Source organism: Pseudomonas sp. B6(2017) (assembly GCF_002112765.1).
GTDB classification, from domain to species: domain Bacteria; phylum Pseudomonadota; class Gammaproteobacteria; order Pseudomonadales; family Pseudomonadaceae; genus Aquipseudomonas; species Aquipseudomonas piscis.
Window position 1 is genome coordinate 56,634 of record NZ_NEIQ01000004.1, and the last position, 57,671, is coordinate 114,304.

At 61.0% G+C, this 57,671-nt stretch carries 53 protein-coding genes (2 of these 53 cut by a window edge); all 53 read right to left on the minus strand.

Annotated elements, in window-relative coordinates; genetic code table 11:
* Positions 1–262, minus strand: the start of a protein-coding gene (gene flhA / locus CAG11_RS07890; RefSeq protein ID WP_085595852.1) for a flagellar biosynthesis protein FlhA. The gene continues 1,868 nt to the left of window position 1, outside the view; only the first 262 of its 2,130 coding nucleotides appear in the window; its start codon is at positions 260–262; its stop codon lies off the left edge, out of view.
* 143 nt (positions 263–405) lie between these two features.
* On the minus strand, positions 406–3,924 hold the full coding sequence (locus tag CAG11_RS07895) for a glycosyltransferase (protein ID WP_085595854.1): 3,519 nt from the start codon (positions 3,922–3,924) through the stop codon (positions 406–408).
* 85 nt (positions 3,925–4,009) lie between these two features.
* Positions 4,010–5,245, minus strand: a complete 1,236-nt coding sequence (locus CAG11_RS07900) for an FkbM family methyltransferase (protein WP_085595856.1) — start codon at positions 5,243–5,245, stop codon at positions 4,010–4,012.
* A gap of 58 nt (positions 5,246–5,303) precedes the next feature.
* On the minus strand, positions 5,304–5,924 hold the full coding sequence (locus CAG11_RS07905) for an acetyltransferase (protein ID WP_085595858.1): 621 nt from the start codon (positions 5,922–5,924) through the stop codon (positions 5,304–5,306).
* Positions 5,921–7,054, minus strand: a complete 1,134-nt coding sequence (locus CAG11_RS07910; protein WP_177409084.1) for an aromatic ring-hydroxylating dioxygenase subunit alpha — start codon at positions 7,052–7,054, stop codon at positions 5,921–5,923. The genes CAG11_RS07905 and CAG11_RS07910 overlap by 4 nt, the downstream gene beginning before the upstream one ends.
* A gap of 48 nt (positions 7,055–7,102) precedes the next feature.
* Positions 7,103–7,741, minus strand: a complete 639-nt coding sequence (locus CAG11_RS07915; protein ID WP_085595862.1) for an acetyltransferase — start codon at positions 7,739–7,741, stop codon at positions 7,103–7,105.
* A 16-nt stretch (positions 7,742–7,757) separates the two neighbouring features.
* Complete coding sequence (locus tag CAG11_RS07920) at positions 7,758–8,522, minus strand: SDR family NAD(P)-dependent oxidoreductase (RefSeq protein WP_085595865.1); 765 nt, start codon at positions 8,520–8,522, stop codon at positions 7,758–7,760.
* A gap of 55 nt (positions 8,523–8,577) precedes the next feature.
* Positions 8,578–9,618 (minus strand): ketoacyl-ACP synthase III, encoded by a 1,041-nt coding sequence (locus CAG11_RS07925; RefSeq protein ID WP_085595867.1) that lies wholly within the window; start codon positions 9,616–9,618, stop codon positions 8,578–8,580.
* A gap of 5 nt (positions 9,619–9,623) precedes the next feature.
* Entirely contained in the window at positions 9,624–9,845 is a 222-nt protein-coding gene (locus CAG11_RS07930; protein ID WP_022643042.1) for an acyl carrier protein, read from the minus strand.
* Positions 9,846–9,932: 87 nt separating this feature from the next.
* Positions 9,933–11,042, minus strand: a complete 1,110-nt coding sequence (locus tag CAG11_RS07935; protein WP_085595869.1) for a DegT/DnrJ/EryC1/StrS aminotransferase family protein — start codon at positions 11,040–11,042, stop codon at positions 9,933–9,935.
* Positions 11,043–11,197: 155 nt separating this feature from the next.
* Positions 11,198–12,334 carry a flagellar biosynthesis protein FlhB gene (flhB, locus tag CAG11_RS07940; protein WP_085595871.1) on the minus strand — a complete coding sequence of 379 codons (1,137 nt, stop codon included), beginning with the start codon at positions 12,332–12,334 and terminating at the stop codon, positions 11,198–11,200.
* 3 nt (positions 12,335–12,337) lie between these two features.
* Positions 12,338–13,114, minus strand: a complete 777-nt coding sequence (gene fliR, locus CAG11_RS07945; protein WP_022643039.1) for a flagellar biosynthetic protein FliR — start codon at positions 13,112–13,114, stop codon at positions 12,338–12,340.
* A 10-nt stretch (positions 13,115–13,124) separates the two neighbouring features.
* Positions 13,125–13,394, minus strand: a complete 270-nt coding sequence (fliQ, locus tag CAG11_RS07950; protein ID WP_022643038.1) for a flagellar biosynthesis protein FliQ — start codon at positions 13,392–13,394, stop codon at positions 13,125–13,127.
* A gap of 24 nt (positions 13,395–13,418) precedes the next feature.
* Positions 13,419–14,168 (minus strand): flagellar type III secretion system pore protein FliP, encoded by a 750-nt coding sequence (fliP, locus tag CAG11_RS07955; protein ID WP_022643037.1) that lies wholly within the window; start codon positions 14,166–14,168, stop codon positions 13,419–13,421.
* On the minus strand, positions 14,168–14,617 hold the full coding sequence (gene fliO / locus CAG11_RS07960) for a flagellar biosynthetic protein FliO (protein WP_085595873.1): 450 nt from the start codon (positions 14,615–14,617) through the stop codon (positions 14,168–14,170). Before fliO ends, fliP begins: the two co-directional genes overlap by 1 nt.
* A complete protein-coding gene (gene fliN / locus CAG11_RS07965; RefSeq protein WP_022643035.1) occupies positions 14,618–15,079 on the minus strand; it encodes a flagellar motor switch protein FliN in 462 nt (153 codons plus the stop codon).
* Positions 15,080–15,132: 53 nt separating this feature from the next.
* On the minus strand, positions 15,133–16,101 hold the full coding sequence (gene fliM / locus CAG11_RS07970; protein ID WP_022643034.1) for a flagellar motor switch protein FliM: 969 nt from the start codon (positions 16,099–16,101) through the stop codon (positions 15,133–15,135).
* Between the two features lie 9 nt (positions 16,102–16,110).
* Positions 16,111–16,611 (minus strand): flagellar basal body-associated protein FliL, encoded by a 501-nt coding sequence (gene fliL / locus CAG11_RS07975; RefSeq protein WP_085595875.1) that lies wholly within the window; start codon positions 16,609–16,611, stop codon positions 16,111–16,113.
* Between the two features lie 196 nt (positions 16,612–16,807).
* Positions 16,808–18,223, minus strand: a complete 1,416-nt coding sequence (locus CAG11_RS07980) for a flagellar hook-length control protein FliK (RefSeq protein ID WP_085595877.1) — start codon at positions 18,221–18,223, stop codon at positions 16,808–16,810.
* Between the two features lie 96 nt (positions 18,224–18,319).
* A complete protein-coding gene (locus tag CAG11_RS07985) occupies positions 18,320–18,661 on the minus strand; it encodes an Hpt domain-containing protein (protein ID WP_022643031.1) in 342 nt (113 codons plus the stop codon).
* A gap of 30 nt (positions 18,662–18,691) precedes the next feature.
* The gene (locus tag CAG11_RS07990) at positions 18,692–20,398 is read right to left on the minus strand and encodes a fused response regulator/phosphatase (RefSeq protein WP_085595880.1); all 1,707 of its coding nucleotides are present in this window, start codon (positions 20,396–20,398) and stop codon (positions 18,692–18,694) included.
* Positions 20,399–20,403: 5 nt separating this feature from the next.
* Positions 20,404–20,709 carry an STAS domain-containing protein gene (locus CAG11_RS07995; RefSeq protein ID WP_022643029.1) on the minus strand — a complete coding sequence of 102 codons (306 nt, stop codon included), beginning with the start codon at positions 20,707–20,709 and terminating at the stop codon, positions 20,404–20,406.
* 87 nt (positions 20,710–20,796) lie between these two features.
* Positions 20,797–21,246, minus strand: a complete 450-nt coding sequence (fliJ, locus tag CAG11_RS08000) for a flagellar export protein FliJ (protein ID WP_085595881.1) — start codon at positions 21,244–21,246, stop codon at positions 20,797–20,799.
* A gap of 6 nt (positions 21,247–21,252) precedes the next feature.
* A complete protein-coding gene (gene fliI / locus CAG11_RS08005) occupies positions 21,253–22,611 on the minus strand; it encodes a flagellar protein export ATPase FliI (RefSeq protein ID WP_031321159.1) in 1,359 nt (452 codons plus the stop codon).
* On the minus strand, positions 22,601–23,446 hold the full coding sequence (gene fliH, locus CAG11_RS08010) for a flagellar assembly protein FliH (protein ID WP_085595883.1): 846 nt from the start codon (positions 23,444–23,446) through the stop codon (positions 22,601–22,603). The genes fliI and fliH overlap by 11 nt, the downstream gene beginning before the upstream one ends.
* Before the next feature lie 9 nt (positions 23,447–23,455).
* Entirely contained in the window at positions 23,456–24,475 is a 1,020-nt protein-coding gene (gene fliG / locus CAG11_RS08015) for a flagellar motor switch protein FliG (RefSeq protein ID WP_011059975.1), read from the minus strand.
* Positions 24,468–26,258, minus strand: a complete 1,791-nt coding sequence (gene fliF, locus CAG11_RS08020) for a flagellar basal-body MS-ring/collar protein FliF (RefSeq protein ID WP_022643025.1) — start codon at positions 26,256–26,258, stop codon at positions 24,468–24,470. The genes fliG and fliF overlap by 8 nt, the downstream gene beginning before the upstream one ends.
* Positions 26,259–26,273: 15 nt before the next feature.
* Positions 26,274–26,600 carry a flagellar hook-basal body complex protein FliE gene (fliE, locus tag CAG11_RS08025; RefSeq protein ID WP_031321153.1) on the minus strand — a complete coding sequence of 109 codons (327 nt, stop codon included), beginning with the start codon at positions 26,598–26,600 and terminating at the stop codon, positions 26,274–26,276.
* Positions 26,601–26,727: 127 nt separating this feature from the next.
* Positions 26,728–28,134: a sigma-54-dependent response regulator transcription factor FleR gene (gene fleR, locus CAG11_RS08030; protein ID WP_085595885.1), complete on the minus strand. Its 1,407-nt coding sequence runs from the start codon at positions 28,132–28,134 to the stop codon at positions 26,728–26,730.
* A gap of 5 nt (positions 28,135–28,139) precedes the next feature.
* Entirely contained in the window at positions 28,140–29,351 is a 1,212-nt protein-coding gene (locus tag CAG11_RS08035) for an ATP-binding protein (protein WP_085595887.1), read from the minus strand.
* A gap of 110 nt (positions 29,352–29,461) precedes the next feature.
* A complete protein-coding gene (locus tag CAG11_RS08040; protein ID WP_031321151.1) occupies positions 29,462–30,937 on the minus strand; it encodes a sigma-54 dependent transcriptional regulator in 1,476 nt (491 codons plus the stop codon).
* Positions 30,938–31,113: 176 nt separating this feature from the next.
* Positions 31,114–31,410: a flagellar protein FliT gene (locus CAG11_RS08045; RefSeq protein ID WP_085595889.1), complete on the minus strand. Its 297-nt coding sequence runs from the start codon at positions 31,408–31,410 to the stop codon at positions 31,114–31,116.
* A gap of 12 nt (positions 31,411–31,422) precedes the next feature.
* Entirely contained in the window at positions 31,423–31,818 is a 396-nt protein-coding gene (gene fliS, locus CAG11_RS08050; RefSeq protein WP_022643019.1) for a flagellar export chaperone FliS, read from the minus strand.
* Between the two features lie 128 nt (positions 31,819–31,946).
* Positions 31,947–33,407, minus strand: coding sequence for a flagellar filament capping protein FliD (fliD, locus tag CAG11_RS08055; RefSeq protein WP_085595891.1), 1,461 nt, complete (start codon positions 33,405–33,407; stop codon positions 31,947–31,949).
* Between the two features lie 81 nt (positions 33,408–33,488).
* Positions 33,489–33,875, minus strand: a complete 387-nt coding sequence (locus CAG11_RS08060) for a flagellar protein FlaG (RefSeq protein WP_085595893.1) — start codon at positions 33,873–33,875, stop codon at positions 33,489–33,491.
* A gap of 73 nt (positions 33,876–33,948) precedes the next feature.
* The gene (locus CAG11_RS08065; RefSeq protein ID WP_085595895.1) at positions 33,949–34,800 is read right to left on the minus strand and encodes a flagellin domain-containing protein; all 852 of its coding nucleotides are present in this window, start codon (positions 34,798–34,800) and stop codon (positions 33,949–33,951) included.
* Between the two features lie 236 nt (positions 34,801–35,036).
* Positions 35,037–35,306, minus strand: a complete 270-nt coding sequence (locus tag CAG11_RS08070) for a hypothetical protein (RefSeq protein ID WP_085595897.1) — start codon at positions 35,304–35,306, stop codon at positions 35,037–35,039.
* Positions 35,303–36,592, minus strand: coding sequence for a motility associated factor glycosyltransferase family protein (locus CAG11_RS08075; protein ID WP_085595899.1), 1,290 nt, complete (start codon positions 36,590–36,592; stop codon positions 35,303–35,305). The genes CAG11_RS08070 and CAG11_RS08075 overlap by 4 nt, the downstream gene beginning before the upstream one ends.
* An 82-nt stretch (positions 36,593–36,674) precedes the next feature.
* Positions 36,675–37,601 carry a ketoacyl-ACP synthase III gene (locus tag CAG11_RS08080; protein ID WP_085595901.1) on the minus strand — a complete coding sequence of 309 codons (927 nt, stop codon included), beginning with the start codon at positions 37,599–37,601 and terminating at the stop codon, positions 36,675–36,677.
* 228 nt (positions 37,602–37,829) lie between these two features.
* Entirely contained in the window at positions 37,830–38,882 is a 1,053-nt protein-coding gene (pseI, locus tag CAG11_RS08085) for a pseudaminic acid synthase (protein WP_085595903.1), read from the minus strand.
* Complete coding sequence (gene pseG / locus CAG11_RS08090; RefSeq protein WP_085595906.1) at positions 38,875–40,380, minus strand: UDP-2,4-diacetamido-2,4,6-trideoxy-beta-L-altropyranose hydrolase; 1,506 nt, start codon at positions 40,378–40,380, stop codon at positions 38,875–38,877. Before pseG ends, pseI begins: the two co-directional genes overlap by 8 nt.
* The gene (pseF, locus tag CAG11_RS08095; protein WP_085595908.1) at positions 40,377–41,084 is read right to left on the minus strand and encodes a pseudaminic acid cytidylyltransferase; all 708 of its coding nucleotides are present in this window, start codon (positions 41,082–41,084) and stop codon (positions 40,377–40,379) included. The genes pseG and pseF overlap by 4 nt, the downstream gene beginning before the upstream one ends.
* Before the next feature lie 84 nt (positions 41,085–41,168).
* Positions 41,169–42,338 (minus strand): UDP-4-amino-4,6-dideoxy-N-acetyl-beta-L-altrosamine transaminase, encoded by a 1,170-nt coding sequence (gene pseC, locus CAG11_RS08100; protein ID WP_085595910.1) that lies wholly within the window; start codon positions 42,336–42,338, stop codon positions 41,169–41,171.
* Between the two features lie 94 nt (positions 42,339–42,432).
* Positions 42,433–45,360, minus strand: a complete 2,928-nt coding sequence (locus CAG11_RS08105) for a TIGR00180 family glycosyltransferase (protein ID WP_085595912.1) — start codon at positions 45,358–45,360, stop codon at positions 42,433–42,435.
* A gap of 148 nt (positions 45,361–45,508) precedes the next feature.
* On the minus strand, positions 45,509–45,784 hold the full coding sequence (locus CAG11_RS33115; protein WP_143494524.1) for a hypothetical protein: 276 nt from the start codon (positions 45,782–45,784) through the stop codon (positions 45,509–45,511).
* On the minus strand, positions 45,769–49,326 hold the full coding sequence (locus CAG11_RS08110) for a glycosyltransferase (RefSeq protein ID WP_085595914.1): 3,558 nt from the start codon (positions 49,324–49,326) through the stop codon (positions 45,769–45,771). The genes CAG11_RS33115 and CAG11_RS08110 overlap by 16 nt, the downstream gene beginning before the upstream one ends.
* Before the next feature lie 120 nt (positions 49,327–49,446).
* Entirely contained in the window at positions 49,447–51,009 is a 1,563-nt protein-coding gene (locus tag CAG11_RS08115) for a flagellar hook-associated protein 3 (RefSeq protein ID WP_022641284.1), read from the minus strand.
* Positions 51,010–51,022: 13 nt separating this feature from the next.
* Positions 51,023–53,068, minus strand: a complete 2,046-nt coding sequence (flgK, locus tag CAG11_RS08120) for a flagellar hook-associated protein FlgK (protein WP_085595915.1) — start codon at positions 53,066–53,068, stop codon at positions 51,023–51,025.
* Positions 53,069–53,078: 10 nt separating this feature from the next.
* Positions 53,079–54,338: a flagellar assembly peptidoglycan hydrolase FlgJ gene (flgJ, locus tag CAG11_RS08125; RefSeq protein ID WP_085595917.1), complete on the minus strand. Its 1,260-nt coding sequence runs from the start codon at positions 54,336–54,338 to the stop codon at positions 53,079–53,081.
* A 9-nt stretch (positions 54,339–54,347) separates the two neighbouring features.
* Complete coding sequence (locus tag CAG11_RS08130) at positions 54,348–55,457, minus strand: flagellar basal body P-ring protein FlgI (protein WP_022643013.1); 1,110 nt, start codon at positions 55,455–55,457, stop codon at positions 54,348–54,350.
* 7 nt (positions 55,458–55,464) lie between these two features.
* Positions 55,465–56,160 (minus strand): flagellar basal body L-ring protein FlgH, encoded by a 696-nt coding sequence (gene flgH, locus CAG11_RS08135; RefSeq protein ID WP_031321146.1) that lies wholly within the window; start codon positions 56,158–56,160, stop codon positions 55,465–55,467.
* Positions 56,161–56,218: 58 nt separating this feature from the next.
* Positions 56,219–57,004, minus strand: coding sequence for a flagellar basal-body rod protein FlgG (gene flgG / locus CAG11_RS08140; RefSeq protein WP_022643011.1), 786 nt, complete (start codon positions 57,002–57,004; stop codon positions 56,219–56,221).
* Between the two features lie 45 nt (positions 57,005–57,049).
* On the minus strand, positions 57,050–57,671 hold the 3' portion of the coding sequence (locus CAG11_RS08145; protein ID WP_085595919.1) for a flagellar basal body rod protein FlgF. It continues 119 nt past the right edge of the window; the window shows 622 of its 741 coding nt (coding positions 120–741); the start codon falls outside the window, past its right edge; it ends in the stop codon at positions 57,050–57,052.

Here is a 57,671-nt window from a genome sequence, read left to right on the forward strand (position 1 = left end):
GTGCCAGGCGCAACAAGGTGGCCACCAGCAGGATGGTGGGGAATACCGCGAAATCCAGCGGTCGCAGGGCGTAGACGCAGACCAGCAGGACCACGATCGACAGGGCGATGTTGAACGTGAAGAACACATCCAGCAGGAACGCCGGCACCGGCAGCATCATCATGGCCAGCATGACCAACAACAGCACCGGCACACCCAGATTGCCCCGACCAAGGTCGGCCAGGTTACTGCGAGCCGTGTTGATTAACTGAGTGCGATCCACCGATTTACCCCGTTCCGTAAAGCAAACTTTTGACGCCTGAAGCGGCACAGGGCGGCTACTGCAAAAAGCTCTCCAACTTTTAGTGAATCAACATGCACTACTGGTTTTCAGGCAAGAAATACAAAATAGCTGGGCCGCCGAAGTCAATCCGGCAGCCAGATATTGCGCCAGGCCACCAACCCATCCCGATCGAGCAGCCAATCGCGCCGCACCGCCTCGCGCAACACATCCCCTGCCCGGGCATTGGCTTGCGGGTCGGCCAGATGCGTACGGATGGCTTCGATCCAACTATCGAAACGATTAGGCACCCGAGTCACCGGCAACTCATTACGAAAGCCCGGCAGGTCACTGCAAACCACCGGGAATCCACAAGCCCCGTACTCCAGCAAACGCAAACTGCTCTTGCACTCGTTGAGCAGAGTCTGCTGCAGCGGCGCCACTGCCAGGTCGAGGTTCAACCGGGCTAGAGCAGCCGGATAGAGACTGATCTCGACACCGCGATGCACCTCCTTGACGTAGGGCCGCAGCGTCTGCGGACAAGCCCCCATGAATACCCAATCGACCTCCGCCGCCAGGGCCTGCACCACCTCGCCGATCACCTCCAGGTTGGCCGACTGCCATTCGCCTCCCGCCCAACCGACACGGGGCTTCTCGCCACTACGACGACGGCTGGCCGGCAACACGTCCCCCCAGGCCAGCGGGTCCAGGCGACTCTGGATGACCCGGATGTCCGGGTGCATCCCATGCATGGTTTCTGCCAGCCGGTCAGTGGACACCACCAAGCGATCGACACATCCCAGGGCCTGGCGCAGATAGCGGGCAACGTCCTCGGGCGTCATTCCACGCCCAGCCTCTCCAAGCACCAGGCTGGGCAGGTGATCGTTCAGCTCGAAGACCTTGAAGCTCCGGGAAAAATCTCGCGCCCGGCGCATTGCATTCAGCGACTCTTCACCAACATGGCGCTGGAAGATGATCGAGTCAGGCGTGATCCGCTCCAACTCCGGTGCAGACAGCAACGCCATGGAAACGACCCCATCAATCAGCCCCGCGGCATTCTGCCCCTCCATTGGCTGAATGGCCCGATAGTGCCCACTGGCATAACGATCGGACGGATGGACCAGTACCACAGGCAGCGGACGCCAGACCAATGGCCGCCAACATAACGACGGTTCGGCCAACTGAAAGCCCTTTGGCTGCTCCAGCGAGAAGTTCAGGTTGTAGGCCGGGTCCCGCGCCAACACCGAGAGCCAGCGCTGAGCCAGGGCATCTTCGTCACGAGCCGTCAGGACCTGGGCAGCGCCCTCGCGCATGACCATCGCTCGCGGAGTCCATACCGTCAGATAACCGTGCCCGGCCAAGCGCAGGCATAGATCGATATCCGCACCGGCGCTGGGAAACTGCCCCGAATCAAGACCACCGACGCCGTCGAACAAGGCTTTGCGTACCATCATGCAAGCACCGGAAACAGCACTGCAGTCACGATCCACCACCAGGCTGCCCATGTAGCCAGGCGCATCGGCACCCTGCTGGGCAAATGCCGATACCCCCGCCCCGGGCAGCCCGAGGATCAAACCTGCGTGGGTAACCTCTCCTTCGCCGGATAACATCTTGGCCCCAACCACCGCTACCTCCTGGCGCAGCGCGTGGTTGAGCAAGGCATCGATCCAGCCGCCCTCGAAAATGGCCGCCTGCGCATCCAGGAATAACAGGTACTCCCCGCAAGCCTGCTGCGCCACAAGATTGTTGGCCGTGGAACGATCCACTCGATAAGGCAGATGGAATACGCGGACTCGCTCGGCCGCCATCTCTCCGATTGCCTGCAACCACTGCCGAGCCTCCGGCGACTGACAGGCGTTATCCACGATAAGCAGTTCATATGAGGGATATCGCGAGTGTTCGAGGATGCTGAAAATGCAGCGCTGCAGCGCAGCCAGATCATCGTCGGCCAGCACCAGGATCGATACCAGCGGGCGCGACTGATGCCCATAGTCGATCAGGTAATGGCCCGGCAGGGATGCTTCGATATGCGCTCCGGCATATCCGCGCTGCGCCAGATGCTCGACCAAGGCACGGCGCTCATCGGCATTGTCATGCAGTCGCACGGGGGCACAGCTCAGCAGCAGTTCGGGAATATGACCGAAACCGTCGGCGCCTTCCTGATTGATCATCCGCAGGATCAGTTCGAACTCCAGGGCTTGCCCATAGCGCCCATCAAAACCCCCGGCCCGGATCAGCGCCTGGCGCCTGAAGATCCAATGACGAGCCATGATCCCAGGGCAACTCAGCAAATAGTCCAGATTGAAGTCGGGGCGCAACATCACCCCTGCCTCACCCTTGCCATCGCTCTGTACACCGTCACAAAAAACCGCTCGGCAATCGGGATTGGGCAAGAGCTCCAGGCTGGCGATCATCAGGCCGCCCGTAGTGAACTCATCACCCGCCTCAACCAGCAGGCACCACTCGCAATTCACCTCTTCCAGCAACCGGTTGATCTGGCCGGCGTAGTCACTCTCAAGCACAGAAAACTGCAGCGCCATGTCATGCGCAGCGGGATCGAGCAGTGGCGGTGCGACCACCAGCACCTGCAGCCGAACAGCCTGATATTGCACGGACAAGCTGCGCAGAGTGCGCCCCAGGGCCTCAGGATCACCCAGACGATCCAGGACGACGATACCGATCGACGGGCTGCCTGCACCGCAGCGCAGGTATTGGTCAATCAAGTGCAACTGCGCGGAACTGGGCACACGCTGGCCAATCCAGTTGGCTATCTGCCGATCAGAGATCCCCTTGGCATGGCTCTGGCGCAACGCCGCGAGGATATCCAGCTTTTCGAACCCCGCAGCGCCATGCAAGGCACGAACACCAACCAGCTGATTGTCAGGCCGCCCCAGGTGCCACCCCAGCTCGCGCAAGGTGCGCTTGAAATCCGCATGTCCCTGATTGCCGATGCCCGGTTTGTCACGCCCCTGCTGGCTACCCTGGTCCAGGGAGACGCGGAAATCGGCCAGCGGCGCCTTGAGCATGGCCAGGTCGCCTTTCTGCAGGAGCTTCACATACATGGCCAGGTCGCCAACCCAATAGATGAGGCAGCCATTGAGCGACATCAAGTCGTCACCGAGGGCCAGCAGGTCTTCACGGCGACACAGCACGCAGCTGGGCTCGCCAATGAAATTGAGGCTGTGATCCGCCAGCAGGCTGGTCAGCTCCCGACCATCGATGACCACATCGGTGGCAAAGGGCAGCGACGTGGCCAGGGCATCCGGCAGCACCTGGCCTGCGGAGTCGATCAGGCGCCGGCGCGAAGAAGCGATGGAAATAGAGGGATCGGCTTCCATGGCTGCAACCAGTTCCGCGACACACTCAGGGTGCAGCACATCATCGTCATGCAGGAACTTGATGTATTTGCCACGGGCAATCTTTATACATTCGATGGCATTGAATAGTTCACCACGCTGCTGGTCGTTGAACTCATAACGAATGACCACGGAAGACAATTGCTGATAACGAGCCGTGCATTCACGAATGATATCGGTGCGCGAATCATCACAGATCACCACCTCCAGGCATTCGTAACTTTGCGCACAAGCACTAGCCAGTGCTACTTCGAAGTATTCCGCCTTGTAAGCCGGGATGACCACACTGACCAGTGGTTTTTCGCTCATGTGAATCTCTTTTCCTGTTTATCTCGACAACTTTTCTCGCCACCTCGCTCACACCCACCTTGACCCGGTTCGTGCGAGTTCAGACTCAATAGAAATAGAGGCAAGTATCCCAACGCTCCTCGGTGTGATGCCGAAGCCCGATCTTGTAATCTGCGCGCAGGCTTTGCACATAACGAGTGATTTCAAGCAAGTCGCAAGCACGGTGATAAGCGGAAATAGCCAATTTGGGACGCGCATGACTGATATGCCCACACGCCCCTTGGAGCGCCTGCAACTCTGCCCCCTCGATATCCATCTTGATCAGCGTCGGGCTGTCATCCAGCAATGCATCCAACCGACGGACCTGCACATCCCGGCAGATTGCCTGGTCGGTCGCCGAGGCCAGGAGATGGCCACCATGCCCCCCTTCATGCAAGAACGGCATCTGCCCATCTTCATTACTCACGGCACAACCCAACAGCTCGATCACACCTGACCCGGGCAGCGCGAGAGTATCGTTATAACCCTGGATAAATGACCGGATGGTGGCTTGATTGACCTCATCCGGTTCAATCATCCAGATCTTCTGGAAGCGTCCGTCAGTCGCATCGAGAAAGGCCTTGGCCGACTCGGCAATCGAAGCTCCGCAGTCGGCGAATCGCTCGTTTTGACCCGGCTGCCATAAACCAGAACGGAAATACAGGGTCAGGTAGGGTTTGGCCGCATTGAGTATCCACTCGGGATCGCAAGTCAGATGCGCAAGCAAGACGCTGAACAGGGTGAAACGTGAATAGTCATCATCAAGACGCTTGCCGAGAGCGAAGAACTCTTGAGCATGAGCAACGATATAAGCACCCCAATCATCAATACGGTGATCGCTTGCAGGCCCCTTGAAGAACAACCGCAGAGCCTGCTCGAAATTGAGCATTGGAATAGCGTTGCGCAGAGCCAGGCTCTTGAAATAGCGCCGGGAATAATCGTATCGACAACCGTTGATGCTGATCAGCGCGGTGTCGCGAGCCAACTTGAGAAAGGCATCCGAGCTGATCACCGGTACACCATGGAAACTCTCCATCTTGCCGGCCTTGAAATCATCGACCACTGCAACGATCCGCACCTTGCCGGCAGCCTCGTTGATGAAAAGCTGGGAAAACTGAGTCGTACCCAGTAGCACGACTTTTGTATCAGCCCCACTTGCATCGTAGACATGACAGGCCTCTGGCGCGATGCAGAAGCGTGGATCCTGTTGGTATGCAACGACCGCCTGTTGAAAAATGGCGATCAGATTTTCATGGTTACCAGCAACTTCCAGTCTTTTAATACCAGCATAATTACTTGGCATATAAACTCCAAAACTGCCTGTCCCATGGCTGGGATCAGGTCAGCTAAATAGTAAAAACTCAGTTCTTCAGAATTCTGGCGCCATCGGGCATCAGAGCATCATAAAAGGACTTGTCAGGAAGAACTTCCGGTAACTTTCCACCCAACAACCATTCACAGTGGCGACCGATCTTGGTGCCCGCCAGCGCTAAGCTTCCAACCCCCAACGTGGTCCCTTTGCCAACTTCCGCCCCGCGCCCCAGGGTTACTCCCGCCAATAAAGTCACGCAGGCCCCCAACTTCACGGAGCAATCGAGGATCACTTGACGATCGAGCCAGCAGCCAAGCCCAAGCACAGAACCAGCAGCCAAGTTGCAGCCTGCCCCGATATAGACGCTGCCCTGCAGTACCGCGCTGTCATCGATGATGGCCTGAGGGGAAACAAGATTGAACAGGCGATAACCTGCCAGGCGAACCTGGGCAATAAGCTTGTGCCGAGAATAATTGACCGCTCGTTCATCGAGCGCCACGAACACTTCGAAATCCTCGGCCGGATACTGGCCGATGAAGTCATCCAGTTGAAAGTTGTAGCGATCAGCCGAGGTCAGGCAGTGCTGCACATGGGGCAACTCCAACTCGGTCGCTATCTGGCAAGCATGTTCGAAGGCCCAGCCCTCCCCCATCACTATATGGCGAGTCATGGCTGCTCTCCCAGGACATGCGTGCGATACCACAGATGCTGTTGCACGATATGAGCTTCATACTCGCCATGCATGAAGCGCCCAGAGTGCTCGCCCATCCCTTCCTGTAAGCGCTCAAGTACAAGGGTATCTTCAGCAATCACTTTGCGCTCACCTCTAATCAAGGTTGAAAGCAGCGCAGTGAAATCAGTGCGTTCATCCTTGCGTGCGGCAGTCATCATCCATAAATGGTAATCAGTGACCCCTGGCGATACAGGATCATACTGCTGAAGAAGAAAGTGATCGCCCTTGAGGCTGCAGAAATTAACATTTGGATAAATAAACCAATTGTAATAAGCATGCTCATCTCCATACTTATTACACAATTTTGAAAACCAGTTCTCATAAGGCTTGACCATTACCTTGGTGCTGTAGCTCAACGAATCGAGCTCAGGAGATTCAGCAGCGGAAATCAGCCTGATGACTTCCGAATCTCCCTCTGCATCAACTACCGGAAGTTCCTTTACCATCTGACTCATGACAGGCATGAAGGTTTGCGGATGAATGAAAGGAACGTGGTTGTAATCCTTCACATTCTCCATGTTCAACTTCCAGTTATACCGAACCTGATGACAGCTGTAGATGACCTGCGAATCAAGATGAGAGGAGACGTCTTGCAACTCCTGGATAAACTCTTCAGTAAATTGCTCATTCAGCGCAATAGGTGTCTCTGCAAGGTTCACAAACAATAACTGGCCAACTTCCTCGAGATGAAGCTTTCTCAGGCAGATTTTTTCTCGCTCGGCAGCACTGAACTGGTAAAGGCTATGATTAGGCATGCCACGCAGCTCACCCTCGGCACCAAACGACCAGGCATGGTAGGGGCAGACCATCGGGCGCTTACCAGTATTTTCGGTCTGGATAGGCGACAGCCGATGCGGGCACTCATTGATAAAGGCCCGGACACCAGCTTCAGTTCTCTGAACAAGGATTGGCACGCCCGCCACCTTGCGAGTGAAGAACTGATTACGCTCACGCACCATCGAGGTGAACCCGACAAAAGTCCAAAGCGCACCAAACAAATTGGCACGTTCAAGAGAAAGGGTTTGCGAAGAGGTGTAATGACTTACATCCAAAGCATGACGCGACATAGAACGTATCCGCAAAAATGACCGGGCAGCGGGATGAAAACCCTGCCTTCAACCTGACTTGGTGAAAATGACTCGAGCAGGATTACCTACCACCGTCGCACCGGGAGGAACATCCTTGAAAACAACAGCTCCCATACCAATCACGGCCCCATCTCCGATGCTGACTCCGCGGGAAACCATGGCTCCCGAGTTGATGACGACACCGTTGCCGACCTTGACGTAGCCGGCCAGCAAGCAACGAGGAGCGATATGTACATAATCGCCAATCACCACATCGTGACCGATCATGCTGTCTTGATCGATAAAGCAGTAGTTACCGATCTGACTATCGACGCCGCAACTTACGTCATATCCGAAAAACGTTGGCCCCCAGACTGATCTCACTCCCAAGAGGCAACGCGTACGGACATCTGTAAATTTCGCACCTTTTTCAACAAGCGGCTTCACCTGCTTTTGCCTGCTGGTTGGATCGCCGATTGCCACTACAAACAGATGATGGGGCTCAGGCTGAAAACTCTCGGGATGGCCTAGCCAAGGACAATTAAGAATCTCAGAAACAACTTCGGGTCCACGCTCGTCCAGAAAGCCGCCGATGGACCAATGAATACCATAGGCAGGATCAACCTCTACCTGCGCCAGCACCTGACGCCCAAGCCCGCCGGCTCCCAATATGATGACTTGCTTCATGGTTACTCCCTGCAACCTAGTTAAGGGTCAAGCCACCATCCATCACCAGTGTTGAACCGGTGATCCAACGACTGGCACCGGAAATCATGAAAATCGCCGCATTTGCCACATCTTCTGGCCTACCAAAGCCCAGCGGGTGCGCATCCATCTGCTCTTGGATAGGGATCATTTTTGCAGCCGAATCCAAGAGGGGCGTCTCTACCATTGAAGGCGACAGGCAATTGACTCGAATACGGCGGTTGATCACCTCCATGGCAAGACAGCGGGACATGGCAATCAAAGCCGCTTTGGTACCGGAGTATCCACCTACACCTGCTACACCAATATGAGCAGCAATAGACGCTAGAAACAGAATCGAACCGTCGACCGCAATAAGGCTGCGCTTCAAGATGGCTTGAGTCAGCAACAGCGGAGCCTCTACGTTGGTACCGTGCAGAAGCCGAAGATGAGTTTCAGTCATCATACGTGTCGGGCACAGACGAGAAATGCCAGCACTGTGCACCAAGCCATGAATTTCCGAACCAAGGGCTGCAACAACAGCGTTGCGCTCCTCTGCAATCGTCAGATCAGCCAAGATCATCTGATGAGGCAGATCCGAAATGCTCAGCAACTCTTCAAAAGTCTTGGTCAGACGCTCACGATCACGTGCCGTTACAATGACCTCGGCCCCCATGCGCGCGAAACTCAGCGCGATAGCCTGTCCCAGCCCCGAACTAGCCCCGGTCACCAGGACACGCTTACCCTTTAGACTAAAGGGATTAAAACCGTTGTCAGCATTCACAGTGCTGTCCTCCGAAGAAAATATATGGGTGTTGGGAGGCAACCCTCCCACCCCATCAGGACTCGATCAGGTCTGGGAACTTCGCGCCCTGGATATCCACCAGGCAAGTTCCCCAGGACAGGCCTATGCCAAATCCGGACAGCAGCAGACGCTTGGTTCCTTCCTCAAGCTGCTTGTTGATTCGCGCCGTCATGGTGACCGGCACCGAAGCACCACTGGTATTACCAAAGTCGCGCAGAGTCGAAGGTACTTTCTCGACTGGAAGCCCCAACTTCTTACGAATGGTTTCATTGATCATGCGGTTGGCCTGGTGAAAGATGAAGTAGTCGACTTCATCTTTCGAAGCATTGGCGTACTCCAGCAACTTCTCTACGGCAGGCGGAACCCGCTGGGTCGAGAAGCTCAACACCGCAGTGCCGTCCAACTGCAGATCGATCGCTCGATGCCAATGATCGTTCTCATTCTCGCGGAATGGCACCAGATGCTGGATATCGACCGGCTCGCGGTGGCCTCCGACCGGCAGGATGATCGCCTTGTGGCCGCTGCCGTCACTGTTCAAGTCGAAGTACATGGGCGGAGCATCGGCGCAATACTCCATTGCCGTCGCCGTCCCCGCATCGGAAAAGATCGGGTCATCCAACCGCGCGCCGCTATCCCCCACCAGCACCAGGCCCTTCTTGATTCCGCCGGCATTGATGAGCGAGCCCAGCAGGTGCAAGCCGAACGGATATCCGGAGCAACCCAGGTTGACGTCAAAAGCCAGGGTCGTCTGGGGTAGCCCCAAACGATCCTGAAGAATGATGGCCGTGGCCGGAGCCAGGTAATCGGGGGACTGGGTCACCACGATCAGGGCATCGATTTCCTCGCGTTTCCATTCCAGGCTTTCGATCAACCCGACGGCGGCATCGAAGGCCAGGTCGGAAAAGCACTGCCACTCCGGCGTGAGCCTGCGCAATTCGATGCCGATATTGCGTACCAGCCTTTCGCGTTCTGGACGGATCTGCGGCTTGCAATCGGTCAGATTGGAAACAACTCGTTTGGGAACGCAAGTTGCCATACCGGCAAAGCGCACAGAGTTCAACGTAACGAGTGGCATGAGGCTTACCCTACCAAGTTATAAAGATCACCAATGGTAACGGCCTTTTCCAGGTCGTCGCCGGTAATCACTTTCTTGTACTCCATATCGAACATGACAATCACGCCCAGGGCCGCTAGCGAGTCCCACTCTGGCAAGTTCCGCAGCTCGGTCGCCATGGTGACTTCAACCGGCTCTTGGAAATCGGTGGCAGAAAGAAAATTTTCGATAAATGCTTCTTGGCTCATAGCAACCTCTTGATCTAATTAAACTTGCAACGCAAGTCTCATAAAGCATCGCCTTCTTGGCGAAAATACTGCTCCAATAATGCTCAATCAGTTGCCCGAACGAATCACCGCGATGATTCGTTGAAGGTCCTCCACTTCCAGTTCTGGATACATGGGCAGGCAAATGACTCTTTCAGCGACGGCCTCGGCATTGGCCAATGGATGGCGATGCAGCCCTTCCATTCCCTCGTAGACCGCCATTTGCGTGATCAACGGATAAAAATAACGTCGGGCGAATATGTTGTGCTCTTGCAGCAATCCGTAAAGTTCATCGCGACTCAATCCGTATTCCGGCTCGATGGCGATTGGAAAGTAGGCATAGTTCGGCACCAGGGCTGCCGGAATCGGCTCCAGGCTAATACCGCGGATACCTTGCAACTGAGAACGATAGAAGATGTCGATAGCCTTGCGCTGCTGCAACGCTTTGTCGATATGCTGCAATTGCAGAAGCCCGAATGCTGCATTGACCTCGCTCATCTTGCCGTTGATGCCACAGGTCACCACCGTGACCTCATCGACAAAACCAAAATTGCGCAATTGATCGATATGCAACTTGGTCTGCGCATCCGGACTGATGATTGCACCTCCCTCGAAGGTATTGAATACCTTGGTGGCATGCAGGCTCAGGACACTCAGGTCGCCATGGCGCAATATGCTGCCGCCGGCGTCTTCGACGCCAAAGGCATGCGCCCCATCAAAAATCACCTTCAGCCCATGTCTATCGGCAATGGCCTGAATGGCCTCCACCTCGCATGGGTTGCCATAACAATGCACCGGCATGATAGCCGTGGTCTGGGGCGTAATTGCCTGCTCGATCTTGCTGACATCGATGTTGTAGGTCCGTGGATCGATATCGACGAATACTGGAGTCAGGCGATTCCAGACCAAGGCATGGGCGGTAGCGACAAATGAATAAGGCGTGGTAATTACTTCACCTTTCACATGCAGTGCTTGCAAGGCTGTAATCAGCGCCAGGGTACCGTTGGCAAACAACGACAGATGTCCAACGCCCAAGTAACGGGCCAATGCCTGCTCCAACTCCTGATGGAAAGGGCCACAGTTGGTCAGTCGCTTGTTTTTCCAGATTTGCTCCAGATAAGGAACAAATTCCTCCAAAGGCGGCAGCAATGGACTGGTGACAGTAATTATTTTTTCCATGGCCTATCAGCTCTGAGCAGCTCGAACATCCCAAAGAACAAAGTCAATCCAGCTACTGGCTTTCAGATTGAATCTGCCCAGTCAAAAAATTAACCCTTTGCAAACCCTGGGCTGGTCCAAGCAATAATCCAGCCAACAGCCTGGCTGGATGATGATTAGTTATCGCGCCGCAAATCCGCGGGGATCTGCGGGTCCTTGAGCGGTTCCGGGCGCTTGCCCTTGCCCGCGCGGTATTGGCGGATCTGGTAGACGTAGGCCAGTACCTGGGCCACCGCCAGGTACAAGCCGGCCGGAATCTCTTCCTCAAGCTCAGTGGAGTAGTAGATCGACCGCGCCAGGGCCGGCGACTGCAGCAGCATGATCTCGTGGGCGGTGGCGATCTCGCGGATCTGCTGCGCCAGGAAGTCGGTACCCTTGGCCAGCAGCACCGGCGCCCCGCCCTTTTCGGCGTCGTACTTGAGCGCCACGGCGTAGTGGGTCGGGTTGGTAATGACCACGTCGGCCTCCGGGATCGCCGCCATCATCCGCCGCTGGGACATCTCGCGCTGCACCTGGCGAATCCGCTGCTTGACCTCCGGACGTCCTTCCTGGTCCTTGTGCTCGTCGCGCACTTCCTGCTTGGTCATCAGCAGCTTCTTATGGGCCTGGTACAACTGCACCGGCACATCCACTGCGGCGATCAGGATCAGCCCGCAGGCCATCCACAAGGTACTCCAGCCCACCAACTGGACACTGTGGATGATCGCCAGCTCCATGGGTTCATGGGCGATGCGCAGCAGATCGTCGATATCCGCGGATAGCACCGACAGCGCCACGAACAGCACCAGGCTGAACTTGGCCAGGGCCTTGAGCAATTCGATCACGGCCGTCGAGGAAAACATCCGTTTCAGTCCGTTGGCCGGGTTCATGCGGCTGAACTTCGGCGCCAGGCTCTTGCCGGCGAACAGCCAGCCCCCGAGGGAGATCGGCCCGATGATGGCCGCCAGCAGCAGGGTCAGCAGCACGGGTTGCACCGCCAGGATGGCGATCTTGCCCGAATGCAACAGATACAGGCCCATGGCTTGCGGGCTGAGCAGCACCTCGCGCGGCAGGGAGAAGTTCAGGCGCATGATTTCCAGGAGGTTCTGCGCCAGGTTCGCGCCGAACACCAGCAACCCACCGGCCCCGGCCAGCATGATGGCCAGGGTGTTGAGTTCCTTGGAACGAGCGATCTCGCCCTTTTCCCGGGAGTCCTTCTTGCGTTTCTCCGTGGGGTCTTCTGTCTTGTCCTGACCGCTCTCGCTCTCAGCCATGGCTCAACGGGCCCTCGCCAATTCGCGCAAGAACTGCAAGGCCTCGGAGGCCAGCGGTTGATACTGGTTGAGGATGTCGGCCAGGCTGATCCAGACGATACCCATGCCTAGCACCAGGGTCAGCGGGAAGCCGATGGAGAAGATGTTCAACTGCGGCGCCGCCCGGGTCATGACGCCGAAGGCGATGTTGACCACCAGCAGCGCGGTGATCGCCGGCAGCACCAGCAAGAGCGCCGCCCCCAGGACCCAGCCCAGCTTGCCCGCCAGGTCCCAGTAGTGGTTGACCATCAGGCCGCCACCGACCGGCAAGGTGGTGAAGCTCTCGGTCAGCACCTCGAACACCACCAGATGGCCGTTCATGGCCAGGAACAACAGGGTGACGAGCATGGTGAAGAACTGCCCGATCACCGCCACCGAGACCCCGTTGGTGGGATCGACCATGGAAGCGAAGCCCATGCCCATCTGGATCGCCACGATCTGCCCGGCAACCACGAAGGCCTGGAAAAACAACTGCAACGAGAACCCCAGCACCGCGCCGACCAGGATCTGCTCGGCCACCAGCAGCAAGGCGCTGAGGTCCAGGGCGTGCACTTCAGGCATGGGCGGCAGCGCCGGGGCGATCACCACGGTGATCGCCAGGGCGAAATACAGGCGCACCCGCCGCGGCACCAGGGTGGTACCGAAGATCGGCATCACCATCAGCAACGAGGTGACGCGAAACAGCGGCAGCATGAAGCTCGCCACCCAACTGCCGATCTGGGTATCGGTCAGCGCCAGCAATGACACGGGCTCAGCCAATCAACTGCGGAATACTGCCGTACAACTGGCGGATGTATTCCATGAAGGTTTGCACCAGCCAGGGGCCGGCGACGATCAGCGTCACCAGCATCACCAGCAAGCGCGGCAGGAAGCTCAGGGTCTGCTCGTTGATCTGCGTGGCCGCCTGGAACATGGCCACGATCAAGCCCACCAGCAGGCTGGGCACCACCAGCACGGCGACCATCATGGTGGTCAACCACAGGGCTTCGCGAAACAGGTCTACCGCGACTTCAGGAGTCATAGTCGATCACCCGCAAACAAGGTTCTAGACACCGCCGAAACTGCCGGCCAGGGTGCCGATGATCAAGGCCCAGCCATCCACCAGGACGAACAGCATGATCTTGAACGGCAGGGAAATGATCAGCGGCGACAGCATCATCATGCCCATGGCCATCAGCACACTGGCCACCACCAGGTCGATGATCAGGAACGGGATGAAGATCATGAAGCCGATCTGGAACGCCGTCTTGAGCTCCGAGGTGACGAAGGCCGGGACCAGGATGGTCAGCGGCGCCTGGTCGGGGCTGGCGATGTCGGTCCGCTTGGACAGGCGCACGAACAACTCCAGGTCGCTGCTGCGCGTCTGCGCCAGCATGAAGTCCTTGATCGGCACCTCGGCCTTGGCCACCGCATCCTGGGCGGTGATCTTCTCCGCAAGGTAAGGCTGCAGCGCGTCCTGGTTCACCCGGTCGAACACCGGGGCCATGATGAACATGGTGAGGAACAGCGCCATGCCGGTGAGGATCTGGTTCGACGGCGTCTGCTGCAGGCCCAGGGCCTGGCGCAGGATCGAGAAGACGATGATGATCCGGGTGAAGCTGGTCATCAGCATGACGAACGCCGGGATGAAGCTCAGCGCGGTCATGATCAGCAGGATCTGCAGGCTGACCGAGTACTCCTGCTGGCCATCGGCATTGGTGCCGAGGGTGATCGCCGGGATCGACAACGGATCGGCCGCCAGCGCCAGCGGCGCAGCCAGCATCAGGGCCAACATCAAGATGATGCGCAACGGCATTACTTCCTATCCTTCTGGTCCTTGCCCAACAGCTCCATCAGGCGCTGGGCGAACTCGGGCGTCGCCTGCTCGGCATTGGGCACCTGCACCGGCTCCTTGAGCACATGCAACGGGGTGATGGTGCCCGGGCTCAGACCCAGGAGAATCTGCTCCTTGCCCACCTGCACCAGCACCAGGCGGTCGCGCGGCCCGAGGACCCGGGAACCGATCAGCTCGATCACCTGGCCCTTGCCGGCAGGACCGGCCTGCTGCACGCGGCGCAACAACCAGGCGAGGAAAAAGATCAGCCCGATCACCAGCAGCAGGCCCAGCAACAGCTGGGCCAACTGCCCGCCAAGACTACCCACCGCCGGGGCCGCGGCCGTCGCGGCGGCCCCGGCACTGGCCACCGGTTCTGCGGCCAGGGCACTCAGCGGCAAGCCAAGCAGTACGCCAAGCAGCTTGTTCACTTAGCGCAGCTTCTTGATGCGTTCGCTGGGACTGATCACGTCAGTCAGGCGAATGCCGAACTTCTCGTTGACCACTACCACCTCGCCGTGGGCGATCAAGGTGCCGTTGACCAGCACATCCAGCGGTTCGCCGGCCAGGCGATCGAGCTCGATCACCGAACCCTGGTTGAGCTGCAGCAGGTTGCGGATGTTGATATCGGTACTGCCCACTTCCATGGAGATCGACACCGGGATATCGAGGATCACATCCAGGTTCGGCCCTTCAAGACTCACCGGCTCGTGGCTCTTGGGCACACTGGCGAACTCTTCCATCTGCAAGCGGCCACTGGCCGAGGCGGCACCGGCATCGGCAGCCAGCAAGGCGTCGATATCGGCCTGGCCGGCATCACCGGTTTCTTCCAGCGCAGCAGCCCATTCGTCGGCCAGCGCCTGGTCGTCCTGGGGGTTAATTTCGTCAGCCATCTTGGGTCCTCGACGGGCAAAAATTCATTGAACAGCAAACAGGTTGGAGCGCCTCAACGGCGCTCGATCGCTTCGATCACTTGCAACGCCAGGTTGCCCTTATGGGAGCCCAGCTTGACCTTGAACGACGGTACGCCATTGGCACGCATGATCATGTCTTCCGGCAGCTCCACCGGAATCACATCGCCAGGCTGCATGTGCAGGATGTCCCGCAGGCGCAACTGGCGACGGGCGACCGTGGCACTGAGCGGCACCGCCACATCCAGCACGTCCTCGCGCAGCGCCTTGCTCCAGCGCTCGTCCTGGTCGTCCAGGTCGGATTGGAAACCGGCATCGAGCATTTCCCGGATCGGCTCGATCATCGAGTACGGCATGGTCACGTGCAGGTCGCCGCCACCGCCATCGAGCTCGATATGGAAGGTCGAGACCACCACCGCCTCGCTGGGGCCGACGATGTTGGCCATGGCCGGGTTCACTTCGGAGTTTATGTACTCGAAGTTGACCGGCATGATCGCCTGCCAGGCTTCCTTGAGGTCGACGAAGGCCTGCTCCAGCACCATGCGCACCACTCGCAGCTCGGTGGGGGTGAACTCACGCCCTTCGATCTTCGCGTGGCGACCATCGCCGCCGAAGAAGTTGTCCACCAGCTTGAACACCAACTTGGCGTCGAGAATGAACAGCGCCGTACCGCGCAGCGGCTTGATCTTCACCAGGTTCAAGCTGGTGGGGACGTACAGCGAATGCACGTACTCGCCGAACTTCATCACTTGCACACCACCCACCGCCACATCGGCGGAGCGACGCAGCATGTTGAACATGCTGATCCGGGTGTAGCGGGCGAAACGCTCGTTGATCATCTCCAGGGTCGGCATGCGTCCACGGACGATGCGATCCTGGCTGGTCAGGTCGTAGCTTTTGACACTACCGGGTTCGGCAGCGTGTTCGGTCTGTACCAGACCGTCGTCGACGCCATGCAACAGCGCGTCGATCTCATCCTGGGACAGCAGGTCCTGCACGGCCATGTCGTGTTCCTACTGCAATACGAAGTTAGTAAAGAGCAACTGCTCGACCACTACCTTGCCCACTTCTTTCTGGGCCACTTCCTGGACGCTGGCGGTGGCTTTCTGACGGAGCATTTCCTGGCCGACCGGGGTCGCCAGGGTGTCGAAATTCTGCGCGGAGAACAGCATCACCAGGTTGTTGCGGATCACCGGCATATGCACTTTCAGTGCGTCCAGGTCCGCTTGGCTGCGCGCCAGCATGGTGATGCTCACCTGCATGTAGCGCTGCCGGCCATTCTGTGTGTAGTTGGCGACGAAGGCCGGGGCCATGGGCTCGAAGATCGCCGCGGGCTTGACGTTGGTAGCGGTTTGCGCAGCCGGGTCGGGCTTGCTCTGGGCACTGTGCATGAAATACCAGGTCGCACCGACCGACAGGCCGATGGCCAGCAACAACGCCAGGACAATCAACAGGATAAGCTTGAGTTTGCTTTTCCCTGCGGTGGGTTTTTCTGCTGCTTCGCTCTTCGCCATGCCAATAATCCGTCACTATTCGGGGGTTCACAGTCGCACGGCAAGGCAAGAGCAAGTGTTATGCCAGATTTGTCAGGAATGACAGGAGAAAGCAGGCACGGGAGTGTCCTGCGAAGTTGACCAGCCGGGCAGCCGGCTCGCGATCATGAGGGTCGAAGCGGGGGCCAGCGTACCTGGCCGCCCGCTCACCAGCAGGTCAGGCGTAGTAGTCCACGACACTGCTGCCGATCACGGTCTGTACCGGCGCTGTGACTTCGGCCACGGCGTGGGGCTGCCCGTCATCGCCGGCCTCGCCATCCAGGCGCGTGCCGTTGCCCGAGGAGCCATTGGCACGGTTCTGCCCCTGCTGCGCCTGCTCCTGGCCCTGCCAGCCACGGGACTGGTCGGAGACGTTGACGTCCACCTGGCCCAACCCCTGTTGCTGGAACATTTCCCGCATGCGGTGCACCTGCCCTTCCAGGGCTTCGCGAACACCGGCGTGGGCGCTCATGAAGCTGACCTGGGTCTGCTGGTCGGGAATCATGTGCACACGGATATCCAGGCGCCCGAGCTCGGCCGGCTGGAGCTGGATGTCCGCCGACTTGAGATTGACACTGGACAGGTACATCACCCGGTTGACCACCTCGTCGGTCCAGCCACCCTGGTTCATGGCCAGCGGCTGGTTGACCGGGACCGCGTTGGCGGTCTTGGGCGTTGCCGCCTGCGTGAGGGCTGCCAGGCGGTTGGCGAAATCGTCCACCCGGGTATCGCTGGACGCGCCCTTGAGGTCCTTCAGGCCTTCGGTGATCAAGCCACTGAAGGCCTTCTCGCCACCCTGCTCGGTGCCGCCCTTGCCAACCTGCTCGAGCATGCCAGCCATGCCGCTGGCGATGTTCTGCGTCGACGCCAACTGGGCATCGGGGTTGTTACTGGCCGAGGCCGCCTTGGGTTGCGAGCGACTGGATTCGGACACATGGCCACTCTGTTCCATGGCCAGGCGTACCGCCGGCAACGCATCCAGGGGATCGGCCTCAGGATCGAACGTCTCCTTGGGCGTTTCCGCCGCCGGCGGCGGTGTCGGCATCACTGCCGCCGCCACTTGGGCGGGAACCACCACCGCAGCGGTGGCCTCGACCTGGGGCTGGGCTGGCGGCACCACGGGAGCTGGCTCGACCGCGGCCACAGGCGGACTCTGCACCAGGCTCGGGTCCAGTAGTGGCTGTGCGCCGGGCGGCGTTTCAACCTGGGCGGTCTCGGCCGGCTTGCCATCATCGCTGGCCGCGGGCCTGGCGTCGCCGCCAGCAGGTTTGTCGGCGGGCTTGTCGGCAGGCAAGGATTTGCCGCTATCGGCAACCGCTGGTTGCGGCGCGGCAGATTGATCGCTGCCGACCTCCTGCTTCTGCGGGATGCCGGCACTCTTGTCGCGCAACGGCTGCGGAGCGTTATCGGCGACGGGCTGGAACTTGCCCTGGGGCTTGCCTTGGGATTCCTTGGCATAGAGCTGGGCGAAGCTGGGCGCCTTGTCCCCAGGCTGGGCAACGTTTGCCAAAGGGCTGACAGGTGCCGCTGGTGTCTTGGCCTGAGGGCTGGCCGGGGCGGTGGCCTGAAGAAGCGAATTGGGGGTAACAGCCATGGAACAGTCTCCGCTGCACTGGAATCATAGGTACAGTGAGAGACTTCAAAGCAAGACTTGGGCCAGCTTTATAAAGCGTGGGTAAAAACACTGCCCTCAGCAATGGAAACGCTGCAGCTCCTGCTCACACAGCCGCCGGACAATGGCGAACTCACCGTCGATGGCGCCCACCAGCTCGCGCACATCATCACCCGAACGGGCGGCACGCAACTCCAGTTGATGGCACAGCTCGGCCAGGCGAATGGCGCCCATGTTGCTGCTGCTGCCCTTGAGGCTATGGGCGGCGGCCACCAGCTGGATGCTGTCCTCGGATTTGTGCAGCAAGCGCACCCGCTCCTCGGAATCGCAGACGAAGGTATCCAGCAGGACGGGATACTCGTCCTCCATGACTTCCTGCAATGCGTTGAGCACAGTGTGGTCCAGATGGATCTCAGCCACTTGTTCACTCCTTGATCAAGAACCTGGAAATTATGCCAGAGCCTCCCAGGAAAACTCCACGCAGACGCTACGTCCGTCGTCCGCCCACTGTGCCTGGCGGCTCATCTGGCGAATCAGGCTGACCCCACGTCCGGACAGGCGCCCGAGATCGCTGGGCCGGGCCATCACCGCCGCCACGTCGAAACCTTCGCCGCTGTCCTCGACCCGCACGGTCAGGCGCCCTCCCGTCTCCAGCGGCTCGACCCGCAGGTGGACGCGGACGAAGCCGTCGCGCAACTCATCCAGGCGGCAAGTACGCTCCCGATAGTAGCGGGTGAAACCTTCGGCATCGCGCTTGAGCCGCGAGTCGAGCTTGAGCACGCCATGCTCCAGGGCATTGGAATAGAGCTCGGCGAGCACGCTGTACAAGGCTCCGCTCTGGGAGCGCAGGCCGTGGACCTCCAGCAATAACTGCAACAGGTAAGGCAAGGGGTTGAAGCGCTTGAGGGTCTGGGCCCGGAATTCGAAGCTCACCGACCAGTCCAGGGGGCACGACTGGCCGCTGTCGGAATACACCAGTGCCGGCGGCGCCAGCTCGGCCAACTCCGGCAGGCTGACCTCGACCATGCTCAGGTCGTCCCGGGCCTGGCCGCCGAAATCCTCCAGGGCCTGGCGCACCTCGTCGAGCAGATGCTGCGCGTGCCGATTGGCAGCGAAGACCTGCTGCAAGCGCTGCACACCGAACAGCTCCTCGGCAGCATTGCAGGTATCGATCACCCCGTCGGAGAGCAAGAACACCCGATCGCCCGGCGCCATGGGAAACACCTCGGTGCGATCCTCGAAGACCTCGGCGCCCAGCACCCCCAGCGGCAGGTGCCGGGATACCAGGGGCGTACGCCCGCCACTGGCGCATGCATACAGGTATCCCTCGGGCATGCCGCCGTTCCAGACCTCCAGGGAACGCCGCTGGACACTCAGGCAGACCATGGTGGCGCAGCAGAACATGTCCACCGGCAGGATGCGCTTGAGCTTGGCGTTCATCTCCCGCAGGGTTTCCGGCAGGCCATAACCCTTGGCGGTCATGCCATAGAACACCTCGGCCAGGGGCATGGCGCCCACCGCTGCCGGCAGGCCGTGGCCGGTGAAGTCGCCGAGCAGCACATGCATGTCCCCGGCCGGGGTATAGGCGGCCAGCAACAGGTCGCCATTGAACAGGGCATAGGGCGATTGCAGGTAACGGATGTTCGGAGCGTCCAGGCAACCAGAGTGGGCGACCTTGTCGAACACCGCCTTGGCCACCCGCTGCTCATTGAGCAGGTAGTCATGGTGACGGGTGATCTGGTCGCGCTGGCGCAACACCGTATCCTGCAAGCGCCGCAGGCGGTCCATGGCGTTGATCTTGGCGGCCAGGACCACCGGGTTGTAGGGCTTCGCCAGAAAATCGTCGCCACCAGCTTCCAGGCAACGGGCCAGCGCCTCCCCTTCACTCAGGGAAGTCAGGAAGATGATCGGCACCAAGGCCTCGCCGGCCAGGTCGCGAATCCGCCGCGCGGCCTCGAACCCGTCCATCACCGGCATCATCGCGTCCATCAGCACGATATGCGGACGCTCACGCTGGAACAGTTCCAGCGCCTCGGCGCCATTGCTCGCCGCCAGCACCTGGTGCCCCTGGCGCCGGACGATACTGGACAGCAGCATGCGATCGGCTGCGCCATCTTCGGCGATCAGCACGCACAAGGACTCGGTCATCGACCGCATACCGCTCAACTGATATCGAACAGCTTGTCGAAATTGGAGATGGCGAGGATCTTGCGCACGTCCGAATTGCTGTTGATCACCCGGACATCGGCATTGTCGCCACCGGCGTGGTCGCGCAGCAGCAACAGCATGCCCAGGGCCGAACTATCGAGATAGGTGGCTTCCTTGAGATCCACCACGATGGACTCCGGCGTCTTGTTGAGCCGTTCGTAGGATTCACGAAATTCCTGGTGCCGCCCGAAATCGAAACGACCCTTGATCGAAATCGTGAGTTTCTGCCCGTCCGGGGATATTTCTGTAACGACCGACATGAGACTGCTTCCTTGTCATTGGCGACGTGTAGAAGGTTTAGCACCCACTGGACAGCCGAACAACCTGCAGGGAAAAAATCCGTCGTATCAGTAGGGGGATTGCCGGGGCAAACGCTGGGACAGTTCGTCCAGCAACTTCTGCTCACGCTTGTCTTCCAGGACCCGGGCCTCGTCGATGTAGCGCTGCACCAGCTTGCGCAGGCCTTCGACCCGGGCATAGGCCTGCTGCCAGGCCTCGCGGGCACGATCGAGATTGTTCTGGTGCCACGCCAGGCTCTGGCGCTGCTGGCCCACGGCGGTATCCAGCTGACTGAGGAAGAACTGGTAGTTCAGCAACCAGTGACCGGAAACCCCAAGCTTGCCGCGCTCGACCCACTGCTCCTGGTAATCGTTGCGAAAACGCTCGAGGTCGCCCAGCTTGCTCTCGGCGACCCGCACCTGGCCATGGAAGTACTCCAGGCGCTGGGCGGCAGTGCGCTCGGCGCTTTCCGCCATGTCCACCACCGGCGCCAGGCGCGCCGCACGGCTATCGGCCATGATCGGTTACCCGCCCGCGATCTGGGAGAACAGCATCTCCAGATGGGTCTGGCTATGGCCCAGGCTGACGTTGTCGTTCAGCCCCTGGCGCAAGTAGGCCACCATCGCCGGATGCAGGGAAATCGCGGTATCGGTGTCGCGGTCGCCACCGGCGACGTAGGCACCGACGCTGATCAGGTCGCGAGCCTGCTGGTAACGCGACCACAGCTGCTTGAAATACTGGGCCCGCCCCATGTTTTCGGGGCTGATCACCGCCGGCATGACCCGGCTGATGGAAGCCTCGATGTCGATCGCCGGGTAATGCCCCTCCTCGGCCAGGCGCCGGGACAGCACGATATGCCCGTCGAGCACGCCTCGGGCGGAGTCGGCGATCGGATCCTGCTGGTCGTCGCCTTCGGACAGCACGGTATAGAACGCGGTGATCGAACCACCACCGGCCTCGGCGTTGCCCGCACGCTCCACCAGCTTGGGCAGCTTGGCGAACACCGACGGCGGATAACCCTTGGTCGCCGGTGGCTCGCCGATCGCCAGGGCGATTTCCCGCTGGGCCTGGGCGAAACGAGTCAAGGAATCCATCAGCAACAGGACATTCTTGCCCTTGTCGCGAAAGTATTCGGCGATCCGCGTGCAGTACATCGCCGCACGCAGGCGCATCAACGGCGCGTCGTCGGCTGGCGAGGCCACCACTACCGAGCGCTTGAGCCCTTCCTCGCCGAGGATATGCTCGATGAATTCCTTGACCTCGCGGCCCCGCTCGCCGATCAGCCCGACCACGATGATGTCGGCCTCGGTGAAGCGGGTCATCATCCCCAGCAGCACACTCTTGCCCACGCCGGTACCGGCGAAGAGACCCAGGCGCTGGCCGCGACCCACCGTCAATAAACCGTTGATGCTGCGAATGCCCACATCCAGCGGCTGGCTGATGGGATCGCGGTTGAGCGGATTGATGGTCGGACCATCCATGGGCACCCAGTCCTCGGCGCGCATACCGCCCTTGCCATCCAGCGCCCGGCCGGCGCCGTCCAGCACCCGGCCAAGCATGCTCATGCCCATGGGCAGGCGCCCGGTGTCGGCCAAGGGCACTACCCGCGCGCCCGGGGCGATCCCGGCGACGCTGCCCACCGGCATCAGGAAGACCTTGCTCCCGGAGAAGCCCATGACCTCGGCTTCGACCTGGACCGGATGGTAGCTGTCATCGTTGATCACCAGGCAGCGAGTACCCATGGCGGCCCGCAGGCCTTCGGCCTCCAGGGTCAGGCCGACCATGCGCAGCAGGCGCCCTTCGAGGATCGGCTGACCCGGCAGCGCGATCGCCTCGGCGTAGCCGCCCAGGCGCTTGCCGAAGCTGGTGCGCTCAAGACGCATGGTCGGGGCCTGCGGGCTCGGGCTGCCCGGCATCCGTGGCGGCGCCGGGATCGACCGCCGCCTGCGGCAGGTCCGGAGTGCGCGGGCCGAGCTCCAGGTTCAGGTCCGCCGACGCCGGGTGCAGCGATTGCTCGTGCAGTTGATCGAAGAGCTGGTCCATGGCCTGGGTAATCCGGGTCTCGACGCTGGCATCGATGCGACTGTGCTCGGTCTCGACCCGGCAACCGCCCGGCAGCAGGGACTCGTCCTCGACGATGCGCCAGCTTTCCTCATGCCGATCGCGCAGGCTCTTGACCTGTTCGAAGTCCTGCGGATTGATGTAGAGCCGTACGTTGCCAACGCCCAGGGGCAGCAGCTTGAGGGCCTCGCGCATCACGTGCTCGATCTGGCTGGAGTCCATCGCCAGTTCGCGCTGGATCACCTGGCGGGCGATATGCCTGACCAGATCCACCAGGGTTTTCTCGATCTGGGTATCTTGCTCGGCGATCGGCTCGAAGAGGTTGCCCATCAGCAGCTCGAGCGCCTGCAATTTGGCGTTCAGCGCGACTTCGGCTTCCTGGCGGACCTTGAGCGTGGTGCTGTGGAAGCCCTCGCGCTCGCCGGTGGCGAAACCTTCGTTATAGGCTTCCTGGCGAATGCTCTCGAGTTCCTCGAGGGTCAGTGGCTGGACTTCCTCCAGCGGCACCTCCTCGATTTCTTCCTCGACTTCCTCTGGCTCCGGTTCCGGCTCGGGCTCGGGTTCCGGGTCGAAGCTGGGCAATGCCCAGACGTCGAAACCCTCCACGTCCCGAGCACGGATCAGGCCGCTCTGGGTTTCATCACTGCTGGACGACATAAAGCGACCTTAGATCATTTCTTCGCCGCCCTTCCCACCGAGAACGATCTCTCCGGCTTCGGCCATACGGCGGGCAATGGTGAGGATTTCCTTCTGCGCGGTCTCCACGTCGCTGACGCGTACCGGACCCTTGGCTTCCAGGTCGTCGCGCAGCAGTTCGGCGGCACGCTTGGACATGTTCTTGAAGATCTTTTCCTTGACGCCCTCGTCCGAGCCCTTGAGGGCCAGCACCAGTACGTCGGAAGACACCTCGCGCAACAGCGCCTGGATACCCCGGTCGTCGACATCGGCCAGGTTGTTGAAGACGAACATCAGGTCCTCGATCTGGCCGGACAGGTCCTCGTCCACTTCGCGGATCGAATCCATCAGCTGGCCTTCGATCGAGCTGTCGAGGAAGTTCATGATGTCGGCCGCACGCTTGATACCGCCCAGGGTGGTACGCGAAGCGTTGGAGTTGCCGGAGAACTGTTTCTCGAGGATCTGGTTCAGCTCTTTCAGGGCCGCAGGTTGCACGGTATTGAGCGAGGAAACGCGCAGGATGATGTCCAGACGCGCCTTGTGGTCGAAATTGCCCAGCACCTCGCCCGCCTGATCCGGATCCAGGTAGGCCACCACGATGGCCTGGATCTGCGGGTGTTCGTAGCGGATCACATCGGCCACGGCCCGCGGCTCCATCCACTTCAAGCTATCCAGGCCGCTGGTGTTGCCGCCCAGGAGGATACGGTCGATCAGGCCGTTGGCCTTGTCCTCGCCCAGGGCCTGGGTGAGCATCTTGCGCACATAGTCGTCGGAGCCTACGCCGAGGCTGGTCTGGTCGCCGACGATGTCGACGAACTCGCTCATCACCTGCTCGACCTGCTCACGGTGCACGTTACCCATCTGGGCCATGGCCACGCCTACCCGCTGGACCTCCTTGGGCCCCATGTGGCGCAGCACTTGCGCGGCATCGGTGGAACCCAGGGACAGCAGCAGGATCGCGGCCTTGTCGACCCGGGTCAGTTTGGCGGTAGCGGCTCGGTTATCACTCATCTGCGTTAATCCACTCTTTCACGACCTGGGCCACACGACCCGGGTCTTCTGCCACCAGACTCTTGATTGCATTCAACTGAGCGTCATAACCCTCGCTCGGGCTCGGCAGCAGGATGCTTTGCGGACCGCCGAGGCTGACCCGGTCGTTGGCCAGTTCGCCATCCAGGCCGCCCATGCCGCCCAGCTCGACGTCGCTGCCCAGGCCTGCCAGCTGCTTGCCCTTGCCGCCGCCGGTGATGTTGTTGAGCACCGGACGCAAGACCCCGAACACCAGCACCAGGATGAACAGCACGCCCAGCACTTGCTTGACGATGTCCCAGAACCAGGGCTGCGAGTAGAACGGGATATCGGCGACCACTTCCCCACGGTCGGCGGAGAACGGCACGTTGATCACGCTGACGCTGTCACCGCGACTGGCGTCGAAGCCCACGGCGTCCTGCACCAGGCGAGTGAAACGCGCCAACTCGTCGGCGCTCCACGGCGCACGGGTGGTTTCGCCATTGGCCGGGTTGACCTTGACCTGATCGTCCACCACCACGGCCACCGACAGGCGGTTCAGGCGCCCCTGCTGCTGCTTGGTATGGCTGATGGAGCGGTCGAGCTCGAAGTTCTTGGTGGATTGTTGACGCTTATCCGACGGATACGGTGCCAGCATCGGCTGGCCGGTGGCCGGATCCATCACCTGCTGGCCGTTGGCGTCCAGCAAAGGCTGGCCTGGCTGCACCATGCCTGCCGAGGCGGTGGCGCCACCGGTGGTCTGCGGAGCCGAAGCGGGCGACGGCGGCTGGTTGCTCAGGGCACCAGGCACGCCTTGGGGGCCATTGCTGCTGGAGCGCTGCTCGTTGACCGACTGCTCGCTGCGCAGGGCCGGCTGGTCGGGGTTGAACTGCTCGGAAGTAGACTCCACCGCGCTGAAATCGACATCGGCCGAGACTTCGGCCTTGTAGCGATCGTTACCCAGTACCGGTTGCAGGATGTTGTGCACCCGCTGGGTCAGCATGCTTTCCATGCGACGGCTGTAGTCGAACTGCTTGCCGGCCATGGTCAGCGCGGAGTTTTCCGCCTGGTCGGACAGCAGGTTGCCCTTCTGGTCGACCACGGTGACCTGGGACTTGCTCAATTCGGGGACGCTGGTAGCCACCAGGTTGACGATGGCCATGACCTGGCCAGGCTCCAGGGAGCGGCCGGAATACAGCTCGACCAAGACCGAAGCGCTGGGCTTGCGTTCATCACGGACGAATACCGAGCTTTTCGGAATGGCCAGGTGCACCCGGGCGCCCTTGACATTGTTCAGGCTGGAGATGGTCCGAGCCAGCTCGCCTTCCAGGCCACGACGATAACGGGTGGCCTCCATGAACTGGCTGGTGCCCAGGCCTTGCTCTTTATCGAGGATCTCGAAACCGACATTGCCGTCGCCCGGTGCCACGCCAGCGGCGGCCAGCTTCAGGCGCGCCCGGGGCAGGTCGTCGGCCTTGACCAGAAGAGCGCCGGAGTTGGGCTCGACGGTGTAGGGAATGTCGGCAGAGGCCAGGGTATCCATGACCTGCTTGGCGTCCATCCCCGCCAGGCTGCCGTAAAGCGGCCGGTAATCGGGCTGCTGGGACCACAACACCACGGCGAAACCGATCGCCACGCTGGCGGCCAGGCCCACCAACAGGCCAACCTGACGCAACATGGTCATCTGGGACAGGTTTTCCAGGAACGACAAACCGAACAGCGGCGGTTTCCCGTCGACCGGCGGCGTGGTCTTGGCCGGTACGTTATCGGCGACTGCTTCTGCCATGACTCAATCTCGTCCTTAAACCGGCATCTGCATGATGTCTTGATACGCTTGAACCAGCTTGTTACGCACCTGGGTCAAGGCTTGAAAAGACACGCTGGCCTTTTGCGAGGAAATCATCACGTCCGTCAGATCGACGCCGCTCTTGCCGATCTCGAAGGCACTGGCCAGCTGATTGGACGCCTGCTGGGTGTCGTTGACCTTGTTCACGGCCTGGCCAAGCAGATCAGCGAAGCTGCTACCGCTGACCTGTGCTACTGCGGCAGATTTTGGCTGCGACATGGCGTCCATTTGCATGGCTCGCATATCCAGCATCAACCGATTAAATTCAATACCTTGGCTCATGGTTTACTCTCTCTGACGACCCGCATTTTTTTGACGCTCACTCCGCGGTTAGTGAGGTGTTAGCAACAAGGGTGCCAGCTCCATGGCCCAACCCCACAAAAGCCATCCTGGCCTTGCAGGTCACTCATCAAGTAGCGAACAGATAAGCCTCGACATCCATCCCGGCGTCACGCATCTGCGCCAACTTGTAACGCAGCGTGCGCGGACTGATGCCCAGGCGCTCCGCCGCCTCCTTGCGTCGCCCGCGCTCGGAGCGCAGGGTATCGATGATCATCTGGAATTCCCGGCGTCGCAGGTCGTCGCCCAGGCCGCCCGGCTCCTGGAATGCAACCTCGGCTTCACCCGCCACGCCAGGCGTCGAGACCTGGCCTGCGGGGGCCAGCGCCGGCAATGGCGCGCACGCCACTGGACCGGCCAGGCAGAAGTCCTGCGGACGGATCACCCCCCCCTGCTGCAGGATCAAGGCTCGCTGCAGCGCGTTGTCCAGCTCCCGTACATTGCCCGGCCAGGGATAACCCAACAGGCAGGCCTGGGCCTCGGCCGACAGCTTGGCGCTGGCATGCTTCATTTTATTGACGTGCTTGACCAGCAAGCGCTCGGCCAGCGGCAAGATATCGGCAGGCCGCTCGCGTAATGGACGCCAAGCCAGGGGGAAAACCGACAGGCGGTAATAGAGGTCTTCACGGAAGCGGCCGGCGGCCACTTCTCCCGCCAGGTCACGGTTGGTGGTGGCCACCACCCTGATATCCAGGCTGATCGGCTTGCGCGCCCCGACCCGCTCCACTTCGCGCTCCTGCAGGACCCGCAGCAACTTGGCCTGCAGGCCCAGGGGCATCTCGGAGATCTCGTCCAGCAGGATGGTGCCGCCGTCGGCCTGCTCGAACTTGCCAGGCTGGGCAGCAATGGCGCCGGTGAACGAACCCTTTTCATGGCCGAACAACGTGGCCTCGAGCATGTTGTCGGGGATCGCCGCGCAGTTGATGGCGATGAACGGTTGCCCGGCACGATGGGAATGCTGATGGATATAACGCGCCAACACCTCCTTGCCTGTGCCGGACTCGCCGGAAATGAGTACGGTGGAGTCGCTGCGTGCCACCCGCGTCGCCAACTCCAGCAACTGCACACTGGCAGGCTCGAAGGCTACCGGCCCCTCCTCCTCGACCGCCCCCAGGCAACCCAGGGCATGGCGCGCCACCAGGTCGAGCAGCGCCCTGGGCTCGAAAGGCTTGACCAGGTAGTCGGCGGCCCCTTGGCGCATGGCATCCACCGCACGCTCCACCGCGCCATGGGCAGTCATCAGCAGCACCGGCAGTTGTGGCTGGCGCGCGCGCAACAGGCCAAGTAGCTGATGGCCATCCATGCCTGGCATGTTGACGTCACTGACCACCAGGCTGAAGGACTCGGCCGACGCAGCCTCCAGAGCCGCCTCGGCACTGCCCACGGCCTTGTAGTCATGGCCAGCCAGCAAGAGGGTATCCGCCAGGGCCTCGCGCAGGGCGCGATCGTCTTCAACCAGTAGAACCTTGATTGCCATTACCTTCACTCCACTCCAGGGGCACTGGAAAACAGAGGCAGGGTCACCAGTGCACAAGTACCGCGCCCGGGACGCGAGCGCAGGGACAATTCTCCCTGATGGGCACGCGCCACTGCCTTGACCACCGTCAGGCCGAGCCCGGTGCCGTTGGCCTTGGTAGTGAAAAACGGTTCGCCCAGGCGCTCCAGCACCTCGGTCTCGATACCGCTGCCACTGTCGCTGACGCACAGGCGCAAGGTGTCGTCCCGGCGATACAGGTGCACCTTCAGCCGCGCGGTACCGGCACTGGCCTGGACCGCGTTTTCGATCAGGTTGAGCAAGGCCCCCACCAGGGTATCGCGATTGCACAGCAGCTCACCCTCATGGCTGTCGCACTGCCAGCGCACGGCAACATCCTGGACATGGGTCAGGGCGGCGGCCTGCAGGGATTGCAACAGCGACTTGGGCGTCAGGCGATCGGTGAGCGGCAGCTCGCCACGGGCGAACACCAACATGTCGCGCACCTGGTGCTCGAGCTCATGCAGGCGCTCCTTGAGCCGCCCGGCAAAGCGCTGGTGAGTAGCCACCGGCAGCTCTTGTTCGGTCAAGTGACTGGCGTACAGCAACGCCGCGGACAGCGGCGTACGGATCTGGTGGGCCAGGGACGCAACCATCTTGCCCAAGGAGGACAGGCGCTCGTGGCGCGCCAGTTGATCTTGCAGGTGACGGGTTTCGGTCAGGTCATTGAGCAGCACCAACTGTCCAGGCTCCGCATCCAGCGAACGGGTGGAGATGGACAGTCGCCGGCCGTCGCGCAGGGAGATCTCGTGGCCGTCATCCTCACGGGGAGCGAAGCTGCGGGCGATGATGTTGCGCCACAACTGCCCTTCCAACGGCAACCCCAGCAACTCGCAGGCCGCCGGGTTGGCCTCGCTGACGATGCCTTGGCCATCGATGACGATGACCCCGCCCGGCAACAGGTCCAGCAGGTTCTGCAAGCGGTTGGCCAAGCGTTCTTTTTCCGCCAGCTCCTGCATGCGCTGGGCGCTGACCACCGCCAGCTCGCCCTTGAGCTCGGTGACCCGGGCTTCGAGCATGCTGTAGGAGTCAGTAAGTTGGCTCGACATCTGGTTGAACAGGGCGAAGGCCTGCTCGAGGCCAAGCCGGCTCGCCTGCTCTACGGACGACGATTGCCCCTGGGTATCGGGGGCAGGAGACATCTGGGCGGCTTGGGGCATGGGGCTCTCTCGCGTGGCTGACCGTCAGTTAAACGGAACGTTGCGAGAGACTTAGCAATACCCGTGCCTAAAAAAAACCGCCCGGATTTCAGCGACCTGGAAAACAGGCGTCAATCATCCGCCTGCTCATCCCCTTCACGACGACTCATACCGTACTTGCGCATCTTCTCCACCAGGGTGGTACGACGAATACGCAAGCGCTCGGCGGCCCGCGCCACGATGCCGTTGGCATCGTCCAGCGCCTGCTGGATCAGGCCCTGTTCCAGGCTGCCGAGGTAATCCTTGAGGTCCAGCCCCTCGGGCGGCAGCATGGCGGTGGCGGAGAAGTCCGGCGCATGGCCGTTGATCGCCACTCGCTCTTCCAGGTCGCTACGCAGGCTGTCCACCAGTTGCTCGTCTTCGTCATCGACGTAGCGAAACTTCTTCGGCAGCTCGACCACGCCGATCACCCCATAGGGATGCATGATCGCCATGCGCTCCACCAGGTTGGCCAGCTCGCGGACGTTGCCCGGCCAGCCATGGCGGCACAGGGACATGATGGCGGCGGAATTGAAACGGATCGAACCGCGCTTTTCGTGCTCCATGCGCGAAATCAATTCGTTCATCAGCAGCGGAATATCTTCCACCCGCTCACGCAACGGCGCCATTTCGATGGGGAACACATTGAGACGGTAGTACAGGTCCTCACGGAAACTGCCCACCTCGATCATGCTTTCCAGGTTCTTGTGGGTCGCCGCGATGATGCGCACGTCGACGCCCTGGGTCTTGTTGCTGCCCACGCGCTCGAAGGTGCGCTCCTGCAGCACGCGCAACAGCTTGACCTGCATCGGCAGCGGCATGTCGCCGATCTCGTCGAGGAACAGGGTTCCGCCGTTGGCCAACTCGAAACGCCCAGCACGACTGGTGATGGCCCCGGTGAAGGCGCCCTTCTCATGGCCGAACAGCTCGCTTTCCAGCAACTCGGCAGGAATCGCCCCGCAATTGACCGGTACGAAGGGCGCGTCGCGGCGCTTGGAGTGATAGTGCAAGTTGCGTGCAACTACTTCCTTGCCAGTACCCGATTCACCCAGGATCAGCACGCTGGCATCGGTATCCGCCACCTGCTGCATCATCTGCCGGACATGCTGGATCGCCCGGCTGGTGCCGACCAGGCTACGAAACAGATTGGGTTCGCGATGACGCCCGCGCTCACGCGCCTGGTCGTACATCTCACGATAGACCTGAGCCCGATGCAGCGAGTCGAGCAACTTGCTATAGCTGGGAGGCATCTCCAGGCTAGACAACACCCGGCGACGCTGGTCTTCGGGCAGCTCGACGGAAGAATTTTCGCCCATCAGCAAAACTGGAAGGAACTCATCCCAGGTCGAGAGTGTCTTTAACAAGCCCAGAAGCGCACCAGGAGCATTTACAGTCCCGATGAGGACGCAGATTACTTCTCGACTAGAAGACAGAGAGCCGACAGCCTGCTGCCAGTCATGGCTAGCGCAGGGTAAATTTTCTTCACCGAGAAAATTTAAAATCACCGCCAGGTCGCGGCGGCGAACGCTATCGTCATCGATCAGCAGAATTTTGGTTTCACGCCACATGCAATAGCAACTTCCCTAGTCAACTCAATGCCCGAAAATTAAGGGGGCAAGCTAGACGCGCTTGAAGGCATTTGCCTGCCTTCATAGACGCCTGAAATCTGAAAACAGCCACTAGTTAAGTCAAAAAAGCGTGCACAGTCAAATTTATGGCGCGCAGCGTTCGGATCAACTCGACATTAACCGAACAAATGGTAAACCTTTGCCGCGTTCTGCGCTTGGTGGATCTGCGACATCTCGTCGAATATCGCCTGCCGCTCACCGATCGCCACTTCCAGCAATTGCCGGTAGACCCCCAGCAACTCTTCAAGATTGCTCCTGAGGGCAACCTCGTCGACCTCGACCTCTCCGAGTACGTCCTCCATGCATGAACGACAAGCCAGGTCCAATTCACCGATGGCTTGCCAATTGCGCTCCGCCAGGGCGTCGACCAGGGCCACGCGCGTTTCTTCAATGCGTTGCAGGACAGCACTCATGGTGTTTCTCCTTTAAAACTGCGGGCCTGGAGCCGCAATGGCATCCCAACCCTCTTTGACCGTGCGTAGCAGCCCAGCCACCTCGTCGAGGATCTTGGGGTCGGTCTTGAGGTTGGCCTCGGTGAGGCGCTTCATCATATAGGTATACAGACCATCCAGGTCCGCCAGGCTGTCCATGGAGTTTTCCAGATCCAGACCTTCGCGCAAGCCACCTACAATGCCAATGGCCTTAGTGATGAAAATGCCCTTGTTGGCGATATCACCGCGCTCCATGGCGCCCTTGGCCTGAGCGATACGGTCCAGGCCACCTTCCATCAGCATTTGCACCAGACGATGCGGACTGGCCTCGGAAGTCTGCGCCTGCCCACCCACCTTTTGATATTGCCGAAGGGCTAACATCGGATTCATGTGGTACCTCTTCAAAACTCAAGGGTTCGTATAAACAGCGTATCGACGCAACGTCAAAAAACTTTAGGTCAAATGCAAAAGCCCGGAGCGCTGGGAAACGCTGCCGGGCTTTTGGCGCAGATTATATATCAGCCTTTCTTCTGGGCGTTCATGGCCTCGAACATGGAGGTGATGTTGCTGGCGGTAGCCTTCAGCTTGCCCACCAGGGTATCCATGTCGTTGTACTTCTTGGTCAGAACGGCCGTCAGGGTTTCAATCCGCCGATCCAAGGCTGCCTGCTGGTCGGCTAGCTTCTTCTTGGTCAGATCCAGGGTCTTGCTCCGAGTGGTCAGGATCCCCTCGCTCATCGTGCCGACACCCTGGGTGAACGGCTTGATGGCGCTGGTCATGCGGTCCAGCAGACCCGGATTGGTGCCGTCGCCGGTAAACAGCTTTTGCACTTCACCACCAAGCTTCTTGTCATTCACCGCCGCAGTGAACTTCTTGTCGTCAAAATCCAGGGCGCCAGTCTTCTGGTTGGTAGTGATCCCCAACTGCGACAACACCGTGAGCTTGTCACCGGCACCGACTTCCGACAGCGGCCCGCGAATGGCCGACAGGATCGAGCGCGGCAGCGGATCACCGGTCAGCTGCGCCGGAACGGTCAGCTTGCCGTTATCGTCCAGGGACGGCTTGGTCAGGGTACTGATACCGTTGACAACAGCGTTGTAGGCTTCGACGAACTTCTGGACCGAAGCCTTCAGGCCATCGGTGTTGGTCTTCACTTCCACAGTGATCGGAGCGGTAGTCTTGGCCACCAGGTTCAGCTTCAAGCCCGAAACAGCCTGGGTAACGGTGTTGCTCTTGCTGGTCAACGGCATGCCGTCGACGGTGAACTTGGCATCCTGGGCCAGGCCACCAATGGCGCCCGAAGAATCGGCCTTCATGGGATCGGCATCGCTACCTGCCGGCATCGGCTTGGTACCATCGATCTCCAAGCCGGCAATCCCGCCCACGGAGATATCCGAACCGGCGCCGGTCTTGTCCGAACCGATCACCAGGCGCGAACCGAAGGAGTCGGTGACGATGTTGGCATTGAACCCGGCCCCAGACAGCTTGGAGTCGGCGTTGATCGCATCCCGCACCGATTGCAGGGTCGCATTGGCCCCGACGGCCAACGAGTAGCTAGTGCCATTTTGAGTGATGTTCAAGGTACCACTCGGAATAGCACTGGAAGCTCCCCCGGCAAAAGCTTTGGTAGCTACTTTTGACGAAGTTGCAAGTTGCGAAACACTGACACTGTACTTACCAGCTACCGCAGCGTTGGTCGCAGTGGCATCCACGAACTTGGCATCGCTGGAAGTGGCGGCAAAACCGGCAAATGCGGGAGTAACCGCACTGCCCAAGCCAGTGACAGAGAGAGTGCTCTGGAGGGTCGACAACAACGACTGCAAGGTGCCGATACCGGAGATACTCGCGCTGTTATTCTCAGTCGCACGGTCGATCTGGCCCTGTTTGGCTGCCTTGTCGGCACTCACCAACGCCTTGACGATGGCACCGGTATCGAGACCGGAACCCAGGCCGGTACCCGGTAGAATTGGACTTGCCATGTGTATCTCCCTTCAGTGTGCCGCCAGTCTTTTGACCACCATTGCGATCAAAAGATCAGAAAACAATATTCGTGCCAGCCATCAAACCTTGGCGCTAAACAGTAGGCTGCTGGCATCGTTCAAGCTATTGGCCAGCTTCAGGACTTCTTCATTGGGGATCTGGCGAACCACCTCCCCCGAATCGCTGGCAATGACCTTGACTACAACCTTCCCGGAGGGCTCGTCGATGGAGAACTCCAGGTTACGCTTGACCGATTGAACGAACTTCTCGATTTCCTGAACGGCCATCTTCAGTTTTTCCTGTTCGGCCTGCGCCTCTTTCTTGCTGCCCTGCGTGGTCACAGCCACTTCAGGAGCGGCATGAACGACAGAAAGATCCTCTCGAGGCTTCTCTACCGGCTTGTCGACAACCGGAGTCGCGGACTTGGCCACGGGATAAGACAAGTTCAGCTTCACGCTCATATCCATGTCCACCACCTCTCAAAGTAAAAAGGCGAGAGAGCACGACCAGCGCACTCCCCCGCCAAAGCTTAGCCGGCTATTACTGAAGCAGCTTCAGTACAGCGGATGGCAGTTGGTTGGCCTGGGCCAGAACTGCGGTCGAAGCCTGTTGCAGAGTCTGCTGCTTGGTCAGCTGGGCAGTTTCAGCAGCGAAGTCGGTATCTTGTACGCGACCCAGTGCAGCACTGGCGTTTTCGTTGATGTTCTGCAGGTTGGAGATAGTGCTGGTCAGACGGTTCTGAGCGGCACCGAGGTCAGCACGGCTGGAGTTGATGGTAGCCAGAGCTTTGTCGATGGCGATCATCGCTGCCTTGGTGTTGGTCTCAGCGGTGGTGCTGTCGTTACCGGTAATGTTGATGGTACCGGAGTCAACGCCCAGGGTAGCTGCGTCGAAGCCGCTGTCCAGGGTGATGGTGATCTGGTTGGTAGCACCGGTGTTGGAACCGACCTGGAAGGTCATGGTGCCAGCGGAACCGTCGATCAGGTTCTTACCGTTCAGGTTGGTCGACTTGGCGATACGGGTCAGTTCGTCCGACATCTGAGCAAATTCTTTGTTCAGAGCGGTACGGTCTGCAGTGCCGTTGGAATCGTTACGGGACTGAACGGCCAGTTCACGCATACGCTGCAGGATGTTGGTGGATTCTTGCATCGCGCCTTCAGCGGTCTGGGCGATGGAGATACCGTCGTTGGCGTTCTTGATCGCCATGGTCTGACCACGGATCTGCGAAGTCATACGGGTAGCGATCTGCAGGCCGGCGGCGTCGTCTTTAGCGCTGTTGATCTTCAGGCCGGAAGACAGGCGAGTCATCGAAGTCGACAGAGCGTCGGAAGCGCGGTTCAGGTTTTTCTGAACGTTCAGCGACGTAACGTTGGTGTTTACTGTTAAAGCCATGACGAATTCCTCGTTGGTTGGGTACTGCGGCTTCCGGCCCTGGCAACCGCCGGGTAATGGCCTAGAGAACCTTCGTAATAGTTATCGTCGCGGATGCAAGTTGCTTTAGGGCTTTTTCAAAAAAAATTGCCATCACCCTGCCACCCCTTTAAATACAAGGGCTTAAGCCCACACGAACGAAAATCTGACGCCAGAAAAACCCACCCTGATCGACTCGCACCGCAACGCAGGAAACCTCAGCCGGCGAACCCGGCTTGCAACCACTCCACCAGTTCGTACTCCAGATAATCTGCCAGGCCCAGCCAGTCCTGCGCTTCCTGACAGGCCAACAGCAAGCCCAGCAGGTGGACCCAATCCTGCTGCACTGACGCGGCGGCGGTATCCACGAGCATCTGGACAGGCTCGAACAGCTCCACCATCTCTCCCGCTGCCTCGACATCACGTCCCAGCCGAAACAACTCGGCAACGCTCCTGGCACGGCCCAGCAAAGGCTCAAGTCGATTCATTGGGCAAAATCCACATGGAAGGTAGTCCCGGCGATCATCGCGCCATCACGACTGGTATTGAAGAAAGCCACCCCAGGCTGACTGCCGATGTAACGCTCCAGCTCACATAGATAACTGCGGAAGTTGAGCTGGGTCCTCACCCGCCGGCCATGGCCATCCAGCACCCAATGCTTGGCAGCACTGAGCTGCGGCCCCAAATCACCATCCTGCCAGCCGGCATGGGTACGGTTCATTGGAAAGGCGAAGTCCGCACCGAACAAGGTGATGCGCTTGCCACCCATCTTCACCGCCAGATCCACCGCCGGATGAATCACACTGCCTCCCGCGTGCAGCAGCGCCCGTGGCAAGCGCTGGCGCAGCTGTTGAAAAATCGGGCTGGCGGAATAAGCCACATAACGCGGCCCGCGCCACCCTTCGAGGACCAGTGGATCGGCCAACGGCAAGTAGACCAGGGTGGTGCCTTCACTGCCCTGGGACGGCAGGTGCCGACTGGAAATACGCTGATCGATGCTCAGCACCAGGTCAGGCCGGATACCCTGCTTGAGCAGCGGCTGATAGGCCGTGTCGACACAGATCAACAGCGGCCGCCGTGCCTGTTCACTCAGCGCACGCAGCGCAGCGAAATGGCGCTCCAGGCTCGGCCCGGTGGCAATCACGAAGACTTCCCGCCCGGCGCAAGTGTCGAACAGCTGGGCCACATCGCGATCACCCGCTACCCAGGGCTCCACAGCTGCCAAGCGCTCATTGATGGAGGCTGCATCTGCATTGAACAATCGGTTGTTGAATTCCAGGTGAGTCTCGCTGATCAACCGATCGCGAATCTTCGCGTTGTAGTCGTCCGCCAGCACCAACTCGGCAGGCAGCGCGAAAAAAGGCAGCTGGATCTCGTGCAAATCACCGGCATACAGCAGCTCCACCCGCGGATCAGCCAACCAGGCATCCTGCTCCAGCAATTGCAGCACCAGCTTGAACACCGCGCCGTTGAGAACATGCACATACAGGCGCTGTAACCCAGGGCGCGCCAGCAGCGCCTGCTGCAAATCGCCCAATCCACAACCATACACATGCAGGACTGGCTCGTCGGGCAGGCTGGCGGCCTGCAAACGGGCCTCGTGGGTACGGTCGTGGCGACTGGTGAGCTGGATGCCGGCGATGCTCAGTGTCGAGCCCAACCCCTCCACCAGGCTCGCCTGCAACGAAGCGCTATCCTCTGCCACCAGTCGCGCCAGCAGGGCTGGCCAGCGCCTTTGCAGCACCGCCGCGTTGTGTTCAAAGCTGTCGCTCATGCTGCCTCGCTTGCCGCAGGTACAAAAAAATAGCGCCCAAGATTACACCTTGAGCGCTACATGTGCTGCTACGGACCAGGTCTCAGGCGCGGTAGATGATCGCCGAACCCCAGGACAGGCCAACGCCGAAGCCACTCAGGGCTACGCGCTTCCAGCTCGAATCGAACATGTGCTTTTCCAGGAGCAGGGGAATGCTCGACGAGACAGTGTTGCCTGTCTCGACCATGTCCTTGACGAACTTGTCCGGATCGCCCTCGAAACGCCGGGCCACGGCATCGACGATGGCTGCACTGCCCTGGTGGATGCAGAACGCGTCGATGTCCCCAGCTACAAGGCCGGACTCTTCCAGCAACTCATGCAGATGGGCTGGAACCTTGAGCAGGGCGAAGTTGAATACCTGGCGACCGTTCATGAAGAACACACCGTCAGTGACCTTCAAGTGCGGCGCTCCGGAACCGTCGGTGCCGAATTTGGCCTTGCCCAGTTGCCAGGTTGCATCCTCGCCCAGCCAAGTGGCGGTGGCGGCATCGCCGAACAGCATCGTGGTATTGCGATCCTCGGGATCGACGATCTTCGAATAGGGGTCGGCGGTCACCAGCAGGCCGTTCTTCAGCCCCGCGGCCTCCATGAAACCCTTGATGGCATAGATGCCATAGACGTAACCGGAGCAGCCCAGGGAAATATCGAACGCCGCCACATTGGTCGGCAGGCCCAGCTTGTCCTGGACGATCGCCGCCGTATGGGGCAAGCCCTCTTCATCGCCGTTCTGGGTGACGACGATCAGCGCATCGATGGCTTCGCGCTTCAGCTCGGGGCTGGCGGCGAACAATGCATTGACAGCTTCGACACACAGGTCGGAGGTCTCTTGCGTGGCCTCCTTGCGTGGCAGGAAGGCCGAGCCGATCTTGCCCAGGATGAACTCCTCATCCTTGCCGAATTTTGCACCTTGTGCGTAATTGTCCAGGCCGGCTACAGGCACGTAGCTCGCAATGCTTTTTATGCCAATCATCACGGCTTCCCAATAATAAACAGCTCAATACCCCCGCTCAGTCGCCTGGCAGGGGCTGCCGAAAAAACACGGATAATTCCGTCGAGCACAGCGTTATCGGGAAGAACCAAGGGCTATCACGGACCTGGCACGCAGGGCTGGCGCCATCTTCCCGGGCCATACATTACAGTGAAGATGCACGTTCTGACCCGCAGGTCACGCCATTTTGCGAATCAGCGCCACAAAGGCCTATTCGACCAATGCCCAATCCAGCGCGGTCCCACGCTTGATCGCCTGGCGCGCCCGACGACCGAGCAGCGCGTCATAGTGCTTGGGGGCCAGCCCGAGCCCGGGACGAATGGCCCTCAGGTTATCGGCACTGAACACCTCCCCCGCCTGCATGTCCCGGGTGACATACAACGAGCGCCGATAGACCAGGGACTTGCCCTCGGCCTCGGTGGCGCCATAACGCACCTGCCCCATGGCCTGCCAGGCTCGCTCGGTTTCCACCACCAGGCTGGCCAACTCCGCAGGCTCCAGGGAAAAACTGGCGTCGACTCCACCAGCCGCCCGATCCAGGGTGAAGTGTTTCTCGATGACGGTCGCGCCCAGGGCCACCGCCGCCACTGAAACCCCAACCCCCATGCTGTGGTCGGACAGCCCTACTTCGCAGCCGAACAGCTCCCGCAGGTGAGGAATGGTCAGCAAGTTGCTGTTGATCGGAGAGGCCGGATAGGTGCTGGTGCACTTGAGCAACACCAGGTCCCGGCAACCAGCCTCGCGAGCAGCCCTTACGCTCTCATCCAGCTCGGCAATGCTGGCCATGCCGGTAGAAATGATCAGCGGCTTGCCCGTGGCCGCCACCCGGCGGATCAACGGCAGGTCGGTGTTTTCGAAACTGGCGATCTTGTAGGCCGGGACACCGAGCCCCTCCAGGAAGTCCACCGCGCTCTCATCGAAGGGCGTGGAAAACGCCAACATGCCCAAATCCCGGGCCCGGGCGAAGATCGGTTCGTGCCACTCCCACGGGGTGTGGGCCTGGCGATACAACTCGTACAACGAGGAGCCCGCCCACAGGCTGCCTGGGTCCTTGATGAAGAACTCGCCCTGATCCAGGTCCAGCGTCATGGTATCGGCGGTATAGGTCTGCAATTTCAATGCATGGGCTCCAGCCCTGGCGGCCGCCTCGACAATCCGCAACGCCACATCCAGCGACTGGTTATGGTTGCCGCTCATCTCGGCGATGATCAACGGCGCGGCGCCAGCACCCACTGGGCGCGAACCGATCTTGAAGCTAGTCATCCAGATGTTCCTTCAGTACACGGGTGAAATCGCAAGCGCCCTGCTGATAGCCAGCCCGGCGAAACAGCGCAAGCGAAACCTGATTTTCCGCCATGACATGGGCCCGCAAGCGCTCCACCCCAGGCCAATGCTGCGCCAACCAGGCTTCGCCTCGCTCCAGCAAGGCCCGCCCCCACCCCAGGCCAAAGCGTCCGGCGAACAGATAGACCGAGACTTCGGCCTCAAGACCTCCACGGTCATAACGCAACACACCCACAGGCCCATCGGCCAGTTCGCCGATCAACAACCGGCGCTCGGGGTCGGCCAGGCACGCTTGCAACCACCGCACATGCGCCGGCCAATCCAGCGCCTCGGGCTGCCAGGACCAACGTCTGACCGATTCATCCTGGCGGCCATCGAACAACAAGCGAGCATCCTCGAGGGTCGCTGGCCGCAAGCGCAGCGCGGCGGCGAACAGCGCGGCGGCCACCCGCTCGACGCCTCGCCCGTCCACCAACTGGCGCCCACGGGCGGCCAGACTATGGCGCAACCCCGGATTGCCCAGCAACAGCACCAGGGCCTGGCGGATCTGCTGGACACTCACCCCCTCGCACGGCCCCAGGTACAGGTGGGCCCCCGCCTCGGCCAGCAATCGGGCATTGAGCTCCTGGTTGCCAGCCACCGTGATGCACAGCGTCGGCAGGCCAAGCACGGCTCGCTCCCAACTGGTGCCGCCACCCGCCCCCAGGCACACATCGGCACCGGCCATCAGTTCAGCGAAATTCTCCACATAGCTGTGCAGGCGCCAGTTATCCTTGCCGGCGCTCAGCGCTTGCATGGCTTGCCAATCGGGGTTGCCGCTGCCAGCGACAAAATCCACCTGCAGCTCCTGCATGTCGACCAAGGCTTGCATGGCCTTGTAGGTCTGGCCGGCGGCATCGAAACCACCGAAGTTCACCAGCACCCGCAGTGCCCGGGGACGAATGGCGATGGCCGGCCGGCGAAACTCCTCGCGCAACATCGCAAAACGCGGACCGAACAAGGTCCGGCAAGCCGGATCATGCAAACCTTCATAGGCTTGGGCAGTTCCACTGAAGTTCTGGTCCAACAACAGGTCCACGGCATGCCGCCGATTGGCCAGGTCGTCGATCGCCGCTATGCGCGGCGCCCAGCGGCGCGCGGCGACCTGCCAGCGATGATCGAGAGCATAGTGGTCCACCAGCACCCAGTCGAAGCCTGGAGCGCAGCCCAATGCCTCCGCCAGGGCCGCGATATCCGCCTGCCAAGGCAACAACGCCTCGATATCCGCCTCAGGCTGCTCCCCTGGATAAAGGCCAGGCAGCTGGAAAGTGGCAAACCCCTCGGCCTGCAAGGCGGCCAGGCGCTGACCAGGCAGATCGCGGCAAGCGAAGGCCACTTCAGCCCCCTGCCGGCGCAACACTCGGGCCAGGGTCAGGCAACGCGCCACATGCCCGCTGCCGATGGCCGCTGAAGCGTCCGCGCGGATCAACACTCTCACTCCAGCTCCCCCCCGGCCTTGAGCGCGGCATACAGGTACTCGGCGCGCTGCCAGTCTTCCTGGGTATCGATGTCTTGTACCAGGTGGCGTGGCAACACCACCGGCAGACTGCAGGGCGAGAACAGCATCTGGCCCTGCAACCAGGCCCTGGAGCGCCCCCAATAGAATTGCCCGGCATCCTGGTAGGCTTCCGGCAGATCCTGGGAGCGCACTTGGCGAAACTCGGGATACAGCGCCTGCAAGGCACCGTCCTGGTTTAGCGTCAGGGCCCGCTGGACCGGAAAGCCGAAGCCACAGACCGAGAAGGCGAAGGCCTTGTCCGGATGAGCCATGAGCAATTCAAGGCCCTGGCGCAGGTAGCGCTGCTGCAGCAACGGCGCGGTGGCGTAGATGCAGCAGGCGTAGTCGTAGCTGCGCCCTTGCTCCTGCAAGGCTTGCAGGGCATGGGCGATCACGGCGCCGGTGCCAGTGAAGTCATCCGCCAGGCTCTCGGGGCGAAAAAAGGGCACCTGGGCCCCACAAGCGATGGCCAGCTCGGCGATCTCCTGATCCTCGGTACTGACCACCACCTGCTCGAATAAACCTGACTGCAATGCCTTGTCGATGGACCGGGCGAGCATCGGCACGCCGTCGAATGGCTTGAGGTTCTTGCGCGCGATACGTTTGCTGCCACCGCGCGCAGGAATCAGTGCCACACAACTCACAAGCCTGGTCCCCCGCCATTCATCACTGCCACCAGCAACCGGCGCCCCATGCTTCGTCATTTCGCCCCACCGCACCATGCCCGCTCAATCCAGTATCCGCCGCAAGTGTCCCACCACTTCATCCTGCAACTCTTCGCTCAGTTCCGGGAACAGCGGCAAGCTCAAGGCCTCCAGGAAATAGCGCTCGGCCTCGGGAAAATCTCCCGCGGCAAACCCCAGCTCCTGGTAATAGGGCTGCAGGTGGACCGGGATGTAATGCAAGTTGACCCCCAAGCCTGCCGCCCTCAGCGCCTCGAAGACCTGGGCCTGGCTCAGCCTGATACGCGCCAGATCCAGGCGCACCACATACAGATGCCATGCCGACTCGGCTCCATCCTGGGCGACCGGCAGGATCAACGGCAGGCCAGCCAGCAGCTCCTGGTAGCGTGCCGCCAGCTTGCGACGCCGGGTAACGAACTCATCGAGCCTGGCCACCTGGGAGAGCCCAAGGGCGGCATGCAGGTCGGTCATCCGATAATTGAATCCCAGCTCCAGTTGCTGGTAGTACCACAGCCCCTTTTCCACGACCTGCATCGCTGCCGGGTCACTGGTGATCCCGTGGCTGCGCAGGCGACGCAGGCGCTCGGCCAGATCCTGGCGATTGGTCAGCACCATCCCGCCTTCGGCACTGGTGATGATCTTCACCGGATGAAAACTGAAGATGGTCATCGCCGCATAAGCGCCACAACCCACTGGCCGCCCCATGTAGGAAGCTCCCACGGCATGGGCCGCATCCTCGATCAGGAGAAACCGGTAACGTTCGGCAAGCCTGGCGATAGCTTGCAGGTCAGCGCTTTGACCAGCGAATGCCACCGCCACCACCACCTTGGGCAAGGTCCCTGCGCGCTCCGCTGCCTCCAACTTGCGCGCCAGCAACTGCGCATCCATGTTCAAGGTCCGTGGGTCGATGTCCACGAAATCCACTTGGGCCCCGCAGTAGCGCGCGCAGTTGGCCGACGCAACGAAGGTATTGGGGCTCGTCCACAACCAGTCTCCCGGCCCCAGGTCCGCAGCCAGGCAAGCGATGTGCAACGCCGCCGTGGCGTTGCACACCGCCACGGCATGCTCGGCCTGGCAGTATTCGGCCAGGGCCCGCTCGAAGCGCTCGATAGTCGGTCCTTGAGTCAGCCATGGAGACTTGAGCACCTCCACCACCGCATCGACATCAGCCTGGTCGATGCTCTGGCGCCCATAGGGGATCCGGTACGGGCTCAAGATGGCAACCCATCGCGAACTGCCGCACTCAAGCCTGGAAGCACAAGACGCAACATCCACAGGTGATCGGACATATGAAAATCCCTCAGGGCAATCAATTGGCAAGCAGTTGCGGCCAGTCCACCCGACCCTCGGTCTTCAGGGTGAAGCCAGCGCCGGTCAGCGCCAGGTTTTCGTTGTAGCTGGTATCCAGGGCAAAGCGCTCCGCCCACTTGTCACGCAGCGCTGCGCCAGCCTGCGAATCATCGGCCAGGGTTCCCGGGTGCAGGATTTGCGCCTGCGGCGTGAGCACGGTGAGGTAACCGGCGGCAGCGGTTTTCAAGCACAGGTCGACATCGGCGAAAGCCTGCTCGAAGTGCTCTTCGTCCAACCCACCCACGGACTCGTAGAGCGCCTTGGCGATCATCAGGCAGATGCCGGACACCGCCGAGTAGTTCTTCTCCGCCCACAGGCTATTCATGTAGCCCGATGCATCCTTGGCTGCACCGGCGAAAGCCGCCCCCAGATGGCCATTGAGCCCTAGCACCAGACCAGCCTGGGTCGTCATGCCCCGCTCGTTGACCAACCGTGCCCCCACCACTCCGACTTCCGGACGCTGGGCCTGGTTGAGCAAGCTTTCCATCCAGTTGGCGTTGACCACCTCGGCATCGGACGACAGCAGTACCAGGTACTCACCCTTGGCCTCGCGAGAAGCGGCGTTGTACAGCGCCGAGCGGCTCACGCGGTGCGCGTTGCGCAGTACACGGATGCGCTCGCCGCGGCTCTCGAGGCTGGCCAGCCAGCTGTCGAGCTCGGCGTCCTGGCTGTGGTTCTCGGCTATCAGCACTTCGTAGCGTTGGTAGCGAGTGCGTTGCAGTACGCTCACCAGGCAACGCTGCAACTGGGCGAAGTTGTCCTGGCTGGCCAGGATGATGGACACCAGTGGACGCTCGGCATGCTGGTAATCGATCTGGTAGGTGCCCGGCTGCGCCGAACTGACCTGGGCGCGATAGCCACGATTGGCCAGATGGCGAGTCAACACCTGGCGCTCCTCGGCATTATCCCCGGCCTGCTCGGCCTGGCAGATCAACAACGGCTCGGCCAGGTGAGCCAGGCCCGCAAGGCCACCGTCCTCGATCAGGCGCAAGATCAGGTCCAGTTCGATGGCCTTGGGGAACTCCCGACTGAATCCTCCTGCCTGCACCATGGCCTCACGCTGGAACAGCCAGTGGCGGGCCATCAATCCCGGGGCGCTCTGCAGCAGGTCCAGGTTCACTCCTGGACGGAACACCGAACTCAGGGAACCATCGGCCTGCCGCTGCAACTCATCCATCGCCACTGCCCTGATGCCTTCAGCCCCCATCAACTCGAGGCTGGCGCGCAATAGCCCACTGTTTGCCAGCTGGTCTCCTGCTTCCATCAATACGACCCAGTCGGCGGCGGACTGCGCCACAACCTGATTGAGACACTCGATATGGCTGCCGATATCGACCTTGATGAAATGCACGGTGTCTCGCGCAGTGGTAACGGCCGGCAGCGCACCAGTGGTCAGGACCGTCAGCTTGAAGGCCTTGCAATGATTGGCCATCAAGGAGTCGAAAGTAGCCTGCAACTTGACCATATCGGCATCCAGATCAAGCAGCAGGATCTGAAATTGCGGGCCACCAGCGCGCTTGCCCAGGCGGTTGGCAATGAACTTGAGCTGGCCCGGCTTGGGGTTGCGCCCCTCCAGCCAACTGAGCAGTTGGCCAGAACGGGTGCCGGTAAACAATTCGCGATTATTGGTCGCCGGCAAAGCTTCGAGCCGCGCCGACCATGCCTGTAACTGGCGGTATACCTCGGCCTCATCGGTATTACGCATGGACTCGGCCAAGCGCTTGACGACAGTGGCGTGGAACAGGTTCAGCTCCAGGGCCTCCCACAAGCGGCTGCGAATGGTCTTGGCGTTGTCGTTGGGATGGACCCGCAACAGCTCTTCCTGACGCAGCAGCACACCTTCCAGGGCATCGAGTTGCCGCGGGCTCGCCGGCATGGCATGCATCAGGAACTCGATATCCGCCAGCAATTCGAACACTGACTGGTTATAGAACGGCAGCTCGACAAATTGCTCAGGCTCGAAGGACCGCACGGGCGGCTTGCCCATCTCGCTCCAGGTCGAACGGAAGACCATCGGGCTCTTGAGCGCACGGCCACTGGCGAAACATTCGGCCAAAGCCTCGAAACTATCCAGGACCGCCTGCTTGACCGGCAGTGCTGGCAAACCAGGAAACTCGCAAGGCAAAGCACCGAGCAGCTCGGCGAACTGCTCCCGCTGGGCCTGGGCGCCAGCATCCTTGCGCGCCAGCATGGCTTGCAACTGGGCATTGCAATCGGAAACACCGTTTCCAAGGGCACGGACGACGAAAGGCACCGGCAACACACGGGCCTTGGCACTCGCCAACAAGTAAAAGGCGCGGCCGATTTCCTGCAGCTCAGGCCCTGTGCCCGGTGGCAGGTGGGCGTACCACTGGCGCAGCAGTTGAGTCCGGACGACTGCATTGAACGGTGCCAGGAAATTGCCCATGAAACCCAGGACCCGCGCGCGAGGATCCTCGCTGGAGAAGTCCTCGATACCCTTGCGATCGCGCAGGTAGTAACGGGTCTCAAGGCCCTGCGCCGAATACATCAGCCCATAACCATGGCAGAAACCATATCCGGCGTGAGCTTCCAGGAACTCCAGGGCTTGCCCAACCCCATCACGAATCAGGAAATCATCATCATTGACGAAGGCCATGTAGGGCGTTGCAACCAGCTCCGCGCCTTGGGCCAGCTTGGCCTGCAGATCAAGTTGCGGCAGATGCCGATAGCCGATCCCGGGAAACTCCCGGGACAGAGTCGTGTCGGGTTCCTCGGACGAATCCAGGACCAGGATCGAGCACGAATAGGCCTTGTAGTACTGCAAAGCCCGCCGCACAAGCGCCTTGGAGTTGTGGGTCAACACCACCAGCGTGAAGCCCTCACTGAGTGGGAATGCATCATCGCCTGCCTTAACTTGAACCCGCATCTGTCTTTTCCTCATCCGGCCGATCGCCTGGAATCTCAAACCGTTAATACTCGATGAACCTGGCCGCGACACTGCTCATGCCGGCATCATCGAATCGAGTCACGCAGCTGTTCGACCCGCCCGCCACGGCCAATACCAAGGGCACCTATTACGCGCCACGTTGCGCCAAAGAATTGGCTTGAAAAAAAACACTGCCAACGCTGCCCATGGGATCGTCGAAAGAACGAGCGGTGGTGGCACCCCTCACCACCAACAACGTTTGTTTTATGACAATTACCAAGAGGAACTGCAGGAAACGCGCCAGTTCACGATACTGTCGTGCTGCTCCTTGTTCGTCCTCCCGATCCTCGAAAACTCCAGGCAAAAAAAAGCCACGCGGCGCAGGCGTGGCTTTGCGTGGTAGGCGACTCAGTCCGCCAGCCACCCCCACATCCAGTGCTGGAGATTGTCGCTACCCAACATGAAGTCCCGATGCACAGCCTCGCGCAGCTCATCGCCCATACGGTAACTGGCCACCGGATCCGCCAGATGCATGCGAATAGCCTGCAACCACTCTTGCGTACTGTTACTGCGAACCTTGGTGCATGGCAGGAAACCGCGATACGCCTCGGTATCGGTGCAGATGACCGGGTAACCGCAAGCCCCGTATTCCAAAAGCCGCAGATTGCTCTTGCAGTCGTTGAAGATATGGAACTCCAGTGGCGCCAACGCCAAGTCCAGGTTCAGGCTGGCCAGCTTGAAGGGATACTCCTGCAAGCCGATCGCCGGATGGAATTCATGCACATAAGGACGCAGCCCCTCAGGGCACATACCGAAGAACACCCACTCCACCTCATTGGCCAGTTCGCGCACCACCTGCGCGATGACCTCCAGGTCTCCCGTATGGCTGGTGCCGCCCCCCCAGCCCACCCGCGGCCTGCTGGAAGTACCACGCTGGCTGGTCAGGCGCGCCCAGGGCTCGGGTGAAAGCATGTTGGGCACGATGCGGATATCGCTATGCATGTTCGACAGCAAATCGGCCAGGGGCTGGGTAGTGACGACCACTCGATCGCACAAGGCGATGCCATCGCGCAGCATCTGCTCGATATTCGCCGGCTTGTTCCGGGCATGGCTGTTCTTCTTCGGAGCATTGACGACATAGTCGTCGAGCTCGAAGATCCGCAGTGCATCGGAATATTTCTTCATCCGCAGGATGTCACTGGCCGCCCCGTCGCTATAGCGTCCCTGGAGCACGATGCTGTTGGGCGACAAGCGTTCGATTTCCACCGAAGTCGGCGACTCGTAGGCCACCCTGGCGACGATCCGGCCGGCCTCCTCAAGCGCCTTCAAGGGACTGAGCACTCGGTAATGACCGACCGCCGAACTGTTGACCGGCAACCCCAGGACCAGGGGCAAGGATCGACTGCAGAATGGATTCCAGTTGTTGCGCAGGGGCGGTTCCAGGCTGAAGCTGGAAAACCCCAGGCTCAAGGCCGGATTGTAGGCAGGGTCGCGGGCAATCTTCGGCAGCCAACGGCGATAGAAAGCCTCCTGGTCGGCTTCCGATGCCTGCTGGCCCGGGACCTGGGCAGCCCCCAGCATCAAGGTGGCATGAGGCGTCCAAACCACCAGGTAACCATTGCGATCGACTCGCAGGCATAGATCGGCAGCCCCCAGGCTGCCCGTGAAATCCTGTTCATCCAGGCCACCAAGGTCATCAAAGACCTCCTTGCGCACCATCAGGCAATCGGCACTCACCGCACTCCAGTTCTGTACCACCTGCAAGCGCTGCATGTAGCCTCGCACACCCAAGGCTTCACCGACGAAAGGCGAGCCCAGCGGCCCGGCCAACCCGAGGATTTGCCCGGCATGCAGGATAGAGCCGTCGAAGGCCAGAAGCCGTGCGCCGACTACGCCTACTTCCGGACGCTGGGCTTGATTGAGCAATTCATCCAGCCAGTCGCCGCTGCAGATTCGCGCGCTGTTACTGAGCAGGAGCAGGTAATCACCCCGCGCCTGGGCCGCCACGCTGTTGATCAGCGCAGTCTGGCTGCAAGCCTCGGCACCGTCCAGCACTCGCAGTAGCGCCCCGCCCAATTGCGCCATGGCCGCCAACCAGTCCGCCATGGCTGGATCCTGGCTGCCCGCGTCCACCAGGAGAATTTCATAGTGGTTATAGGCTGTCTGCTCGATCAGGCTTTCGACGCATTGTTGAAGTACCGGAAGGCAATCACCACAAGTGATGATGATCGATACCAGCGGCCGCGCCCCATGCAGGTAGTCGATACGATTGAGCAATGGCAAGTCATCGTGGCGGATCCGATATTCCACCCCGATACGCTGCAAGTGAGCGGCCACCAGCCCTTCGCTGGACTCGATCACCCGCGGGCTGGATAGCCACTGGGCGAAGGACAGCCCGGCCTCCAGCTGGATCTCGGCGATATGCTCGATAGTCTGCGGCCCGGCATTTTCCACCAGGCGCCACAGCAAGTCCTGGGGCGCCAGCTCGCCGCGCCGCGGATCGAATCCATCCTCGGCCAGGAAGCGCTCCAGCGAGAACGCCAGGGCGCGCCCGACATACGGGTAGCAACGCATCAGGTCCAGGTTGAAATCGGGCTTGAACACCGGCTCGGTCGATTCCCCCTCTCGCAGCGCACCTTCATCGCTGTAGGCACAGAGCATCGCCGGCGTATTGGCGATCCGCTCGGCCAGCACCAGCAATGCCGACTCCTGCAACCGGTCTCCGGCCTCTAGCAGATAGAACCAGTCGCAACCGTCCAACTGCGGCAACAACAGGTTGAGTTGCTCTACCCAGCTCGATTGCAGCGGTTGATACAGAGTCCGCCCCGTACTCTGGTAGTCACCAGGCGACAGGACCAGCACCGCCTGTGGCGGATACAACTGCTCTTCCAGGCTGCCCAGGGTTAACCGCAAGGCTTGAGCATCGCCCGTCGAATCGATGACCACCGGCACCAGGTTGACCTGGCGCGGCCAACTGGCGATGCGCTGCGGCATCAGGCGCTGCTCCGCCTCCGAAAACCTGCGTGCCGCCAGCCACAGGCGATAGAACTCTTCATAACTCTGGCTTTCGCCACCAACCCTGCCATTGACTACCGCGCTACGGTTGCCGAGCACATGCAGCACCCCCAGCTCCTTCCAATGACGAGGCTGTTCGCTGGCCAGCGACAGATCCACATAACGTACCCAGCCAGGCGCCGGCGCCGGCTCACCGCGGCGCTGCTCCAGCATCCGCGCCAACCAGCCCCATTGCGCGGCCGCAGCCTTGAGCATTTCCGGCGTGCGGCTCAAGCGCTCGGGATACAAGCGCTCGCAACTGAGCACTGTGGAAAGTGCCACCAGGTTGCCGCAACGCATCAAGCAGACGAACAGAGCCAGATCGATCAGGGCCGTGAAACCTTCCCCAGCCTGGGCCAGGGCCGGCAACAACTCCAGGACATCGGAGCGGCGCATCATCGCCGCACTGAAATTACCCAGGAAGTTCTTGCGCGTGGTTTCGAAGATAGCCGCCATGTCACTGGCCTTGAGCAATACATCTCCAGGAGCGAAACGGCAGTTCTCTATCCGCGGCGGCAGGATGAAATTGCTCTCGTCATTGAACAGTCGCAAGGCAAGAACCAGGCTGACTCCTGGCTGCGCAACCAGAACTGCGGCCTGCTGGGCAACACAAGGGGGAAACAGCCGGTCGTCGTCGCAAAGCACCTTGATCAGCTCGCCGCGAGCCTCCCTCACACAGCGCAGCAGATTTTTCTGCAAACCCAAATGCTCCGGGTTACGCATGTAGCGCACCGGGTGCGCAGGCCCGACCAGGTCCTGGACGATACGCTGGATTTCATCGTCGGCACTGTCGTCGCACACGACGATTTCCAGCGGTTGATAGGTCTGCGCCAGGGCGCTTTCCAGGGCCTGGGCGAAAAAGCGCGAGTTGAAGGCAGGGATGACGATGCTGACGAGGGGAGCTTGGTTCACGGCGGGAAACTCTCGAGCGGCGAACCCCGGCAACGAGGCCGGGGCTGCAAAACCGCTTGTAGAAAGACGGTTGGCGGCTCGACGGTCGTGGCGCCCCACTCAGGACGCCACGGGCCAGGCTCAGCCCTGGTTGAACAGGCCGAGCTGGCTGATCTTGCTGAAGGCCAGTTGCGAGGCCTGCAACATGGTCTGCTGCAGGGTCAGGCGGGTCATCACCTCGGCCGGATCGGAGTCGGCGATCGCCGAGCGAGTGGTGACGTTGGCCGCCGCCAGGTTGGTGTTGATCTCGATCTGGGTATCCAGGGCCGAGCCACGGCCACCTACCGAACTGATGCCGATCGTCAGCTGGTCGGTACCACTGGCCAGGTTGGCCATGCCCGAAGCCAGGTCGGCCAGTTGCTTCTGGGTCGCTACGGTATTGCCGTCGGTCGGAGTGCTCAGGGCGCTTTTCAACTGGCTCACGGTATCCAGGATGTTCTGGGTCTCGTGGGTGTTGACCGCGACGCTGAACTGGTCGTTGGCCGCCGGGGTACCGCTCAGGTTGAAGCTCACACCTGCAGCAGTGGCCACGTTGCCCACCAGGGTGCCGGAAGATACCGGCTTGCTGTCGGCGGTCAACGGAGCGGCATACAGATCGAAATTGGTGGCGCTGGTGAACTTCAGCACTGCCGAGCCACTGGGGAAGGTCGAGTTGTAGTCCGCCTGGTTGGTTACGCTAGCGCTGGATACCTGCGCGGTGCTGGGGTTGCCCGGGCTGCGCGCGACATTGAAGGTATCCGGCTTGGAGCCCAGGCTGAAGGAGTATTGCGGCAACACCGTAGCGGCATTGTCACCGGCCTTGAGATTGACGTTCAGGCTCAAGTCGACACCACGGAAGCTCACGGTCTGATTTGGCGTATTACCGATCACACCACCTTGGCTGGCCTCGGAAGTCACGTCGTTGCCAGCGGCGTCGGTGATCTTCAGCTGGGTGCCACTGACGAACGACACGCTGTAGGGCTCACCCTTGCGGAAATCGGTGTTGTACTTGCCGGCGTTGGACATCTGCCCGTTGGACATAAACACCTTGCCATTGTCTGGAGCCGGCGCGGTCTGGGTGGTGACCTGGGTACGACTGGTATTAGGCGCCTTCTGGAACACATCCCAGCCGGTGCTGTTGGCGGCCATCAGCATGGTGTCGCCCACTGGCAGCATCAGGCTGCTCTGGTCGCCGTTGTAGCTGTAGGTACCGTCGGAGTTGCGGCTGAACGGCGGCACGTCATCCTTGGAACCACCGAAGATGTACTTGCCGTTTTCATCCTGGGTATTCATCAGGCTGAGCAATTGTTCTTCGATCTGCCCCAGCTCCGAAGCATTGGCCTGGCGGTCCTTGTCGGTGTAACCGGCGTTGCCGGCACCGGCGGCCAATTCCTTGGCACGAGTCAGGACATTGTTGATGCTGGTCATCACCGATTCGGTCTGGCCCAGGGAGGCCTTGATCGAAGTGGTATTGGTCTTGTACTGGTCGAGCAGCGAGGCCTGCTGGCCGAGCTGCAACAAGCGCGCCGCGCCTACCGGATCATCGGCCGCGGTATTGATCCGCACCAGGCTGCTGGCCTCTTCACTGCTCTTGATCGCATTGGAGAAGTTGCGCTGGTAGTTGGCAGCCGAAGTCTCGAAGAACTGAGAAGTGGAAATACGCATGGGCTACGGCTCCTTAAAGGCTGCTGATCAGCGTGCTGAAGATGGTTTGCGCGGCCTTGATGATCTGCGAAGACGCGGTGTAGTACTGCTGGTACTTGACCAGGTTGCCGGTCTCGTCGTCCAGGTTGACCCCCGACAGGGAATCGCGCGCGCCCTTGGCGTTAGCCAGGATCGCGCCATTGGCGGCTGCGTCGAGCTTGGTCTGGCTGGCCTTGGCGCCGACGTTCTCGATCAGCTTGCCATAGGCATCCACCAAGGTGATGCCCTTGCTCGCCGAACCGGTGTCGACGGTCTGCTTGCTCTGCAAACCAGCCAACGCCAGGCCGTTGCGGTTGTCCGAAGAGCCGGCGCCGTTGACCGAGATGTTCATGCTGTCGCCGGAGTTCGGCACGCCTGCCACATCCATCTTCACCGCGAAGGTTTTCTGCACCCCGGCGCCATCGAGGATCGGCGCGCCGCTGGCATCGACCATCTTGATGTTCAGGTTGAGGGTGTTGGTCTGCCCGGGAACGATGGTACCGCTGCCCATCTTCGTGCCCTTGGCATCGAAGTAGTCGTAGGTCTGGCTGCCGCCGGCAGGTGCATTGAACACTACCTTCACCGGGCCGGAGTTCTTCAGCGCGGTCTGCATTTCCAGCTTGGCAGCCGCGTCGTAATTGTCGATCGGCGTTACCAGCGATGGCTGCGAGCCGATGCTCAGAGAACTCTTGACCCCGGCGGCGATCTCGGCCTTGAGCGGCGCGGCGATCGCCAGGCGCTTGGCGTCGGTCATCTCGGTCTGGATCGCGCTCGCACCATTGCGGGTCGGGGTGATCTTGAAACTATCGCCCACGGCAGCGCTGCCATTGAGCTTCAACGCGAAGCCATCGATGACCGGCGGCGGGTTGGTGGTGGTGCTGAAGGAGCCCAGGTCGGTGCCGTCGGAACGCTTGACGCTGTAGTCGGTCGGGCTGCTGAAGGTCACCGTGTAGTCACTGGTGGTCAGCTTGCCGGAATCCTTGATGGTGACATCGAAGTTGCCCGAAGCCGTATTGTTGCCGCCGCTGGCGATGCTGCGCTGGCTGGTCAGGCGAGCACTGTTGATGTCGTTGAACAGGTTGCCGCCAAACTCACCGTTCTTGTCGATGCCCTGGGCCATCTGGCTGTTCATCTGGTCGGCGACCACCAGGGCCACGCGCCCCAGTTCGTTCATCGCCGGGTCCAGCACCTCGCTGCGATAACGCAGCAGGCCGCCAATCTCGCCACCGGTGGTGAGATTGGTGATGTCCACGCTGCTACTGCCGCGGTTGATCTGCAACATGGAGCGGGTCGGGTCGTCCTTGCCCTGCACCACTTCCAGGGAATTGGCGCTGTTGCCCATCACCAGCGGCTGGCCGCTGCCCAGGTACAGGTCGACGCTGGAGCCACGCTCGGATACGTCGACCTTGATGAACTGCGAAAGCTGGCGCACGGTTTCGTTACGGGCGTCGAGCAGGTCGTTGGGCATGCCCTTGCCGTCGTTCGACAGCTCGGAGATCTTCTGGTTGAGCTGGGCCACGGTGGTGGCCAGCTTGTTCACCTGGTCGGCCATGGTCGACAGGTTGCCGTTGATGGTCTTGTTCTGCTCGTTGAGCTGGTTGGAAACCGAATTGAAGCGATTGCTCAGGGCCTGGGCATCGCTGAGCAGCAACTGCCGGGAGGCTTCATCGGTAGGCTTGGCGTTGAGGTTCTGCACCGAGGCGAAGAACTTGGTCAGGGCGCCAGTCATGCCGGTACCGGCCTCGGAGAGCAGCTTGTCGATGGGCGTGATCTGCTGCTGGTAGGCCGCCACGTCGCTGTTGCGGGAGGTCGCACTGCGCAACTGGGCATCCAGGAAGCTGTTGTACACCCGGCGCACATCGGCCAGGGTGGCCCCGGTGCCGATGAAGACGGTGCCGAACTGACTGGAGGCTTTGGTGCCCTGTACGGTCTGCTGCCGCGAATACCCGGCGGTATCGGCGTTGGCGATGTTGTTACCCGTGGTCATCAAAGACGATTGGCTGGTAGCCAGCCCGGACATCCCGATATTGAGCAAACTCATGATTCAGACCTTATAAATTCGTGGGAGCGCCTGCCGCAGCGTAGTTCTGGTAACTCTTCATCTGCTTGGCTATCTGCGAAATCTTGCTTGCGTAATCCGGGTCGGTTGCATACCCGGCTTTTTGCAACTCGCGAACAAACTGTTCTGGTTTATCGGCGACCTTCAGCACTTCTTGATAGCGATTATTGCTCTGCAGCAAAGTCACCAGATCGTGGAAGCTGTCCTGGTAGGAATCGTAGGAACGGAACGCCGCCGTTTCCTTGACCATCTGGCCGTTACGGAACTCGCTGGTGATCGCCCGCGCCTGGCCGCCCTGCCAACTGCTGCCGGCCTTGATGCCGAACAGGTTATGGCTGCTGCGGCCATCCTGCTGGCGCATGACCGACTTGCCCCAGCCGGTTTCCAGGGCCGCCTGGGCCACCAGGTAGCGTGGGTCCACACCAATACGCTTGGCCGCCTGCTCCGCCATGGGCAGCATGGTGGCCACGAATTCGTCGGACGAGCCGAAGGCGCGCTTGGCCGGCGCCAGTGGCGGCTGGGCCATGGCCCGGCCATAGACACGCATCTTGCCCTGGGCCGCGGCGTACCCCTGGTTGACCCGCCACTCACCACGCAGCACTGCATCGGCAGCCGCGCTATTGCGGGTAGGCGCGGCGTTCTGTGCGGTGACTTCCACACCTCCCGCCGAAGGCACGATGCCGGCCAGCAAGCGATCGGTGAGCTTGCTCGGCAGCGACAAGCGCCGCTGATTGAGCAAGGCCATGTCGTTGTGGGCCAGGCTGGTACGCACCGGATCGGCAGTACGCGAGGCCCACAACGGCCGCTGGCCATTGAGCCGGCTCAAAGGACCATCCTGGGCCGCGGTACCGGCCGCGATCGGCGTCGCGACTGGCGCAGCTACCGGCGGCGCCGAGGTCAGCCCGGTAGGCGCCGCCCTTGGCTTGTTCTGCATCATCTGGCGCACCAGCACGTTGGCCAGGCCGATACCACCACCCTCGCGGGACAGGGACACCGCCAGTTGCTGGTCGTACATGTCCTGGTACTGCTTGGTGGTCGGGGTATTGAGCGGGTTGTCCTGGGCCAGCACGTCGGTGGCCTTGCGCATGGACTTGAGCATTTCGTTGAGGAACAGCGACTCGAACTCCTGCGCCACCTTGCGCACGTTGGCTTCGCTGTTGGTGTCGCCGACCTTCAGCTGTTGCAGGCGATTGAGGTCCGAATAGGCCCCGGAATCCCCGCTGGCGACCAGACCGCTCTTATGTATATCCATGGCCACCCCTCAAATCACGATCAGGTCGGCCTGCAAGGCGCCGGCCTGTTTCAGGGCTTCGAGAATCGCCATCAGGTCGCCTGGCGCCGCTCCCACCTGGTTCACCGCCCGCACGATTTCGTCGAGGGTGGTGCCCGGGCCGAACTTGAACATCGGCTTGGCTTCCTGCTGGGCATTGACCCGCGAGCGAGGCACCACGGCGGTCTGTCCATTGGACAGGGGGCCGGGCTGGCTGACGATCGGATCCTCGGTGATGGTCACCGTCAGGCTGCCGTGGGTCACCGCCGCCGGCGAGACCTTGACGTTCTGGCCGATCACGATGGTGCCGGTGCGGGAGTTGATGATGACCTTGGCCACCGCCTGGCCCGGATCGATCTCCAGGTTCTCCAGGATCGACAGGTAGTCCACCCGCTGGCTCGGGTCCAGCGGCGCGGTGACGCGGATCGAACCGCCATCGATGGCCTGGGCCACGCCCGGGCCGAGCATGTCGTTGATCTTGTCGACGATGCGCTTGGCCGTAGTGAAGTCCGAACGATTGAGGTTCAGGGTCAGGCTGTTGCCCTGGTTGAAGCCACTGGGCACCGCGCGCTCCACCGAGGCCCCGCCCGGGATTCGCCCCGCCGACGGAACGTTGACGGTGATCTTCGAACCATCCCGGCCCTCGGCATCGAAACCACCTACCACCAGGTTGCCCTGGGCGATGGCGTAGACGTTGCCGTCGATACCCTTGAGGGGGGTCAACAGCAAGGTGCCGCCACGCAGGCTCTTGGAGTTGCCGATGGACGAAACCGTGACATCCACCTGCTGGCCCGGCTTGGCGAACGCCGGCAGGTCGGCGCTGATCGATACCGCGGCGACGTTCTTGAGCTGTACGTTGCCCGACCCAGGCGGAACCTTGATGCCGAACTGCGACAGCATGTTGTTGAAGGTCTGCAGGGTGAACGGCGTCTGGGTGGTCTGGTCACCCGTGCCGTTGAGCCCCACCACCAGGCCATAGCCGATCAGCTGGTTGGAACGCACGCCGGAAATACTGGCGATGTCCTTGAGCCGCTCGGCCTGGACGCCGAGGGACACGGACAGCAACAAGGCGGCCGCCATCAGGTGCTTGAAATTCAACATAGTGCGCCTAGAAAGGGAACAGCGGGCTGAGGAAGAAACGATCGAACCAGCCAGGCTGGTTGGCGTCGGCGAACGACCCGGTACCCGAATAGGTGATGCGCGCATCCGCCACCCGGGTCGAGGATACGGTGTTGTCCGTAGCGATATCGTCCGCACGAATCAGGCCGGCGATACGCACCAGCTCGTCACCGGTATTGAGGGTCATCCACTTCTCGCCACGCACGGCGAGGATACCGTTGGGCAATACGTCGGCTACGGTGACGGTGATCGAACCGGTCAGGCTGTTGCTTTGCGCCGCCTTGCTATCGCCCTTGGTGGAGCGATCACCCTTGTAGCCGGCATTCAAGCTCAGGTCGCCATCGCCGAACGGGTTGTTGGTGTTGGGCACAGCACCGAACAGCGACGTCAGGCCGATGCTGTTGCTGCTGTTCTTGCTCGACGCCGAGTTGGCGCCTTTGCTGGCCGCGGTCCGCTCGTTCAGGGTGATGGTGATGATGTCGCCGACCCGGAACGCCTTGCGATCGGTATACAGGCTCTGCTCGAACCCGGCCTGGTAGATCGAGCCGTTGTTGGAAGCCGAAGGCAGCGGCGTGCGCGGCAACACTGGCGCGTAGTAAGGGTCATTGGGCTTGGGTGGCGGGGCGACACAGCCCGCGAACACGGCACTCCCACTCAGCGCTAACACACAGATAAACCGATTCATGACCCTTCCTCACGATGTTACCGGCACGTCATCGACTCATGACGGCCTCAAGACTTGATTACAGCTTCTGCGTTACGAACGACAGCATCTGGTCGGCGGTGGAGATCACCTTGGAGTTCATCTCGTAGGCCCGCTGGGTGGTGATCATGTTGACCATCTCTTCCACGGTACTGACGTTGGACGCTTCCAGGGTGTTCTGCAGCGTGGTGCCAAAACCGTTCAGGCCCGGGGTACCGACCTGCGGCGCACCACTGGCGGCGGTCTCCAGGAACAGGTTGTTGCCCAGCGCTTGCAGGCCGGCCGGGTTGATGAAGTCGGCGGTCTGCAGGTTGCCGATCACCTGGGACGCCGGGTTGCCGGCCACGGTGATGGAGACGGTGCCGTCGTTGCCCACGGTGAAGGTCTGCGCGTTGTCGGGCACGACGATTGCCGGCTCCAGGGCGAAACCATTGGCGGTGACGACCTGGCCATTGGAGTCGAGGTGGAAGGTGCCGTCGCGGGTATAGGAGGTGGTGCCATCGGGCTGCAGGATCTGGAAGAAGCCACGACCGTTGATCGCCAGGTCCAGCGGCTGCTGGGTGGTCTGCAAGCTGCCGGCACTGAAGTTCTTCTGGGTGCCGACGATGCGCACGCCGGTACCGACCTGCAGGCCGGAAGGCAGTTCGCTGTCCTGGGTCGACTGGGCACCCGGCTGGCGCTTGATCTGGTACAGCAGGTCCTGGAACTCGGCACGGTCACGCTTGAAACCCGTGGTCGAGACGTTCGCCAGGTTGTTGGAAATAACACTCAGGTTGGTGTCCTGGGCGGACAGACCGGTTTTGGCAACCCATAGAGCCGGAAGCATTCGATTCTCCTCACGCGCCTGTTTTACGGCGCTAGGTACTGGTAATTAGCTGATCTGCAAGACCCGAGCCATGGCCTGGTCGTCTTCTTTGGCGCTGTTCATCATCTTGACGTGCAGCTCGAACTGCCGGGACAGGGCCAGCACCGCGGTCATTTCTTCCACCGCATTGACGTTGCTCGACTCGAGGAATCCCGAGACCAGCTGCACATTGGCATCGACCGGAGCAGGCTGGCCGTCCTTGGTCTTGATCGAACCATCCAGGCCCTTGACCATGTTGCGGGTATCGGGGTTGACCAGCTTGATGCGGTCGACCTCGGCCAGCACCCGCGGACCTTCGCCCATGGCACGAATGGTGATGGTGCCGTCCTGGCCAACCTCGATCTTCTGCTCGGGCGGCACGGCAATGGGACCTCCATTGCCCATCACCGGCATACCGTTGCCGGCCCGCAGCACGCCCAGGGCATCGACGTTCAAGCTGCCGGTGCGCACATAGCTTTCGCTGCCATCGGGACTTTGCACGGCGATCCAACCCTTGCCGCTGACGGCCACATCCAGGTCACGCCCCGTCTCGACCATCGAGCCCGGCGTGAAGTCGGTCGCGGGACGTTCGCTCATGGCGAAGGCTCGTGCCGGAAAGCTGTCACCGAATACCGGCATCGAGCGAGCC

Bases quoted from the DNA above. Each gene is read 5' to 3' on its own strand.
- CAG11_RS07895 (WP_085595854.1), bottom strand. From the start codon at position 3,924: ATGAGCGAAAAACCACTGGTCAGTGTGGTCATCCCGGCTTACAAGGCG.
- CAG11_RS07900 (WP_085595856.1), bottom strand. From the start codon at position 5,245: ATGCCAAGTAATTATGCTGGTATTAAAAGACTGGAAGTTGCTGGTAAC.
- CAG11_RS07905 (WP_085595858.1), bottom strand. From the start codon at position 5,924: ATGACTCGCCATATAGTGATGGGGGAGGGCTGGGCCTTCGAACATGCT.
- CAG11_RS07910 (WP_177409084.1), bottom strand. From the start codon at position 7,054: ATGTCGCGTCATGCTTTGGATGTAAGTCATTACACCTCTTCGCAAACC.
- CAG11_RS07915 (WP_085595862.1), bottom strand. From the start codon at position 7,741: ATGAAGCAAGTCATCATATTGGGAGCCGGCGGGCTTGGGCGTCAGGTG.
- CAG11_RS07925 (WP_085595867.1), bottom strand. From the start codon at position 9,618: ATGCCACTCGTTACGTTGAACTCTGTGCGCTTTGCCGGTATGGCAACT.
- CAG11_RS07930 (WP_022643042.1), bottom strand. From the start codon at position 9,845: ATGAGCCAAGAAGCATTTATCGAAAATTTTCTTTCTGCCACCGATTTC.
- CAG11_RS07935 (WP_085595869.1), bottom strand. From the start codon at position 11,042: ATGGAAAAAATAATTACTGTCACCAGTCCATTGCTGCCGCCTTTGGAG.
- flhB (WP_085595871.1), bottom strand. From the start codon at position 12,334: ATGGCTGAGAGCGAGAGCGGTCAGGACAAGACAGAAGACCCCACGGAG.
- fliQ (WP_022643038.1), bottom strand. From the start codon at position 13,394: ATGACTCCTGAAGTCGCGGTAGACCTGTTTCGCGAAGCCCTGTGGTTG.
- fliP (WP_022643037.1), bottom strand. From the start codon at position 14,168: ATGCCGTTGCGCATCATCTTGATGTTGGCCCTGATGCTGGCTGCGCCG.
- fliN (WP_022643035.1), bottom strand. From the start codon at position 15,079: ATGGCTGACGAAATTAACCCCCAGGACGACCAGGCGCTGGCCGACGAA.
- fliM (WP_022643034.1), bottom strand. From the start codon at position 16,101: ATGGCCGTGCAGGACCTGCTGTCCCAGGATGAGATCGACGCGCTGTTG.
- fliL (WP_085595875.1), bottom strand. From the start codon at position 16,611: ATGGCGAAGAGCGAAGCAGCAGAAAAACCCACCGCAGGGAAAAGCAAA.
- CAG11_RS07980 (WP_085595877.1), bottom strand. From the start codon at position 18,223: ATGGCTGTTACCCCCAATTCGCTTCTTCAGGCCACCGCCCCGGCCAGC.
- CAG11_RS07990 (WP_085595880.1), bottom strand. From the start codon at position 20,398: ATGCGGTCGATGACCGAGTCCTTGTGCGTGCTGATCGCCGAAGATGGC.
- CAG11_RS07995 (WP_022643029.1), bottom strand. From the start codon at position 20,709: ATGTCGGTCGTTACAGAAATATCCCCGGACGGGCAGAAACTCACGATT.
- fliJ (WP_085595881.1), bottom strand. From the start codon at position 21,246: ATGGCCGATAGCCGTGCGGCGCGCCTGGCGCCGGTGGTGGACATGGCG.
- fliI (WP_031321159.1), bottom strand. From the start codon at position 22,611: ATGCGTCTTGAGCGCACCAGCTTCGGCAAGCGCCTGGGCGGCTACGCC.
- fliH (WP_085595883.1), bottom strand. From the start codon at position 23,446: ATGTCGTCCAGCAGTGATGAAACCCAGAGCGGCCTGATCCGTGCTCGG.
- fliG (WP_011059975.1), bottom strand. From the start codon at position 24,475: ATGAGTGATAACCGAGCCGCTACCGCCAAACTGACCCGGGTCGACAAG.
- fliF (WP_022643025.1), bottom strand. From the start codon at position 26,258: ATGGCAGAAGCAGTCGCCGATAACGTACCGGCCAAGACCACGCCGCCG.
- fliE (WP_031321153.1), bottom strand. From the start codon at position 26,600: ATGAGCCAAGGTATTGAATTTAATCGGTTGATGCTGGATATGCGAGCC.
- fleR (WP_085595885.1), bottom strand. From the start codon at position 28,134: ATGGCAATCAAGGTTCTACTGGTTGAAGACGATCGCGCCCTGCGCGAG.
- CAG11_RS08035 (WP_085595887.1), bottom strand. From the start codon at position 29,351: ATGCCCCAAGCCGCCCAGATGTCTCCTGCCCCCGATACCCAGGGGCAA.
- CAG11_RS08040 (WP_031321151.1), bottom strand. From the start codon at position 30,937: ATGTGGCGTGAAACCAAAATTCTGCTGATCGATGACGATAGCGTTCGC.
- CAG11_RS08045 (WP_085595889.1), bottom strand. From the start codon at position 31,410: ATGAGTGCTGTCCTGCAACGCATTGAAGAAACGCGCGTGGCCCTGGTC.
- fliS (WP_022643019.1), bottom strand. From the start codon at position 31,818: ATGAATCCGATGTTAGCCCTTCGGCAATATCAAAAGGTGGGTGGGCAG.
- fliD (WP_085595891.1), bottom strand. From the start codon at position 33,407: ATGGCAAGTCCAATTCTACCGGGTACCGGCCTGGGTTCCGGTCTCGAT.
- CAG11_RS08060 (WP_085595893.1), bottom strand. From the start codon at position 33,875: ATGGATATGAGCGTGAAGCTGAACTTGTCTTATCCCGTGGCCAAGTCC.
- CAG11_RS08065 (WP_085595895.1), bottom strand. From the start codon at position 34,800: ATGGCTTTAACAGTAAACACCAACGTTACGTCGCTGAACGTTCAGAAA.
- CAG11_RS08070 (WP_085595897.1), bottom strand. From the start codon at position 35,306: ATGAATCGACTTGAGCCTTTGCTGGGCCGTGCCAGGAGCGTTGCCGAG.
- CAG11_RS08075 (WP_085595899.1), bottom strand. From the start codon at position 36,592: ATGAGCGACAGCTTTGAACACAACGCGGCGGTGCTGCAAAGGCGCTGG.
- CAG11_RS08080 (WP_085595901.1), bottom strand. From the start codon at position 37,601: ATGATTGGCATAAAAAGCATTGCGAGCTACGTGCCTGTAGCCGGCCTG.
- pseI (WP_085595903.1), bottom strand. From the start codon at position 38,882: ATGACTAGCTTCAAGATCGGTTCGCGCCCAGTGGGTGCTGGCGCCGCG.
- CAG11_RS08105 (WP_085595912.1), bottom strand. From the start codon at position 45,360: ATGCGGGTTCAAGTTAAGGCAGGCGATGATGCATTCCCACTCAGTGAG.
- CAG11_RS08115 (WP_022641284.1), bottom strand. From the start codon at position 51,009: ATGCGTATTTCCACTTCTCAGTTCTTCGAGACTTCGGCTGCCAACTAC.
- flgK (WP_085595915.1), bottom strand. From the start codon at position 53,068: ATGAGTTTGCTCAATATCGGGATGTCCGGGCTGGCTACCAGCCAATCG.
- flgJ (WP_085595917.1), bottom strand. From the start codon at position 54,338: ATGGATATACATAAGAGCGGTCTGGTCGCCAGCGGGGATTCCGGGGCC.
- CAG11_RS08130 (WP_022643013.1), bottom strand. From the start codon at position 55,457: ATGTTGAATTTCAAGCACCTGATGGCGGCCGCCTTGTTGCTGTCCGTG.
- flgH (WP_031321146.1), bottom strand. From the start codon at position 56,160: ATGAATCGGTTTATCTGTGTGTTAGCGCTGAGTGGGAGTGCCGTGTTC.
- flgG (WP_022643011.1), bottom strand. From the start codon at position 57,004: ATGCTTCCGGCTCTATGGGTTGCCAAAACCGGTCTGTCCGCCCAGGAC.